This window comes from Streptomyces sp. NPDC001858 (assembly GCF_053594615.1).
The window spans coordinates 1-41,101 of the sequence record NZ_JBSFEV010000055.1 but is presented as its reverse complement, the minus strand read 5'-3'; the positions used below and the strand labels follow the sequence as shown (position 1 = coordinate 41,101).

The following is a 41,101-nucleotide window of genomic DNA, read 5'->3' as shown; positions in this document are numbered from 1 at the left end:
CAGCGGCTCACCCGTGACCAGTGCGAGGGGCTGCCGCTCGCCGGGAGCCCGAGTGGCGGGCTGCGGCTCCCCGCTGCCCAGGGCAGCGAGCTGGGCCCGGCCGTCTTCGCACAACGCTCTGCCGAGTCCTGTCGCGCCGGCTCAGCGGGCCGGCATCAGCCACGGCTCCTGGGGCAGGGTCCGGCCCGTCTCCAGGAGGGACTTGAGGTTGGACAGGACCGCGGGCCAGCCGAGCGACACATCGGCGAGTGCGCCCTCGTCGAGGAGATCCTCGTGGGTCACGGTGAGGCGGACGATGTCGCCGTGCGGCCGGATGTCGAAGGTGACCCGGGAGTGCCGGTCCGGCCGGCCCTCCTCGTCGGGCGCGGCCCAGGTGGTGACCAGCCGGGTCGGAGGCTCGCTCTCGACGACCGCGCCGACGACGTCCGCGATGCCGCTGCCGTCCGTGCGGACGTGTTCCCAGCGGGAGCCGGGCCGCCAGTCGGAGACGTTGCTGTGGCCCCAGTAGGCGGCGGTCAGGTCGGCGTCGGTGAGCGCTTCCCAGACCTGCTCCGGCGTGCTGGCGATGTAGGTGACATAGACGAAGGTGGGCTTGTCGGTCATGGCTTCCTCGGCTCGTCGTCTGACGTCGGAGAGCACGCGCAGCCGCGGGCGCTCGAACTTGTCGATCCACCGCTCCTGGATCTCGTGGAGCGGGACCGGATTGAGGTAGTGCAGCTTCTCCCGCCCCCGCCGCACCGTCACGACCAGCTGCGCGGCCTCCAGGACGGCCAGGTGCTGGGTCACGGACTGGCGCGCCATGTCGATGTGCGCGCAGAGCTCGCCCAGGGTCTGGCCGTTGCGCTCGTGCAGCCGGTCGAGAAGCCGTCTGCGCGTGTCGTCCGCCAGCGCCCTGAAGGCCTTGTCCATGCCCGGGTCCGCCTCCGGGTCGTCTTCCGATCGCACACTCAACGTTATGCAGGTGATTACCTGCATGTCAACCGATGACCTCGACGGCCTCGACGGCCTCGACGCCCGCGGTGACCCGGGGGGGGTGACAGCCGTGCGCCCGCCGGCACCGCTGGGGGGAGCGGTGACGGCGGGCGCACAGTGATCGACTTCGAGCGGCGCGGGGGTCAGCTCACGTTGAGCGCCGTGTCGTCGATGACGAACGACGTCTGGAGGACGGACCCTTCGACGCCGGTGAACGTGATCGTGGACGTGGTGCCCGCCAGGGAGGCGAGGCTGAAGCTCTTCAGGGCGTATCCGCTGGCCGCGTTGAGGTTGGAGTAGGTGGCCAGGGTGGTGGATCCGGCGGTGACCGTGAGTTTGTCGTACGCGGTGCTGGTGGTGGTCTCGGCCGTGTCGATGTGCAGGTAGAAGCTGAGCGTGGCGGTGGTGCAGCCGCTCGGGATGGTCACCGTCTGGGACAGCGTGTCGGTGTGGGCGGAGCCGTAGCCGTCGAGCCAGGCCTTGTACGAGCCGGTGCGGGCCGCCTGGCTGCTGGAGTTGGTGATGACGCCGCTGGTGGCGGTCCAGGTGGTGTTGCCGGACTCGAAGCCCTGGTTGCCCAGCAGTTGGGCGGCGGTGCAGGTGCCGTCGCCGGGGTCGTCCCCGCCGCCGTCGTCGTCACTGCCGCCGGCCAGCCACTCGGTGGCGTTGAGGGCGAGGGCCGCGTTGGTGGCGCCGGAGTCGTTCCAGCCGTCGTAGAGGGTGTTGCCGGACTGGCCGGTGTCGTCGTCGATGGGCGAACTGTCGCCCCAGAAGGCGACGCGGCCGCTGCCGAAGGTGCTGGTGGCGAAGAAGGCGCCGGTGTTGCCCGAGTAACCGGTGCGGTAGAGCAGGCCCTTGACGCTGGAGTTGTCGGCGGGCTTGAGGGTGGCCGTCGTGCCGCTGGCGATGAGGCTCTTGGTGACGGTGCCGAAGGAGCCGTGCAGCACGGGATCGCTGCTGTCGCTGATGGCGCTCGGGTAGTCGGAGCCGATGCTCAGCGAGTCGATGGAGAAGCCGAACGGGTCGGTGGAGTCGACGCTGTTGTTGGTCATCAGGTCGTTGAGGATCTCGACCGCGTCCTCGCCGTCGTTGTTGCGGTCGGCGCCGGTGTGGTCGGAGACCATGAACAGACCGCCGCCGCCCTTCACGAAGTTCATGATCGCCGTCTTCTCGGCGGTGGTGAACAGCGTGTTGGGCTCCGGCAGGACCAGCGTGTCGAAGTTCGCCAGGTCGGTCGTCGACGAGCCGCCGTAGGTGAGGGCGCTGGTGGCGGTCTTGAGGCTGTAGTCGCCGGTCTGCTGGAGGGCGACGCCCCAGGAGGAGATGGCGCCGGTCCAGTCGCTCTCGGAGGACGGCGAGGAGTCCTCCCCGAGCGGGTCGGGCTGGCTGGTGGAGATGATCCAGTCCGCGTTGCCGGCCGTCTCGGCGTGGCCGTTGTCGAACAGGATGCGGTGGGGGGTGGCCGCTTCTGCGGGCGTTGCGCTGGTGGAGACCTGGAGGGCCGCTCCGGTGACGAGCAGCCCGAGGCCGGCCAGGAGGGTGGGGACCTTGCGGCGGGATCTCTGTGATCCGAGCATCCGGCGAACCTCCGTGGGGAAGGGGGGACACGAGGCGGGTGCGGGCGCCAAATCTGCGCGCGTAGACCTTGCGTCGAAGGGTTCTACACGCGTGGAACGATTGAAAGGTACCTGACATTACCGGTCGGTGAACATACCGGCGGCGGTCAGCCGCGAAGCGGAACGGACTGCCCCACCGTCCAGCGGGCACAAGCACTGCAACGGCGTCTCGCCAGGAAACGGAGGGCGGAGATGGAGATCGACGGCCTGATCAGTGCCATCTTCATCGGCATCATCATCGGCGTACTGGGGCGGCTCGTCGTCCCGGGCCGCCAGCGCATCGGCGTGCTGTGGACCATCGCCGTCGGCATCGTGGCGGCGCTGATCGGTTCGGCGCTCGCGGCAGGCATCGGCGTGGGCGACACCAAGGGCCCCGACTGGATCGAGTGGCTCATCCAGATCGGCCTCGCCGCCGTCGGCGTCGCGGCCCTGGACCGATCGAAGGGCCGCCACTGACGGACGAAACACCGGCTGCGCTGAGCGGGTCGGGCGAAGTCGGCTGCGGTGCGGCAACGCCCTGAAGGGGCGCGGGGAACTGCGCGACCAGCCACGACGGCGCCGCAGCGGCACGACGGCACGGCGCGGCACCCCCAGCGGAGCGCTCAGCGGAGCGCTCAGCGTGCGTACACGTACGGCGTCGTCGTGCTGACCGCGGCGAAGCCGAGGCGTTCCAGGATGGGGCGGCTCTGGGACGAGGCGTCGACCTGGAGATAGCGGTAGCCGCGCTCGGAGGCGATTCGGGCGCGGTGGGCGACCAGGGCGCGGTAGACGCCGCGGCCGCGCCAGCCCTCGACGGTGCCGCCGCCCCACAGACCGGCGAACCGCACTCCGGGGATCAGCTCCATCCGCGCGGAGCTCACCGGCACGTCCCCGGCCATCGCGAGGAGGGCGACGAGCGCGTCGGGGTCGTCGGCGAGCCGGGCGAGCAGGAGTCTGCGCAGCCAGGATCCGTCGTGACCGAAGGCCTTCTCGTTCGCCTCCACCATGAGCTCGACGCCCGCCCGGTCGGTGACCGGGACGATGCGGACGCCGTCGGGCGGTGCGACGTCGACGAGCTGCTCGCTCGTCTCGCCGATCATCAGGGTCTCCTCGGCGTCGGCCGTGAAACCGGCCGCCGTGAGGCGTTCGCCGAGGTCGGCGGGGCTGTCGTGGCCGTACAGCTTCCACTCGAACTCGTGGCCGAGCCCGGTGAAGCAGGCGATCTGGGCCGCGATCGCCGCGTCGGCCCCGGCAGAGTCCAGGTCGGACCACAGGACGCCGCTCCAGCCGCCGTCGCCGCCGATGTGCCGGACCACGCCCCCGGTCCGCTCGACGCGGGCGTCGAAGCTCTCGGGACGCGCACCTTCGCGCATGTCCCGGTCGTACAGGGCGAGTACCGCAGCATGATCCATACCGCCCAGTCCAGCACCTCGGCGCGGCCGCCACAACGCAATTACCGCGCTGTCACCGCGGCCAGATAGGCGCTCAGCCGGTCGCGGTTGCGGGCCAGGCAGTCGATCCGGGCCTGGATGCGGTCGATGTGCCCCGCCAGGAGGGCGGCGGTCTCGGGTGTCAGGTGCTGCGCGGGCAGGACGATCTCCTCGGGCCCGGACAGGAACGGCAGGATCGCCCGGATCATCTCGGTGGTGAGGCCGGAGTCGAGCAGTCCGCGGATCTGCTGGACGTCCCGGACGGCCGCCTCGCCGTAGTCGCGGTAGCCGTTCTCGCCACGGTCGGGGTGGAGCAGGTCCTGCTCCTCGTATTGACGCCCTCTCCTGCCCGAGGGCAGAAGATTCCGGTCCGCACCTCTTCGAGGCACCACCACGGGTTCCTGTTTCACGGGCCACTGCCGACCGGTGAGGGTCGGTCTTACACGGCCTCCGCAGGCCTGACTTCCCGCCCGTCCGGCGGTAGGTCCCACAACTCCGTTGTGGGACAAGGCGATCTTAGCCATGCTACGGCGGCCCTCCGGGCCACTACCGGCAGGATGCCTGTACCTCCACCCTGAAGGGTGGAGGTACAGGGCGAGTGTTCGATACCGCAGCAGCCGGGGGCGGACGCCGGTGCAGCGCGAGAGGTCGCCGATCTTCATGCCGCACTCCGAACGCTGCTGCCCCGCATGGCGCCGGCGCTCGGCGTGTCCGAGGCGCGGGTGGGCTTTCTGGTCACGGGGTACGCGGCGGCCTCGTTCGCGGCGGCGATCCCGATGACCGCCCTGCTGCGCGGCCTGCCGCGCCGGCCGGTCCTCCTCGGCGCCCTGCTGGGCTTCGCGCTGAGCAACGCGGTGGTCGCGCTGTCGTCCTCGTACGGCGTCACCTTCGCGGCGCGGCTGGCGGCCGGTGTCATGGGCGGCACGCTGTGGGCGATGCTCGCCGGGTACGCGGCCCGGATGGCGCCGGCCGAGCGGCGCGGCCGGGCGATCGCCGTCGTGCTGGCCGGCATCACGCTCGCGCTCGCGCTGGGCGTGCCGGCCGGGACCGCGCTGGCCGGAGCGGTGGGCTGGCGTGCGGCGTTCGGCCTGCTGGCCGGGCTGGCGGTGCTGCTGACGGGCTGGGTGCGGTGGCGGGTCCCGGCCTTCCCCGGCGAGACGCGGGGCGAGCGGGTGTCGCTCGCCGGGGTGGCCGCGCTGCCGGGGCTCCCCGTGATCCTGTCCGTCACGCTGTTCCTGCTGCTGGGCCATCAGGTGATGTACACCTACATCACCCCGTTCACGGAGCAGGCGGGATTCGGGCGCACGGATGTGGTGCTGCTGGTGTTCGGGGCGTCCACGGTGGCCGGGATCTGGGGGACGGGCCTGGTCGTCGACCGATGGCCGCGTGCCACGCTGCTCGGCGCGCTCGGGCTCTGCGCGGCGGTCATGCTCGCGCTCGGCCGCTTCCCGGACGTGCCCGCCGTGCTGCCGGTGTCGGTCGCCCTGTGGGGCGTGGCCTTCGGCGGGGCGCCGACCCTCATCCAGACCGCGCTGGTGCACGCCTCGGGACCCGCCGCCTCGGACGTGGCGACGTCGCTGCAGACCACGGTGTACAACGCGGGCATCGCGGGCGGCTCACTGGCCGGAGGCGTCGTGCTGGAAAGGTGGGGCGCGGCGGCGCTTCCCTGGGCGGCGTTTCCGCTGGTCGCGCTGGCTCTGACGGCGGTCGCGGCGGGCCGTCGGCACGCGTTTCCGGCGGTCCCGAGCGGCCGACGGTCCCACGACGGCTGAGCCCGCGACCGCAGGCCCCCGGTGCGAAGGGGGCCTGCGGGGGGGCTGGTCCTCCCGACGGGACGGGAGCGGCTCAGCGCTCCGTGCGTGGGCGGAACCTCCGGTAGAGGGCCGCGCCGCCGAGCATCATGGCCGTGCTGCCGAGGAGCGCGGGCAGCGTGGCGTCGGCTCCCGTGTGGGCGAGCGAGCCCACGGCGTCGGGCGCCGCGGCCTGGGCCGCCAGGGCCGGGGCCTGCGGGTTGGCCTTCGGACCCGGGCCCTGCGGCTCCGCGGGCGGGTGGTGCCGGACCGGCGGCTCGGGCTCGGAGGGCTCCCCCGGCCCGGCGGGGTCGACGGGCTCCTCGTCGGGCTTCTCGGGCTTCCCGGGCTTCCCGGGCTTCCCGGGCTTCCCGGGCTTCTCGGGTTTCTCGCCCGAGACGTTGACGGCCTCGTTGCCGAGCGCCGGGTTCGCGATGCCGACGACGTTCACGCTGTTGCCGCTGACGTTCACCGGGAGCTGGACCGGCAGCTGGAGCCCGTTGCCGGAGACGACGCCCGGGGAGCCCTGGGCGCCGCCCTGCGCGGTGGCGCCGCCGTCGGAGGTCGCGCCGTGCGCCCCGGGAGCCGCGGCCCGGCCCACGTTGGCGCAGGTGTTGCCCGCGGTGGGGTTCAGCACGCCCACCACGTTCACCGTGTTCCCGCACAGGTTCACCGGGAGGTGCACCGGCAGCTGGACACCGTTGCCGGAGATCAGCCCGGGCGAGCCTGCCGCGGTGCCGTTCGCCGCCGAGTCGGCGTGTGCGGGCAGTGTCACAGCCATCGCGCCGGAGACTGCGGCGACGGCCAGTACACCGGTTCGGGTAACCCGTCTCATGGGGCCCTGCCTTCCAGACATGAATCGCGGGCACTCGCCCGCATCCGTTAGAACGCCGACGAACCATCCGGGTTATGCCAGAACGCCCTTTCGCACCGTTCTGTCGCCCGGAGGCGGGTGACGGGCAGGCCGCTTATCGTGATCGAGGGCGCCGCCGCGGACCGCTGCAGGCGTCCCTGGAGGCGCTGATGCTGGCCAAGCTGTGGGCGCGGCCGGGGCTGCGACGCTACGCGCTCGCCCTGACCGCCGCACTGACCCTGCTGGGCGCGGGCCTGCCGACGGCCGCCGCGAGCGGCGACGGCGACGCGGACGACCGGCCGGATCTGTCCCGGTTCTACGGTCAGAAGATCGTGTGGTCGGCCTGCAAGGGCGAGGGCATGCCCGAGGACCTCCAGTGCGCCAAGCTGACGGTCCCGGTCGACTACGCCCACCCCAGGAGGGGCACGCTGGACCTCGCGCTGGCGCGCTATCGGGCCACCGGCGACAAGCGGGGCTCGGTGGTGCTCAACTTCGGCGGTCCCGGCGGCCCGGGCGTCCCCGAACTCGCCTACGGCGGCAAGCAGTTCATGGACCTCACCGACGGCTACGACGTGGTGACCTTCGATCCCCGGGGTGTCGGCCGTTCCTCCCCCGTCAGCTGCGGGGACGGCGAGGAGAGCGGGTTGGCCTCGCTGGACGACGACTCGGCGCTCTCCGATCCCCGGGCGCTCCTGGCCCAGTTGAAAGAGGCGGCCGCCGACTGCACCGAGCACTCCGGTCCGGTCCTGCCGCACATAGGCACCGTCGACGCGGCCCGGGACCTGGACGTGCTGCGGCAGGCGCTGCGCGACAAGAAGCTCAACTATCTCGGCTTCTCGTACGGCAGCCGGCTCGGCGCGGTCTACGCCGCCCAGTTCCCCGGCAAGGTGGGCCGGGTGGTCCTGGACGGCGTCGACACGCTGACGGAGCCGCTCACCGAGCAGGGGCTCGTGGGCGCCCGGGGGCAGCAGGTGGCCCTGGACGACTTCGTCGGCTGGTGCGTGAAGGACATCGCCTGTCCGTTCGGGCAGGATCCGCGCGTGGCCCGCCAGGAGGTCGTACGGCTCGTCCGCTCGCTCGACGAGGATCCGCTGCCGACCGACTTCGGCGGCGACTTCACCGGCCAGGACCTCGTCGGCGCCCTCGGGCAGGGGCTGTACAGCAGGGAGTTGTGGCCTCTGCTGGAACGGGCGCTGGCCCAGTTGGTGGAGAGCGGCGACGCCGGCGGGGTGCTCGGTTTCGTGGGCGGCGGCCTCGCCCACCCCCTACCCTTCTCCCTGCGGACATCCTCACTGCCGACATCCTCACTGCCGACATCCTCACCGCGGACCTCGCTGCGCGACGAGCCCTCCCCAGGCGCGCTGGTCGACGCGGAGGACGTCCCGCTCGACAACCTGCCCGCCGCGCTGATGGCGATCAACTGCGCGGACGACCCGGACCGCCCCACCGCCGGGCAGATCACCGCGGACCTGCGGCGACTGCGCGCCGCCTACGACAAGGCGTCACCGGTCTTCGGGCAGTACCGCCTCACCGAGGTCCTGATGTGCTACGGCCGTCCCAGGGGCACCGACTACATCCGCGACGAGGTGAAGGACCTCGACTCCCCGAAGATGCTCCTGGTCGGCACCCGCGGCGACCCGGCGACTCCGTACCGCTGGACCGAGGAGACGGCGAAGCGGCTCGGCTCCTCGGCCGTGGTGCTCGACAACAAGGCCGAGGGCCACACCGGGTACGGGTCGTCCAAGTGCGTGCACCGCAAGGTCGACGACTTCCTGCTGTACGGCTCCCTCCCGCCGAGCGGCAGTTCGTGCGGGCCCGAAGAGGACGACGGCTGAGTGCGCCGCTTCCTGCCGCTGCTGCTCGTCGCCCTCGCCGCGGCCGCGGCGACGGCCGCCGCGTGCGCCCTGTCGGCCCGGTGGTGGCTCGCGGCCGGGCCGCTGCTGGCGCTGGCCTGTCTGGGCGGCCGGGACCTGCTCCAGCGCAGTCGCTCCATCCCGCGCAACTACCCGCTTCTCACGCATCTGCGCCCTCGGACGGTACGGACCCGGGACACCGAAACAGTGGGGGAAGAGGCGGACGAGTTCCTGGTGCCGTCGCTGCGCCCGGTCGAGCCGGCCGAGGAGCCGCCGGTGGTGCGGGTGGGCGGGCCCGACTGCCGCCTGCCGTACGACATGGCGCTGCTGAACGTGTCCGCGATGAGCTTCGGAGCGCTGTCGCCGCAGGCGGTCCTCGCCCTCAACCGGGGTGCGGCGCTGGGCCGTTTCGCGCAGGACACCGGGGAGGGCGGACTGTCCGAGTACCACCTGCGGGGCGGCGGCGACCTCGTCTGGGAGATCGGGTCGGGATACTTCGGCTGCCGCCGCCCCGACGGCGGTTTCGACGCACGGGAGTTCGCCGACAAGGCGGCCCTGCCCGAGGTGAAGTGCGTGTCGGTGAAGCTGTCCCAGGGGGCGGCCCCCGGCAGCGGCGGAGTGCTGCCGGGGGCGAAGGTGAGCGCCGAGGTCGCGCGGGAGCGAAGGGTTCCGCAGGGCGTTCCGGTGGTGTCGCCGCCCTGCCACCGGGAGTTCTCCACGCCGCGGGAGCTGGTGCTCTTCCTGGCCCGGCTGCGCGAGGCCGCGGGCGGCAAGCCGACCGGGTTGAAGCTGTGCGTGGGGTCGCGGCGGGAGTTCCTCGCCCTGTGCCGGGCGATGGCGGCGGAGGGGGTGACACCCGACTTCGTGATCGTGGACGGCTCGGAGGGCGGCACGGGTTCCGGCCCGGCACGGTCCGCCGGACGGCTCGGCATGCCGCTCACCCAGGGGCTGATCACCGTGCACAACGCGCTGGTCGGCGTCGGGCTGCGGGACCGGGTGCGGATCGGGGCGAGCGGCCGGGTGGCCACGGGCGCGGACATCGTCAGACGGCTCGCGCAGGGCGCCGACTACACGAACGCGGCCCGCGCGATGATGCTCGCCCTCGGCTGCGTCCGGGCCCGGCGCTGCCACACCGGCGCCTGCCCGGCCGGCGTCGCGACGCAGGACCCGCTGCGGGCACGCGCGCTGAACGTCGCCGACAAGGCGCGACGGGTGCGGCACTACCAGCGCGAGACGGTCCGCGACGCCGTCCGGATCATGGCCGCGATGGGCGTGCGCGAGCCCGGCGAGCTCACCCCCGCCCAGCTGCTCCGCAGAACCGGGCCGGGCCCGCTGCGCTCGTACGAGGAGCTGTACGACTGGCTGGCGCCGGGCGAACTCCTCGCCGGGCCGCCGCAGTCCTGGGCGGCGGACTGGAAGGCGGCGACCCCGGACGACTTCGGCTGAGCACCGGGCGCGAGGCGGCTGTCACGCCTTGACGGTCACGAACGCGTCGATCGCCGCGGTCAGTTCGGCCGGCTTCTCGACGGGGAGTTCATGGCCGGCGTCGAGGATGCGGACGACCGCGTCCGGATAGGCCTTGGCCATGCGGAGCATCTGCCGCACCGGGAGCTGGATGTCGTGGTAGCCGTGGATCATCAGGGTCGGGGCCTGGATCTCCCCGACCCGGTCCAGGACGTCGAAGGCCCGCATGGCGCCGTACAGCGTCATGACCACCTCGCGCGGGGTGTCCGCGGAGGCCTCGACGTACGCGCGGATCTCGTCGCGGGGGTGGCCGGGCGCGAAGGCCCGCTGGATGTTGGCGGCGACGAACAGCTTGAACGGGACGAGGGTGGAGGCCCCCATCAGCAGGCCCCGGCCCCGGCTGTAGGTCATCCGGGCGATGGAGTTCACCAGCACCATGCGCTCGACCCGCTCGGGGTGGGAGAGGGCGACGGTCTGCGCGATCATCCCGCCCATGGAGTGGCCGACGAGCACGAACCGCTCGATCTCCAGGTGGTCGAGGAGCGCGAGGAGGTCACCCGCCAGTTCCGCGACCGTCTTCACCCCCGCCCCGCTGCTCTCGCCGTGCCCGCGCAGGTCGAGGCGGATCACCCGGCGCCGCTCGGCGAAGTGCGCCGTCTGGTGGTCCCAGCGCCGTCGGTTCGCGGTCCAGCCGTGCACGAACACCAGGGGCACGCCGTCGCCGTCGCGCGGGCCCTCGTCGTCGTAGGTCAGTGCTGCGCCGTCGACTTCGAGCTGCGGCATGCGTGCCTCCTGCGATGCTGTCCCGGTTACTGACGCGTACGGTAACCGGCGGCGGGGGTCGGCGTCACCGTCGTCCGACGAGAGAAATCCCCGGCGATGCCCTGGGGACGAATCGGACCTATCGTGCTCATATGGAGTACGCACTCAGCCCCGCGACCCTCGCCGAACTGCGCCGCCCGCGCCCCTATCCCGCAGTGTCCGTGCTGACGCCGACCCATCGCCGCGAACCCGAGAACACCCAGGACCGGGTCCGGCTGCGCAATGTCGTGGCCGAGGCCAAGAAGCAGCTGGACGCCGACCCGGCGGTGACCCGCGAGCGGCGCGCCGACGTCGCCGCTCAGCTCGACCGCGCGCTCGCCGAGATCGACCTGACGCACACCGAGGACGGTCTGGTCATCTACGCGGCCCCGGGCGAGCACCAGGTGTGGTCCCTGGCCCGCGCCGTCCCCGAACGCGTCGTCTTCTCCGACACCTTCCTGACCCGCAACCTGGTCTCCGCCCAGGCGTCGGAACGGCCGTTCTGGGTGCTGTCGGTCTCCGCCGACCGCGTCACGCTGTGGAACGGCGGCGCCGACCGGGTCGTCGAGGCGGACAACGGCGGCTTCCCGCTGGCCAGGAGCCGGGAGAACTTCGACGCCGAGCGCCGGGAGCGGATCGGCGATCTGCCCAGCACCTTCCGCGACGAGGACACCCGCCACTTCCTGCGCGAGGCCGACTTCGCGATGAGCCGGCTGCTGCGCCTGGCCCCACGGCCGCTGTACGTCACCGGCGAGCGCGCGGCGCTGTCGGCCCTCGACGAGCTGGGCACCGTCACCAGGGCGGCCGTGCACATCCCGCACGGCGGGCTGTCGCACGGCACGCCGGACGCGGTGTGGCAGGCGGTGCGCCCGATGGTCGCCGCCGAGGCGGTCAGGAGCGTGGACACGGTCAGCCGGGCGCTGGAATCGGCGCTCGGCCGCAAGGAGTTCGCGGCCGGCGTCGACGAGGTCTGGCAGAGCGCCCGGGAGGGCCGGATCCGGCTGCTGGCCGTCGAGGAGAACTACCGCGTCACGGTCCGCGACGACGGCGACCACCTCGTCCCGGCCCGGAGCGGCGACCTCGACGCCCGCGAGGACATCGTGGACGAGATCGTCGAGCAGTGCCTGGAGACGCGGGCCGACGTGCGCTTCGTGCCCGACGGCGCCTTGGCCGACGCCGACGGGATCGCGGGGGTCCTGCGGTACTGACCAACCCCTCGACCCGGCGGCGCGGCGCTCAGACGTTGCCGAGCAGCGCCTGCAGCCCCTGGTCGACCGCAGCGCCGACGTCCTCCGTGCCCGCGGCGACCACCGCGTAGCTGCGCAGCAGGAAACGGCGCAGGGCGCCGCTGTCGAACTGGAGCAGGGCCATCCCGAGCGGGGAGTGGAACTCCATCACCGTACGGTCCGGCCCGCAGGGCCAGATGTGCACGTCTCCGCTCCCGGCCGGGTCGCTCACGCCCTGCTCCAGCAGGGCACGGGCGAAGGTCCAGGTGACCGCCTCGCCGGCGAGGGAGACCTCCGAGGGGAAGTCGACGTGCACGGCGAAGGGGTCGGTGGCGTCGTAGCGGAGCGTGGCGGGCACGGGCAGCTCCTGGTCGTCCGCGGTGATCAAGCTGGCGCGGACGGGTTGTTCAAGAGTGATGTCCATGCATGTACGACCTCATAGAGGCGCTTCGCATTACGCGAAACCGGGATCGAATTCGTGTGACCTGCATCACATGGGTAGACCTATAGAACATAAAGCCGTAGAACGCGAGCCCGACAGTCACCTCGCCCCCCTCAGGAGTCCCTCAAGTCACGTACGTCACCTACGACTTGACCCCTTCCCGGCACTCTCCGCCCACCCCTCACCGGCCCTCCGTGAGGACGCTGGCATATGCCGGAAGCATCACCGAATCGTGTGTTGCCAAATCCCTTACAGGGTGTCGCGGGCTGTGCAACAGTCGTAACCGGCCCTTGCGTCAGCCTTCGTCGTACCGTTCCCGCATCGGAGTGCGTCATGCCGCCCCATGTCTCTGCGGACCGCTCAGCCGCCCAGCCGCCCGGGCGCGGCTCGGTCGACGCGCTGATCACCCAGACACGACGGCTCAAGGGCGAGATGGACGCGGTGCGCCGGCACGCGCAGGACGACGGAACGGACCCGCAGGGCCGCTGGCAGCGCGCGCTCTACGACCTCGCGCTGCACCAACTCGACGACCTCGACGCGCACTTGGCCCAGCTGCGGGACGGCCCGCCGCCGGTGCCCGCCGCCGCGCCCGCGACCGCCCGGCGCGAGTCGCTGCTCAGCCGGGTCGGCAGCGCCGAATGGAACCTGCTGACGGACGAGGCCGTGTGGTCCGAGGAGCTCTACCGGATCCTCGGCCGCGACCCCGCCGCTCCCCCGCTCACCCTCGACGAACTGCCCTCCCTCGTCCTCGACGAGGACCGGCCGAAGCTCACCGCGATGGTCACGGACTGCCTGATCGACGCCCGGCCCATCGACGGGGAGTTCCGCGTCGTGCGCCCGGACGGCGAACCGCGCACCGTGCACATGATGGGCGAGCCCGTGCTCGACGCCGAGGGCGGCACCGCCTCGATGTGGGCGGTCCTGCGGGATGTGAGCGAGGTCCGCCGCGGCCAGCGCACCGTGCGCGAGAGCGGTGACTCGCTCCAGCGCCAGCGCCACCGCGCGCAGACCGAGCACCGGCTCGCGGTCGAACTGCAGGAGGCCGTCCTGCCGCCGTGGCGCGGCTCCGTGCGCCTGCCGCACCAGGGCCCCCGCTCGCTCGACCTCGCCGCCCGCTACCTGCCCGCCGCGACGACCTCGCTGATCGGCGGCGACTGGTACGACGCCCTCGAACTCTCCGACGGCCAGACGCTGCTCAGCGTCGGCGACCTCACCGGACACGGCCCGGCCGTCACCTCGACCACGGCGATGATGCTGGGGGCCCTGCGCGGCATGGCCATGGCGGGCACCCGGCCCGCCCAGCTGATGTCCTGGCTCAACCAGTTACTGGACGCCGCCGTCCAGCCGGCCCTCGGCAGCGCCGTCTGCTGCCGCTACCGGCCGGACACCCGCACCCTGACCTGGGCGCAGGCCGGACACCCCGCCCCGCTGCTGTTCCGCGACGGGACGGGGCGCCGGCTCACCGCACCGGAGGGCGTGCTCCTCGGAGCCACCGCACACGCCGCGTACGGACAGGCCGAGGAGACCCTCGAAGAAGGCGATCTGCTCCTGCTGCACACTGACGGACTGGCGCCCGCCGAACGGCTCCTCGCCCTGGCCCCCCGGCTGGACGGTCCGCGCAGCGCACAGGACTGCATACGGATCGTCCTGGAGGAATGCGACCAGGCCGAACGTGCCGACGACGCCTGCGTGCTCGTCGCCCGGGTCACCCGGTGAGTCTCACGGCGTGAGCCTCACGTCTGGGCGCTCTGGCCCGACCTGCCCCCCTTCTGCTTCGGCAGGGCCAGCATGATCTCCTCGCGCAGCTCGCTGATCCTCGGATAGTCGGCGTACTCCGCGGTGAGCCGGTACATCTGGCTCAGCCGGTCCCAGGTGCGCCGGGAGGAGTTCGACCCCATCGACATCAGGGCCAACCGGGCGAACCGGTCCGCCTGTTCGGGGTCGTCCGCGATGAAGCAGGCGGACGCCATGGACAGATGGTCGAAGATCTTCGACCGCTCGCGCCCGTCGACGCGCAGCGCCAGGGCCCTCTCCGCATAGTGCTGGGCGTGCACGGCGGCCTGCGGGTCGAACTCGGCCAGCGTGCGGTAGGCCAGGGCCTGCATGCCGTACAGGTCCTCGTCCCGGAAGGTCTGCATCCAGGACGGCGGCGTCACATCGCCCTTGTCGGAGACGAACAGCTCCTCCGCCCGACCGAGGGTGCGGCGCATGGCCTGTCCCTTGCCCATCGAGGCCTGCGCCCAGGCCTCGATGGTGTGGAACATCGCCCGGGTGCGCGGCAGCACGTTGTCACCGGCTCCCGACTGGGCGAGCTTCATCAGATCGAGGGCCTCGTCCGGCCGGCCGAGGTGGACCATCTGACGGGCCGCCCGGGAGAGCGCCTCGCCGGCCCGCGGCCGGTCACCGCCCTCGCGCGCGGCATGGGCGGCGATGACGAAGTACTTCTGGGCCGTGGGCTCCAGACCGATGTCGTGCGACATCCAGCCGGCGAGAACGGCGAGGTTGGCCGCGACGCCCCACAGGCGCCGCTGGAGATGGGTGGGGTGGTGGTAGGAGAGGATGCCGCCCACTTCGTTGAGCTGTCCCACGACGGCCTTGCGTTGCAGCCCGCCCCCGCGGGCCGCGTCCCAGGCTCGGAACACCTCGACCGAGCGCTCGAGTTCGTCGACCTCCTCCGTTCCGATGGGAGCCGCCTCGTAGCGGTCGAGCCCAGCGGGGTCGGCATGATGGAGGTGGGGATGGTCGATGACGGTAGCGTCGGCGGAGAGGGTGGGGTCGGTGTGGAGCCACTCGTACATGGCACTGCTGAGAGCTGATCCCGCGGCGAGCGCGGCACCCGCGCCCACCAAGCCGCGTCGGTTGAGCATGAGGTCCATTCCCGTGAATTCGGTGAGGACCGCAGCAGTCCGTTCGGGCGCCCACGGCACACCGTCGGGATGTTCGACATTCCCGCCGCCGGGCCGTTTCCCTGTACGCCCGTGCCGGACCAGACCGAGGTCCTCGATGGTCACGACACGGCCGAGACGCTCGGTGAACAGAGCCGCCAGCACCCGCGGCACCGGATCGCGCGGGATCTCTCCCGTGTCGATCCACCGCCGCACCCGGGAGGTGTCGGTCGACAGTTGGGGGTGGCCCATGGCCGCCGCCTGCCGGTTGACCAGCCTCGCGAGTTCACCCTTGGACCAGCCGGCCAGGCCGAACAGATCCGAGAGACGGGTGTTGGGTTGTCCGCTCACGTCAAGCCCCCAGGTTCTCGGCTGAGTTGACAGTAGCCCCGGGACAGTTGCCGGGCGACTATTCGCCAGGGTTCGCCAGGGTTCGCCAGATGGTGTGCCACTGGACGATGGGTGTCAGGTAGGAAAGCGCCACCCCGACCCGGTCACCGAGGGACACTCCCCAGGGTGCACCCGGGTGGACCGGTCGGGGCAGCGTTCTGACGTCCGGCACACGAAGGGATCTGTTTCTCCCATGTACGCAGCATCGTCCTCCGTGTCCGCCCCGCCCCGGTCGCTGCACTCCCGCCCGGGCGGCGGCGGCCCCTACCTCGACCCCGCGCGGTCGGCGGGCCCCGCGCTCGGCGCGGGTCTGACCCGACGCCCGGCGGGGATCGGCACGCAACCGCTCAGCGGAAGACTCGACCTGTCCGGCCCTCAGGGCGCCCAGCTGCGCACGGCGATCGCCTCGGTGCACCGGATCTGCCCGGAGTTCGCCCCGGTCCAGGTCCTGCGCCGCAACGGCCGCTCGGTACTCCTGGTCGGCACGACAGGACGCAGTACGGCCGTCGCCAAGTGTTTACTGGACCACTCCCCCGGATGGGCGGAGCGGGTCCGGCACGAAATAGCCGCGTACCGCACGTTCGTCCGGCACCGCCCCCCGGTGCGGGCGCCGAGACTGATCGCGGCGGACCCGGACAACTGCACACTGGTGATCGAGCGGATGCCGGGGCGCGTGGCGGCACTCCAGCGGCACCCCACCGAGGCCCCGCCGCGGGCGGACGTGCGGGCGGCGCTCGGCGCGATCTGCCGGCTCAACGCCTGGCGGCCCCCGGCGGGAACGTTCGACGCGCCGCTCGACTACGCCGCCCGGATCTCCCGCTACCACGAGCTGGGTCTGCTCACCGACCGGGACCTCGGCGACCTCCAGAAGCTGCTGCACGGCATCGCGGCCACCGCGGGTCGGCAGGGCATGGGCCAGTTCTGCCACGGCGACGCCCTCCTGTCGAACATCCTTCTCTCACCGGCCGGTCCAGTGCTGGTGGATTGGGAGCACGCAGGCTGGTATCTCCCGGGGTACGACCTGGCGACGCTGTGGTCGGCGCTGGGCGACGCACCGGTGGCGCGCCGTCAGATCAGCCAGATCGCCCAGTCGGCGGGCCCGGCCTCACGGGACGCCTTCCTGGTGAACCTGATGCTGGTCCTCACCCGGGAGATCCGCACCTACGAGACGGCCGTGCAGCGTTCGATGCACGACACGACCCCGACGGCCCCGGGGGCGGCCCACCCGGGCGCCGCGCCGTCCGGCGAGGAACAGCGCCTGCTGCTGCGGCGGCTGCACGACGACTGCCAGCTCGCCCGACGGGCGGTGCGCGCGGCGGTCGGCACTCGCTGAGGGGTGGAGGTCCGCGGTGCGCCCGAACGAACAGGGCGCACCGCGGACCTTCGTATGTGCGAAGGCTTCGTATGTTCGAGGCTTCGTGGGTTCACAGGCGGTGTCTTGACGAGGGAAATCGCAGGCATATGAGCATGATTGACGGGTTATCGTCCCGCCGGCTCGTCCCCAGGAGACCGCCTTGCGAAAACCCGTCATTCCCTCCGGATTCCCCGGACCTGTCCGCAGAGCCGCAGGCGCCCTGGCGTCGGCGGCTCTGCTGCTCCCGCTGCTCGGGGCGGCGTCGCCGGCCGAAGCGACCGGCTCCGCTGCCCGGGCGGGCGGCCTTCAGCGGGCCTTCGCCGCCGCGGCCGCCGAGTACCACGTGCCGCAGAGCGTCCTCCTGGGCGTCTCCTACCTCCAGTCCCGCTGGGACGCGCACGGCGGAGCGCCGAGCGTGACCGGCGGCTACGGCCCGATGCACCTCACCGACGCCCGGACCGCGCTGGCCGCCGCCTCGCACCGCAGCCAGGGCACGGAGGACGCCCGGGGCGACTCCGCCCGCCCGGCCCCGCATCCGCCCGCGGGCCTGAGACCTCCGTCGAACGACCGGCTCCCGGCCCGCCTGAAGACCCTGCCGAGGGCGGCCGAACTGACCGGGCTGAGCGCCGCGGACCTGCGCACGGACCCCGCCGCCAACATCGCGGGCGGCGCCGCGCTCCTCGCCGCCGCCCAGCAGCGGCTGGGCGAGCCCCTGAGCGCCGACCCGGCGGACTGGTACGGCGCGGTCGCCGGCTTCCCGGGCACGGAGGACAGCGGGACGGCCGCCGCCTACGCCGACGACGTCTTCGCTGTGCTGCGCACCGGGGAGCGGCGCACCACGGACGCCGGTGAGACGGTCGCCCTGGCCGCGCAGCCGGACCTGGCGCCGCGCCGGGCCCAACTGCGCAAGGCCGGTCTGCGCACGCTCTCCGCGGCGGGCACCGAATGCCCGACGACGGTGTCCTGCGAGTGGATCGCGGCGCCGTACCAGGAGTTCGGCGACAACGACTACGGCAACCACGACGTCGCCGACCGGCCGGCCTCGCCGGGCATCGAGTACATCGTCGTCCACGACACCGAGGGCGGCTGGGCCGGAGTGCTCACCATGGTCCAGGACCCCACCTACGTGTCCTGGAACTACTCGCTGCGCGCGACCGACGGCCATGTCGCCCAGCATGTGAAGGCGAAGGACGTGGCCTGGCACTCGGGCAACTGGTACGTCAACGCCAAGTCGATCGGTCTGGAGCACGAGGGGTTCCTCACCTCCCCGGACGCCTGGTACACGGAGGCGATGTACCGGTCGTCGGCGCGCCTGGTGGCGTATCTGGCCGAGAAGTACGCCGTCCCGCTGGACCGGCAGCACATCCTGGGGCATGACAACGTGCCCGGCCCGACGGCCGCGGCCGTCTCCGGGATGCACACCGACCCGGGCCCGTACTGGGACTGGCGGCACTACTTCGAGCTGATGGAGCGGCCCTTCGCGGCGACGGCCGGCAGCAGCGGCGTCGGCGGCGTGGTCACGATCCTGCCGGACTACATCGCCAACAAGCCGGTGTACACCGACTGCGGCGGGAAGGGCCTGCCGTGCGCGGCTCACGGTTCCGGCGCGGTGCGGCTGTACTCCGATCATGACGAGAAGTCCGCGCTGGTCAAGGACGTCGGCCAGGGTTCGGGCCCGACCGCCGGGGTGAACGACATCTCCGCGCGGGCGTCGACCGGCCAGCAGTACGCGGTCGCCGGCCAGTGGGGTGACTGGACGGCGATCTGGTACCTCGGTCAGAAGGCCTGGTTCAAGAACCCGGCGGCGCAGCCGGCGGCCGTCCCGGCGACCGGGCGGACGGTGACCCCGAAGGACGGCCGCGACAGCGTTCCGCTGTACGGCCGCGCCTACCCCGAGGCGGCGGCCTACCCGGCGGGGGTGCCGGTCCAGGCGGTGTCGGCGCTGCAGTACACCCTGCCGAAGGGCCAGAAGTACGTGGTCGGGGACCAGGTGCCGGGCGAGTACTACTACGCGACGACCTTCGCCACCGGATCGCACCGGACCGTCGTCGGCAAGGACATGTACTACGAGATCCAGTACGGCCACCGGGTGGCGTTCGTGCGGGCGGCGGACGTCGAGCTGACCTCGTCCTAGCCGGACTTCAGCCCTGCTGGAACAGTTCCGCCGGGAGCGGCTTCAGCAGGGCGTAGAGGTCGTCGGTGATGGGGCGGTCCCAGGCGGCGATGGTCACCAGGACGTTGTCGCTGCGGTCGAACTGCACGCAGGAGATCCGCCCCTCGGAGAGCTTCAGCCGGCGCACGATCAGCAGGTTGTCGCCCTGCATCACGGGCATGTCCTCGGTGCCGACGACGGTCACCTCCTCGTCGTTCTCCAGCGCGAGCAGCAGCTGGGCGACCTCGAAGGGGACCTCGCCCTCGTCCACCTCGCGGGCCGGGGAGCCCTCGGGCAGATTGCCGATGATCATCGCGGGGCCGCGGCCGCCGAAGAGGTCGTAGCGCAGGAAAACGCCCTGGCAGCTGCCGTCGGGGGCGGGCAGCAGGCCGGCGCCCAGATTGCCGGGCCAGTCGCCCGGATCCATGGCCAGGACGTCGAAGTCGGGCCCGGCGGGGGTGGCGCTGCGGCGGCGGAGGAACGACATGCGGCAATGGTACGTGGTGCCGTTCGGCGATGTTCTCGGGTGCGGGGCGGATGTCGGCTGTCGGGTGCGGGTCCGTCTCGGCTGGTCGCGCAGTTCCCCGCGCCCCTGGGGTGGGGTCGGTGGGCGGCGTTGGTCGTGGGCGTCGGTGTCGGCCTCATGCGCGGTTCCTCGCGCCCCTTGGGTGGGGCGGGTGAGCGTTCGTGACTTGTGGGCGTCGGTGTCGGGCTCGTGCGCGGTTCCTCGCGCCCCTGTGGTGAGGGCGGTGGGTGTCAGACGACTGTTACCGGGCTTGTTGCGTGGAGGAGTACTGCGTGGGTCACCGAGCCGAGCATGCGGGCCGGGGTCAGGAGGCGGCGGCGGTGGCGGCCCACGACGAGCAGGTCGGCGTCCTCGGAGGCGGCGACGAGGAGGGCCGCCGCGTCGCCGGGGGCGGGGAGCGGGTCCGCGTGGACGCCGGGGTGGCGCTCGCGGTGCCGGGCGAGGAAGCCGTCCACGAGGGTGGCCGTCTCGTGCTCGACGGCGTCCTGGTCGTAGGGCGGGGTCGGCAGGTCGCCGGGGGCGGTCCAGGTCTGGATCGGCCAGGGGTAGGCGGCGATCACCTGGAGGCGCGCGCCGAGCAGGGCGGCCTCGGTGAAGGCCAGGTCGAGGGCCGTGTCGTCGGGGCTGTCCACCTTGAGGCCCACGACCACCCGGGGGCCGGGCTCGGCCGGCAGGACGATGTCGACCGTGCGGCCCGGTCGGGGCACGACCACGACCGGGCACTCGGCGTCCCGGGCCGCCGTCAGGCTGTTGGAGCCGAGCAGCAGGCTGGCGAAGCCGCCGCGGCCCCGGGAGCCGAGCACCAACAGCTGGGCCTCGGCGCCCAGTTCGGGCAGCAGCACGCCGGGCGCGCCGTCGAGGCCCACGTACTCGGGGCGGGGCCCGCCCTCGACCGCGGTCGGCCGGGCGCGGGCCTCGGCGAGCACCGGGTCGTCCTCCGGAGCGGCCGGTACGACCGCCGGGGTGCCCGGCGGCGTCCAGACGGCGTGGTGGCGTACGTGCGCCACGCGCAGCGGCGCTCCGCGGCGGTGGGCGGCTTCGCGGGCCCAGTCGAGGGCGCGCCAGCCGTCGTCGGAACCGTCGACCGCCGCGACGACCGGCAGCGTGCTCATGGTCCTCATCTCCTGGGACTCGGCCTTCGTCCTGCTGGAGCCAGCCTTGCCCAGGCGGGGCCCCAGGAGGGGGTACGAGGTCGCGTGTCCGGAAAACGAGGAGGAACACCCCCGGTTCGGCCGGTCTCAGGTCAGGTCGAACTCCCCTTCCCGCGCCCCTGACACGAACGCTCCCCATTCGGCGGGCGTGAAGATCAGGGAAGGGCTCTGGGGGCGACCGCTGTTGCGCATCGCGATGAATCCTTCGACGAAGGCGATCTGGACATCCCCCCGACCCTGGCTGCTGGACTGCCACTCGGCGTTGCTGAGGTCCAGCTCCGGCTTGTCCCAGCCCGTGAGCGGCTGCTGCTGGATGGTGCTCTCGGCCACGTCCGTGCTCCTCCCGGTTCGTCGTCCGCGGGTCAGCCTAGCGATCGGTTCCGGACGCGGACAGAGCACGTGAGAAGGACCTTTCGGGACCCCGTTCAGGACTCCGGGACCGCGGCTCCGACGAGCCACATGGAGAAGAACTGCGAGCCGCCGCCGTAGGCGTGCCCGAGGACCTTGCGGGCCCGCTCCACCTGGTGTTCCCCGGCCTGTCCGCGGACCTGGAGCGCGGCCTCGGCGAAGCGGATCATGCCGGATGCGCCGATGGGGTTGGTGGACAGGACGCCGCCGGACATGTTGACGGGGAGGTCGCCGTCGAGTTCCGTGACCCCGGCCTCGGTGAGCTTCCAGCCCTCGCCCTCGTCGGCGAAGCCGAGGTTCTCCAGCCACATGGGCTCGTACCAGGAGAACGGCACGTACATCTCGACGGCGTCGATGTCCCGGCGTGGGTCGGTGACGCCGGCCTGCCGGTAGACGTCGGCGGCGCAGTCCCGGCCGGCCCGCGGCGACACGGCGTCCTTGCCGGCGAAGAGGGTCGGTTCGCTGCGCATGGCGCCGCCGAGCATCCAGGCGGGCGGGCGGGGCGCGCGGGCGGCGCCGGCCCGGTCGGTGAGGATCATGGCGCAGGCCCCGTCGGAGGAGGGGCAGGTCTCCGAGTAGCGGATCGGGTCCCACAGCATGGGCGAGGCCTGGACCTTCTCCAGGGTGATGTCGTGCTCGTGGAGGTGGGCGTAGGGGTTCTTCAGCGCGTTGCGCCGGTCCTTGTAGGCGACCAGCGAGCCGACGGTGTCGGGCGCGCCGCTGCGCCGCATGTACGCGCGCACGTGCGGTGCGAAGAACCCGCCCGCCCCGGCGAGCAGCGGCTGCTGGAAGGGGATGGGCAGGGAGAGTCCCCACATGGCGTTGGACTCGGACTGCTTCTCGAAGGCGAGGGTCAGCACGGTGCCGTGGACGCGGGCCGCGACGAGGTTCGCGGCGACGAGCGCGGTGGAGCCGCCGACGGAGCCCGCCGTGTGCACGCGCAGCATCGGCTTGCCGACCGCGCCGAGCGCGTCGGCGAGGTACAGCTCGGGCATCATGACGCCCTCGAAGAAGTCGGGGGCCTTGCCGATGACGACGGCGTCGACGTCGGCCCAGGTCAGCTCGGCGTCGTCGAGGGCGCGCCGGGCGGCCTCCCGGACCAGTCCGGCGATCGAGACGTCCCGTCGGGCCGCGACGTGCTTGGTCTGGCCGATCCCGACGACGGCCACGGGCTCCTTGCTCATCGCGGTTCCCCTTCGAGTACGGCGACCAGGTTCTGCTGGAGACACGGGCCGGAGGTGGCGTGGGCGAGGGCGCGGTCGGACTCGCCGCGGTGGATGCGGGCGGCGGCCTCGCCGATGCGGATGAGGCCGGCGGCCATCATCGGGTTGGCGGCGAGGGCGCCGCCGGACAGGTTCACCCGCACGCTGTCGTCCAGCCGCAGCGCCTTGCGCAGGACGACCTCCTGCGCGGTGAACGGCGCGTGCAGCTCGGCGGTGTCGACGGGCCGGTCGAACGCGCCGGCCCGCTCGGCGGCGAGGCGGGTGGAGGGCGAGTCGGTGAGGTCGCGCACGCCGAGCGAGTGGGCCTCGATGCGGTGGTCGATGCCGCGGATCCAGGCGGGCCGGGAGCACAGTTCGCGGGCGCGTTCCCCGGCGGCGAGGATCACGGCGGCGGCGCCGTCGCCGACGGGCGGGCAGTCGCCGGTGCGCAGCGGTCGTACGGCGTAGTCGCCGTGGGGGACCGCACCGCGCAGCTGGGCGTGGGAGTTGAGGGTGGCGACCCGTCGGCTGCGCGTTCCGATCGCGGCGAGGGCGTTCTCGTCGGTGTCGCCGGCGTCGATGAGGGCCTGTGCCTGGAGCGCGGCGAGGGCGACGGAGTCCGGCCACAGGGGGGCGACGTAGTACGGGTCGAGCTGGCGGGTGAGGACGTCGCGTACGGAGCCGGGCGAGGACTTGCCGTAGGAGTAGACGAGCGCGGTGTCGGCGTCCCCGGCGAGCAGTTTGGTCCAGGCCTCGTAGAGCGCCCAGGCGCCGTCCATCTCGACATGGGACTCGGAGATGGGCGGCCAGGCGCCGACGCCGTCGAGGGCGAGGGTGAAGGAGAAGGCGCGGCCGGCGAGGTAGTCGCTGGAGCCGGAGCAGGTGAAGTCGATGTCGGCGGTCTTCAGGCCGGTCCGGTCCAGGACGCTGTGCAGGACCGGCATGAGCATCTCGACCTCGGAGAGCTCGTCGGTGGTGCGCAGGACGTCGGTCTGTGCGAAGGCCACCACCGCGATGTCGCGGAAGCCTGTGGGTTCCTCGCGGGTCACAGCAGCTCCTTGTAGACGTCGTAGTCGGCGTCGGGTTCGCCGGTGGGCCGGTAGTGGTCGGGGTAGCGGGCGCCCTCGGTCCACACGGGTTCGACGCGCAGGCCCATGCGGACCTGGTCGTAGGGGATGCCGCCGATGCGTCCGTGCAGCGCGAGGTCGGCGCCGTCGAGGGCGATGTGGGCGTAGACGTAGGGCACTTCGATGTCGAGGTTCTTCGCCTTGATGTTGACGATGCAGAAGGTGGTGACGGTCCCGCCCGGCCCGACCTCGACCTGCTCGGCGGTGGGGACGCCGCAGGTGGGGCAGGCGCCGCGCGGCGGCACGTACACCTTGCGGCAGGACGGGCAGCGTTCGCCGACGGTGCGCTGGGTGCCGAGCGCGGCGATGTAGGCGGACTGGGCGCGGCCGGGCGAGTAGGTGTAGTCGAGGCGGGCGTGGGCGACGATCCCGGTGACGCGCTCGCCCTCGAACTCGCCGCCGTGGCCCGACGGTCGGTCCGGTTCGCCGGTGTACGGCTCGAAGCAGGCGATGTCGGTGATGGCGCCGATGCGTTCCTCGGCCCAGCGGATCCGGACGCGCATTCCGGTGCGGACGGCGTCGGGGCCGGGGGCGTCGAGGGCGTGCAGCAGGGCGGTGTCGGCCCCGTCGAGGCGGACCAGGACCCAGGCGAAGGGGGTGTCGAGCGGCTGGCCGCGCCGGGGGGCGTGGTTCCAGGCCCAGGTGGTGACCGTGCCGGTGGCGGCGACCTCGACGAGCTCGCGGATCTCCTCGGCGGTGACGGGGTCGTACTCGACGGGCGGGACGAGGGTGCGGCCGTCTTCGGCCCGCACCCCGAGGACGACCCGCTCCCGCAGACCGGTGAGAAACGCGCTCTGCACGGGCCCGAGAGACCGGGTGAACGGAAACTCGACGACGAGCGGCGCTTTGAGAACGTCAGGCATCGTGGGGCTTGCCTCCTTGGGAGAACGGCGCGCCTCAAGGGGCGCGAGGAACTGCGCGACCAGCCACAACGGGCCGGCAGTCGGCGAACAGCGAGAACCCACCCCTACGTTCGCCGATAAACAGGCGTCCGTTTCTCTGCGAAGGCCCGAGCCCCTTCCTTCGCGTCGGCCGTGTCGAACACCGGCCACCCCCGCACGAGTTCGGCGGCGAGCGCGTCCTTCTCGGTCAGCTCGGCGGCCTCGTACACCGAGGCCTTGACCGCCTCCACGGCCAGTGGCCCGCAGGCGTTGACCCGTTCGGCGATCTCCAGCGCCTTCTCCAACGCCGTGCCGTCGGGGACGACATGGCCGATCAGGCCGATGTCCGCGGCCTCCCGTGCGCTGTACGGCCGCCCGGTGAGCAGCATCTCCAGGGCGTGGGTGCGCGGGATCTGGCGCGGCAGCCGGACCGTGGAGCCGCCGATCGGGAACAGCCCGCGTTTGACCTCGAAGAGGCCGAAGGTGGCGGATTCGCCGGCGACGCGGATGTCGGTGCCCTGGAGCATCTCGGTGCCGCCCGCCACGCAGTACCCCTCGACGGCGGCGATCACCGGTTTGCGGGGGCGGTGGTGGCGCAGCATCGCCTTCCAGTGCAGGTCGGGATCGGCCTTGAGCCGGTCGCGGTACTGCTGTCCCTCCATGCCCTGGCCGGCGAGGGCCTTGAGGTCCATGCCGGCGCAGAAGGAGCCGCCCGCGCCGGTGAAGACGATCGAGCGGACGGATTCGTCCTCGTCGGCTTCGAGCCAGCCGTCGTACAGGCCGACGAGCATGGCGATCGAGAGCGCGTTCTTGGCCTCCGGCCTGTTGAGCGTGAGCACGAGTGTGGCGCCTTCGCGCTGCACGGTGAGGTGTTCGGTTCCGCCCATGGCACATCTCCCCTCGGAAAGAACGAGAACAGGTTGCAGGAGGTGTGATGGCAGTTCAAGGGTTTTCTGACAGTCAGTCAGATTTCTTCGCGGGAACCCTTCCCAGTTGCCGCGCCCTTTGCTCTGATGACCGACGAACCGTCCCAGGAACGCGCGCGCCCGAGGTCAGGAGGAGCGGTGGAGTACAACATTGCCGACCTGTTCGAGTCGGTCGTCGACGTGGCGGCGGACCGAGAGGCGCTCGTGTACGTCGACCATCCCGGGACGGGCGCGGAACGCCGTCTGACGTACGCGGAGTTGGACGCCGCCGCCAATCGGATCGGCCACCATCTGATCGACAGCGGGATCCGCCCCGGCGAGCATCTCGGCCTGCATCTGTACAACGGGGTCGAGTACCTCCAGACCGCGCTGGGCTGCCTGAAGGCGCGGATCGTGCCGGTCAACGTGAACTACCGGTATGTGGAAGAGGAGTTGGTCTACCTCTACCGGGACGCCGATCTCGTCGCGCTCGCCTTCGACGCGGAGTTCACCGACCGGGTGGCCGCCGCGCTGCCGCAGACGCCCGCCCTGCGCCATCTGATCCGGGTCGGCCCGGCCGGCGAGGGCATCGTCTCGTTCGCCGAGGCCGAGGCCGCCGGCTCTCCCGAGCGCGGCTTCCCGGCCCGTTCGGGCGACGACCAGTTCATCATCTACACGGGCGGCACGACCGGTATGCCCAAGGGTGTGATGTGGCGTCAGGAGGACTTGTTCTTTTCGGGGTTGGGCGGCGGCGCGCCCACGGGTGAGCCGGTGAAGAAGCCGGAGGAGATCGCCGAGCGGGTCGCGGCGGGCGGTACCGGGATCACCTTCTTCCCCACTCCCCCGCTGATGCACGGCACCTCCACCCTCACCGCCTTCATCGGCTTCAACTTCGGTCAACGCGTCGTCGTCCACCGCAAGTTCGTGCCGGAGGAAGTGCTGCGGACGATCGAGAAGGAGAAGGTCACCAGCATCTCCCTGGTGGGCGACGCGATGCTGCGGCCCCTGATCGACGCGCTCGAAGGCCCGATGAAGGACACGGACTGCTCGTCGGTGTTCAGCGTGTCCACGTCCGGGGCGATCATGTCGGACACGGTCCGCCGTCAGTTCCGGGCGCTGCTGCCGAACGCGATGCTGCTGAACAACTTCGGGTCCTCGGAGTCCGGCTTCAACGGCACGGCCACGGAGGACTCGGGGCCCGAGCGCGGCTTCCGCGTCCGGGTCAACTCCCGTACCCAGGTCATCGATCCGGCGACGCACGAGCCGATCGCGCCGGGTGAAGTCGGGCGCGTCGCCCAGCACGGCCATGTGCCCCTCGGCTACTACAACGACCCGGTGAAAACGGCCGAGACCTTCTTCGAGAAGGACGGCGAGCGCTGGGTGCTGCTCGGCGACATGGCGACGGTGGACGAGGACGGCGTGGTCGTCGTCCTCGGGCGGGGCTCGCAGTGCATCAACACCGGGGGCGAGAAGGTGTACCCGGAGGAGGTCGAGCAGGCGCTGAAGTCGCATCCGGACGTGTACGACGCCCTGGTGGCGGGGGTGCCCGACCCGAACTGGGGCAGCCATGTGGCGGCGGTGGTACAGGTACGCCGGGGCGCTCCGCTGCCGTCCCTGGCGGAGATCCAGACGCACTGCCGCACCCGGCTCGCCGGGTACAAGATCCCGCGTCAGCTGGTGCTGACGGAGTCCATCCGCCGCTCGCCGAGCGGGAAGGCGGACTACCGGTGGGCGCGGGAAGTGGCGGAGGCGGAGAACGGCTGATCCGCCCCCAGGAAGGCGACGAGCCGGCGGACGAACCATTCCGGGTCGTCCAGCCACGGATAGTGCCCGGCGCCGGGCTGCACGGCGAGTTCGGCATGCGGGAAGGCGTCGGCGACGAGCCGGGCGGCCTCGGGGCGGGGCCCGCCGTCCGCCCCGCCAGCGAGCACCAGGACCGGGGCGGCGACCTCGGCGAGGGCGCTGCGCAGGGCGGGTGGGTCGAAGGCGTCCGGGTGCAGGAAGACGCCCTCCGCCTCGGCGTTGGTCTGCTCGTCCGCGGCGGCGTCGTGGGCGCGCGCGGTGGCGTCCCAGCGGCCGTGGAAGAAGGGGGCGACGGCGGTCCAGTCGGGTTCGCCCCCGCCCGCCAGCCAGGCCTCGAACGCCGGGAACGCGGCCGCGAACCACGGCTCGTCCGCGCGCAGCCGGGCCGCCTCCAGGCGTTCCTCGGGCGTGGCGGTCCGGCCCAGCGCCCATGGGTTCGCGGTGATCAGCGCGAGCCGGGACACCCGGTGCGGGTACCGGGCCGCGTACAGCAGGGCGGAGCGCTCCGCCGGATGCGCCGCGATGTGCCGTCGTTCAGCTGCGGCGCCGTCGTGGCCGGTCGCGCAGTTCCCCGCGCCCCTTCAGGGCGCTGCCGAACCGCAGCCGACTTCGCCCCACCCGCTCAGGCTGCCGGTCGCAGCGGTAGCCGGCCGGGTCGGCGGGGCCCGCCGGGCCGCAACCGAAATCCTGACCGCCCTCTTGCTCGACTCCCCTTGGCCTGGATTACGATCACGAACACCTCGACCGAATGATCGGTCGCCCGCTTTGGTGAGGTTCTGGCAAGGGAGTGAGGGGTTCATGACGGACGCGCGGGACCTGCTGGACGAGGGCGAGCGCCTCGACGAGGACGCGCTGCGCGCCCTGCAACTGGAGCGGCTGCGGGCCTCGCTGCGGCACGCGTACACACGCGTGCCCTTCTACCGGGACTCCTTCGACAAGGCGGGGGTCCACCCCGACGACTGCCGCAGTCTGTCCGATCTGTCCCGGTTCCCCTTCACCGCCAAGGCGGACCTGCGCGCGCACTACCCGTACGGGATGTTCGCCGTCCCCCGGGACCGTATCCGCCGGATCCACGCCTCCAGCGGCACCACCGGCCGGCCCACGGTCGTCGGCTACACGGAGGCCGATCTGTCCATGTGGGCGGACATGGTGGCCCGTTCGATCCGCGCCGCGGGCGGCCGGCCCGGCGACACGGTCCATGTGGCCTACGGCTACGGCCTGTTCACCGGCGGCCTCGGCGCCCACTACGGCGCCGAACGCCTCGGCTGCACGGTGATCCCCGCGTCCGGCGGCATGACGTCCCGTCAGGTCCAGCTGATCCAGGACCTCCGGCCGCGGATCATCATGGTGACCCCGTCCTACATGCTCACGCTGCTCGACGAGTTCGAGCGGCAGGGCGTCGACCCGCGCTCCACCTCGCTGCGGGTGGGGATCTTCGGCGCGGAGCCGTGGACGGAGCGGATGCGCCAGGAGATCGAGGAGCGGTTCGCCATCGACGCCGTCGACATATACGGGCTGTCGGAGGTGATCGGCCCGGGGGTCGCGCAGGAGTGCGTGGAGACGAAGGACGGGCTGCACATCTGGGAGGACCACTTCTATCCGGAGGTGGTCGACCCGGTCACCGGCGAGGTCCTGCCGGAGGGCGCGGAGGGCGAGTTGGTGTTCACCTCGCTCACCAAGGAGGCCATGCCGGTGGTCCGCTACCGCACCCGCGACCTGACCCGGCTGCTGCCGGGCACTGCACGGGTCTTCCGGCGGATGCGGAAGGTGACCGGGCGCAGCGACGACCTGGTCATCCTGCGCGGGGTGAACCTCTTCCCCACCCAGATCGAGGAGATCGTGCTGCGCACCCCGGCCGTGGCGCCCCACTTCCAGCTCCGGCTGACCCGCGAGGGCCGCCTGGACGCCCTCACGGTCCGCGCGGAGGCCCGGGCCGACGCCACCCCCGCGGACCGGGAGGCGGCGGCGCTCGCCGTCGCGGCGGCCGTGAAGGACGGCATCGGCGTGTCCGTCGACGTCGAGATCGTCGACCCGGAGTCGCTGGAGCGGTCCGTGGGGAAGATCAGGCGGATCGTGGATCTGCGCCCGCGGGACTGACCGGGCGGGTCATGAGGTGCGTCATGACCCGAAGCGGTCCCGCAGCTCCCGCTTCAGGATCTTGCCGCTGGCGTTGCGCGGGAGTTCGTCCACGAAGAGCACCCGCTTCGGGGCCTTGAAGGGGGTGAGCCGGTCGCGGGTGTGGGCGATGAGCTCGTCCTCGGTGACCTCGCCGCGCGGGACGACGACCGCCGTGACCGCCTCGATCCACTTCTCGTCGGGCAGGCCGATCACCGCGGCCTCGGCGACGCCCTCGTGGGTGTAGAGGGCGTCCTCGACCTGTCGTGAAGCGATCACCACCCCACCGGAGTTGATGACGTCCTTCACGCGGTCGACGATCGTGAAGTAGCCGTGGGCGTCGCGGACGGCGAGGTCGCCGGAGTGGAACCAGCCGTCGCGGAAGGCCTCGGCGGTCTCCTCGGGCTTGTCCCAGTAGCCCTCGCACAGCTGCGGGGAGCGGTAGACGATCTCGCCGGGCGTCCCGTCGGGGACGTCCTGGCCGTTCTCGTCGACGACGCGGGCGTCCACGAACAGGACCGTGCGGCCACAGGAGTCCAGCCGGCCCTTGTGCTCTTCGGGGGCGAGGACGGTGGCGAGCGGGCCGATCTCGCTCTGGCCGAAGCAGTTGTAGAAACCGAGCTTGGGGAGCCGTTCGCGCAGGCGCTCCAGGACCGGCACCGGCATGATCGAGGCCCCGTAGTACGCCTTGCGCAGCCCGCTCAGGTCACGGGTAGCGAAGTCGGGGCGGCCCGCGAGGGCGATCCAGACGGTGGGCGGGGCGAAGAGGCTGTCGACGCGGTCCGCCTCGACGAGGTCGAAGAGCTGATCCCCGTCGGGGGCGTCGAGGATGAGGTTCGTCGCGCCGACCGCGAGGTACGGCAGCAGGAACACGTGCAGCTGCGCCGAGTGGTAGAGCGGGAGCGAGTGCGCGGGACGGTCCCCGGCGCTCAGGTCGAGGGCTGCGATCGCGCTCAGGTACTCGTGCACCAGCGCGCGGTGGGTCATCATCGCGCCCTTGGGCAGGGCCGTCGTGCCGGAGGTGTAGAGCAGCTGCGCCAGATCCTCGGTGCGCGGCCCGGGGCCGTCGTAGGGCTCGGTGTCGGCGAGCCGGGCGAGGAGCGAGTCGTCGGCGTCGCGCAGGGGCAACGTGCGTACGTCGTCCGGGAGTCGCGCGGCGAGATCCGGGTCGGCGAGGACGAGCGCGCTGCCCGACTGGCCGACGATGTAGGCCAGGTCGTCGCCGGTGAGGTTCTGGTTGACCGGGACGTGGACCAGGCCCGCGCGGGCGCAGGCGAGGAACGCGATGAGGTAGGCGTCGGAGTTGTGGCCGTAGGCGCCCACCCGGTCGCCGGGGGCGAGCCCCTGGCCGAGCAGGACGCTCGCCGCGCGCGAGACGGCCTCGTCGAGTTCCTCGTAGGTCCAGGTGCGGTCGCGGTACTCGACCGCGACGCGGGCCGGGGTGCGGCGGGCGCTGCGCCGCAGCACCCCGTCGACGGTGGTACTGCCGGGTCCGGGCGTCATGACTCATGATCCTCGGGCGAGGGCGGGGGCGGGTCAAGTCGCCCGGGCGGACGCCGGGATCACGGCACCCCACCTGCCACGGGGGTGCGCGCTCGAGCCGGGCGTTTCGGGGTGGCCCGGGTGACCGCGACGAAGGTGGCCGCCGCCATGGTCAGGAGCCCGGCTCCCAGCAGCAACCCCATCACGGGGGTGGGGTGCAGCGGCGCGCGCCCGGCGTAGGCCGTGGCGGTGATCGCGCCGAACGCGGCCGTGTACCCGAGCGCCGCCACGCCCACGACCGTGCCCGCCGCACGGGCGCTCAGCCGGCCCGCCTCGCACAGGACGGCCAGCAGGGCGAGGGCCTGGAGGCCGTGCAGACCGACGGCGTGGGCGAGTTTGGCACTGCCCGCAGCCCCGAAGAGCACCTCGTACGGCACCTGTCCGGTGTCGTCGAACGCCTGCTCGCCGATGGCGGCCATCTTCTGTCCGATGGCTCCGGCCGCCAGTACGGCGGTCAGTCCCACAAGCACCGCGATCCGGGACGCGGCGGCGCCGTCGAAGCGGACGAGCGCGGCCACGAGCAGCAGGACCACGCCGAGGATCAGCGGCAGGGTGAGCGTGCCGATGACCGACCAGACCGCCGAGTCGGTGTCGGTGGCCTGGTTGAAGTGGGAGGCGGTCCCGCGCCAGCGCTGCGCCGTGATGAGCACGGCCTCGGCGACCGAGCTGAAGACGACCAGGCCCGCCGGGATCCGCGCCCACCAGCGGGCGGGCAGTTGCCGCATGATCCAGACCACGGCCCACACCATCAGGCCGAAGGAGACGCCGAACACGACGGGCTTGCGCCAGGAGACCGGCCCCCACCAGGGCGCGAAGTCGATCACGGCGACCACGCCGTGCACGAAGCCGGAGGCCACCAGCGCGGTGCCGCACCACCACAGCAGCCGCTGGTAGCGGTCGACGGGGCGCACCGCACGCCACACCTCGCCCGCGAACCCGCCCAGAACGCTCATGCGCGCACCCCCGTCGTCGTCTCGCACTCCGCGTGCCGACGGTAGGGCGGGGCAGGGTGCGGGGCGTCCCTCCGGTGGGGTGGGCTGTCGTACCCCCACGGGGGTACGACACGCCGTCAGGCGAGTCCGCCGCGGAAGGCGATCACGACGGCGCCCGCCCGGTCCCGGGCGCCGATCTTGTGCAGGATCCGCTTGACATGGGTCTTCACCGTGGACTCGGCGATGCCCAGCCGCCCGGCGAGTTCGGCGTTCGACAGGCCTTCGGCGACCAGGCCCAGGATCTGCCGTTCCCGGGAGGTCAGATGCCGCAGCCGGTCCCGCTCCGGTGCGCCGGCCGGATGGCGCGGCGCGCGCTCGTCGGTGACCAGGCGGTCCACGAGCGGCCGGGTGACCGCCGGGTCCAGCAGGCTCTCCCCGCCGGCCACCGTGCGGACGGCGTCCACGAGCCGTTCGGGTGAGGCACGCTTGAGCAGGAAGCCGTGCGCGCCCGCGCGCAGGGCCCGCCACACGTACGCGTCGTCGGGGAACGTGGTCAGGACGAGCACCCGGGTCGGCAGACCGGCGTCCACGATCCGGGCGGTGGCCTCGATGCCGTCGTAGCCGGGCATCCGGACGTCCATCAGGACGATGTCCGGGGCGAGCGCCCGGCACAGTTCCACGGCCCGCACCCCGTCGCCCGCCTCGCCGACGACCTCCATCCCGGCCGCGCCGAGCACCACCGCGACCCCCACCCTGAGCAGGGGGTCGTCGTCGGCGAGCACGACGCGGACGGTCATCGCAGCCGCAGCGCGACGCTCAGGGCGAAGCCGCCGCCGGCCGCGGTGCCGTGCTCGACGTGCCCGCCGAGGGCGGCGGCCCGTTCGCCGATCCCGCGCAGCCCGCGGCCCGGCCGATAGTGCGGGGCCGGTCCGGCGCCCTCGTCGACGACGCGCACGAGCAGGCTGCGCCCGTCGGCGTCCTCCTGTCGGCGGACGGTGACCTCGGCGCTGCGGGCCCGGCCGTGCCGCAGTGCGTTGGTCAGCGCCTCCTGCACGATCCGGTGGACGGACGAGCGCACGTCCGGCGGCAGGTCACGCAGGTCGGGTGCGACGCGGAGCCGGACCGCGAGGCCCGCGTCGGCCATCGGCCGCACCAGCCGGTCGAGACCGGCCGGGTCCTCGGCGTCGCCCTCGCCGCCGTCCTCGGCCGGGTCCGCCGGGTCCTCGGCGCGCAGGACGCCGAGCAGGCGGTCGAGTTCGGCGAGGGCGTCGCGGCCGGTGCGCTCGACGCTGAGCAGCAGCTCACGGGTGCGCTCCGGCTCGGTGGCGAGCACCATCCGGCCGGCGCCCGCCTGGACCAGCATGGCGTTGACGGAGTGGCCGACGATGTCGTGCAGTTCGCGCGCGATCCGCACCCGTTCGCCGAGGACGGCCTCCCGGCGGGCCAGGGACCGCCGCTGCTCCGTCTCGCGATGCCTGCGGGCCGTGCCGTATCCCACCGCCCACACCAGCAGCCATACGAAGACGACGGCGACGGGGACGGCCGCGCTCGCGTCCTCGGACGCGAAGTGGGCGAGGACGCCGGGCGGCACGAGCAGGGTGCCGAGCACGGCCCTGCCGGGGGTCGCGTAGAGGCCGAGGGAGTACACGCCGAAGAGGTTCGCGAACGCGGTCAGCGAGCCGGAGCCCAGCCACAGCGCCTCGACGGCGAGTCCCGCCGTCCCGACCGCGTAGGCCGTGAACGGCCATCGGCGGCGCGCGGCCAGGCTTGCGGCGATCACGACGGCCAGGGCCAGGGCGACCGGCAGCGGGCCGCCGGGCTCCGGCGCGGACCCGAGACGGACCGCCGCCATGGCCGCCAGCGCGGCGACGGCCGGCAGGACGTCGACCGCGGCCGGCGGCAGCCGGGCCGCCCATGCCCAGGCCCGCTCCGCCGTCCCCTGTGCGCCGGTCGCCCTCACCTGGCCCGCCCCCGAATGCCTGACGTGACGTCAAATCAGCACGGTCTCCACCAGGTTAGCGGAGACCGTGGCGGGGCGGCCTCGGTCACACCGGCCGGGTCCGGCCCTCCCAGTACGGCTCGCGCAACCGCCGCTTGTACAGCTTGCCGTTGGGGTCGCGGGGCATCTCGGCGATGAAGTCGATGCTCTTGGGGCGCTTGTACCCGGCGAGCCGGTCGGCGCAGTGGGCGAGCAGCGCGGCGGCGAGCTCCGGGCCCGGCTCGTGGCCGGGGGCGGGTTCGACGACGGCCTTGACCTGCTCGCCCCAGTCGTCGTGCGGAATGCCGAAGGCGGCGGCGTCGGCGACCGCGGGGTGGGCGAGCAACTCGGACTCGATCTCCGCGGGGTAGATGTTGACGCCGCCCGAGATGATCAGGTCGATCTTGCGGTCGCGCAGGAACAGATAGCCTTCCTCGTCGAGCACGCCGAGGTCGCCGACGGTGAAGAAGTCGCCGATGCGGTTCTTCTTCGTCTTGTCCTCGTCCTTGTGGTAGGCGAAGCCGCCGGTCGTCATCTTCATGTAGACGGTGCCGAGTTCGCCGGGCGGCAGCCGCTCGCCGTCGTCGTCGAAGACGGCCAGCTCGCTGATGGGCCAGGCCTTTCCGACCGTGCCGGGCTTCTTGAGCCAGTCCTCCGCGGTGGCGAACGCGCCGCCGCCCTCGCTGGCCGCGTAGTACTCCTCCACGCAGGCGCCCCACCAGTCGATCATCGCCCGCTTCACATGGTCCGGGCAGGGCGCGGCCCCGTGGATCGCGTGCCGCATGGACGACACGTCGTAGGCCCGGCGGGTGGTCTCGGGGAGGGCGAGCAGCCGGTGGAACTGGGTCGGGACCATATGGGTGTGGGTGCACTTCTCCCGGTCGATCAGCCGGAGCATCTCCTCGGGCGTCCACTTGTCCATGAGGACCAGCCGGTGCCCGATGTGCAGGGACGCGCCCGCGAACTGGAGGACGGCCGTGTGGTAGAGCGGCGAGCAGACCAGGTGGACGTTGTCGTCGAACGCGCGGACGCCGAAGATGCCGAGGAAGCCGCCGAGATACGCCTCCTCCGGCAGCTTGCCGGTGAGCGGGCGCCGGATGCCGCGCGGGCGGCCCGTCGTACCGGAGGTGTAGTTCATGACCCAGCCGAGGGTGCGGTCGGCGGGCGCCGACTCCGGCTGTCCGTCGAGGAGTTCGGCGTACGGCCGGAAGCCCTCGATCTCGCCGACGGCGTACCGGCCGGCGGCGGGCAGGCCGGCCTCGTCGGCGGCCCGGCGGGCCTGCTCGGCGAACCGCTCGTGGGCGAGCAGGACCTTGGACCCGGAGTCGGAGACGATCCAGGCGATCTCGGGGCCGACCAGGTGGTGGTTGACGGGGACGAGGTAGAACCCGGCCTGGGTGGCGGCGAGATGGGCGGTGAAGAACTCCACCGAGTTGGGCAGGACGACGGCGAAGGCGTCGCCGCGTTCCAGACCGGCGGCGCGCAGCCCGTGCACGAGTCGGTTGGCGGCGGCGTGCAGCCGCCCCGCCGTCCACTCCTCGCCGTCGGGGGCGACCAGGACCGTACGGTCGGGGTCGGCGGCAGCCTGGGCCCAGAAGCCTGCGGGGGGTGTGTTCGGGGTGGTCACTGGCCGCTCCTTCCTGCGATGCGGTTGATGCGGTCCACGGCTTGTTCGAAGCCGCGGGTGAGGTCGTCGAAGACCGCCTGGACGGTGCGGACCTCGTTCATCCGGCCGACGATCTGCCCGACGGGCGTTCCGAGCAGGGGGTCGACCTCGTACTTCTGGATGCGCGAGACGGCCTCGGCGACCAGCAGGCCCTGCAGGGGCATGGGGAGGGTGCCGGGTCCGTCGGCGGCGTCCCAGGCGTCGGTCCATTCGGTGCGCAGCTGGCGGGCGGGCTTCCCGGTGAGGGCGCGGGAGCGGACGGTGTCGCCGGAGCCGGCCTCGAGCAGCTTGCGGGTGAGGGCGGGCGAGTGCAGGTCGGCCTCGGCGGTGGTCAGCCACAGGGAGCCGAGCCATACGCCCTGGGCGCCGAGCGCGAGGGCGGCGGCGATCTGCCGTCCGCTGCCGATGCCGCCGGCCGCGAGGACGGGCAGCGGGGCGACGGCGTCGACGGCCTCGGGGGTGAGGACCATGGAGGCGATCTCACCGGTGTGGCCGCCGGCCTCGTAGCCCTGCGCCACCACGATGTCGATGCCCGCCTCCGCGTGCTTGCGGGCGTGCCGGGCGCTCCCGGCGAGCGCGGCGACGAGGACGTCCCTGTCGTGGGCGCGGGCGACGATGTCGGCGGGCGGCGAGCCGAGCGCGTTGGCCAGCAGCCGGATCGGATAGTCGAAGGCCACGTCGAGCTGGCTGCGGGCCACCTGTTCCATCCAGCCGGTGATCCGCCACCCGGAGGCCTCGCCCTCGGCCAGCTCGGGCACCCCGTACTTGGCGAGGGTGTCCCGCACGAACTGCCGGTGCCCCTCGGGAATCATCGCCTCGACGTCGGCCTCGCTGACGCCCTCGACCTTCTTGGCGGGCATGACGACGTCGAGTCCGTACGGCTTGCCGTCGACGTGGGCCTCGATCCAGTCGAGGTCGCGTTTGAGGTCGTCGGGGGCCGTGTAACGGACCGCGCCGAGCACGCCGAAGCCGCCTGCGCGGCTGATGGCCGCGGCGACGGCGGGGAACGGCGTGAAGCCGAAGACGGCGTGCTCGACTCCCAGTTGTGTGCTCAGCTCCGTCTGCATGGGCGCAGGATGCCGCAGTCCTGCGGAGGACGGAAGGGCTTTTCTGATGCTCCGTCAGATCTGGTCGGGGGTTAGAGTTTTATCATGATCGACAAGCTGTCCACCGGACTGACCCGCCGTCAACTCACCCGAGGAGCCCTGGCACTCGGGGGCGCACTCGTCATCGCGCCGTTCCCCGCGGGCCCCGCGGCTGCGGCTGCCGCCCAAGAGGCAGCAGCCGGTCAGGGAACCCCCACCCTCCGCCATGGCTCACCCGAGCGGGCCGGCCTCCTCCCCGCCCACCTCCGCCAACTGGTCACCGACGCCGAGGCGTTCCTCGGCCCCTCCCCCAAGCACCCCTGGTACGCGGGCGCCGTCCTCCTCGCCGGACGCGGCGCAACGGTGGCCCTGCACCAGCCCATCGGCTCGGCGGTGCGCTACTCGGCGTACGACGAGAAGACCGACACCGGCGTCGAGTTCCCGGCCGCCGACCAGATCGCCATGGCCGACGACACCGTCTTCGACCTGGCCTCGATGTCCAAGCTGTTCACGGCGATCCTCGCCGTGCAGCAGATCGAGCGGGGCGCGCTGGAGCTGGAGGGCAAGGTCGCCTCGTACCTGCCGGAGTTCGCCGGCGCGGGCAAGCAGGACGTCACGGTCCGCCAACTGCTCACGCACACCTCGGGGTTCCGTGCGTGGATACCGCTCTACAACGCGCCGTCGTACGACGAGAAGCTGCGACTCATCTGGAACGAGGCGCCCCTCAACCCGCCGGGCGCCAAATACCTCTACTCCGACCTGAACCTGATCTCGCTCCAGCTGGTCCTGGAGAAGATCACCGGCCGCACGCTGGACACCCTCCTCCACGACGAGATCACCGCGCCGCTCGGCATGCGCAGCACCCGCTACAACCCGCCCGCCTCCTGGAAGCCTCGGATCGCCGCCACGGAGGACGCCCGCATGCCCTGGTCCGGCTTGGATCGCGGACTCGTCTGGGGTGAGGTGCACGACGAGAACGCCTTCAGTCTGGGCGGGGTCGCGGGCCACGCCGGGGTGTTCTCCGACGCCTGGGATCTGGCGGTACTGTGCCGGACCCTGCTCAACGGCGGCGCGTACGGCCGAGCCCGCATCCTGCGGCCCGAGTCGGTGGACCTGATGTTCACCGACTTCAACACCGCCTTCCCCGGCGACGAGCACGGCCTCGGCTTCGAGCTCTACCAGCACTGGTACATGGGCGCGATGGCCACCCCGCGCACCGCCGGACACACCGGCTTCACCGGCACCTCGATGGTCATCGACCCCACGACCGACTCCTTCCTGATCGTGCTGGGCAACTCGGTGCACCCGGTGCGGAGTTGGCGATCCGGCTCAGCGCCCCGGGTGGCCGCCGCGAACCATCTGGCCCGGGCCGTCCCCGTGCGGCCACAACACGGCCGTACCGCCTGGTTCTCCGGCATGGCGACCCTCACGACCGCCACCCTGACGCTCCCGGCGCTCGACACGACCTCCGGCCACGCACGGCTGCGCTGTTCCCTGTGGTGGGACACCGAGCCCCAGGCGGACGTCCTCGCGCTGGAGGCCACGACGGACGGCGGCGCCACCTGGCAGCCGCTCCCCTTCACGACGACCCGCCCCGACGCGGACCATCCCGCGGGAACGGTCACCGGCTGGTCGGGCCGCGTCTGGCACCGGCTGACGGCGAGCCTTCCGCCCCACCGCCAACTGGCCCTGCGCTGGCGCTGTACGACGGACCGGCTGTACGTGGGCCGCGGGGCGTACGTCGACGGCCTGCGCGTGGAGAGCGCCGACGACGTCCTGTTCGACGAGGCCCGCCCGGCAGACGCCGCGCGGCTGGCGGCGGTCGGCTGGACAGCGTCGGCCGATTGATCGCCGGAGCTCACGAGCCCTCCCCCAGCACCGCCATGGCCGCGTTGTGCCCCGGCACCCCGCTGACCCCGCCCCCACGCACCGCGCCCGCCCCGCACAGCAGCACGTTCGGGTGCCGGGTCGCCACGCCCCAACGGTCCGTACCCTCCTGGACGTACGGCCAGGACAGGTCCCGGTGAAAGATGTTGCCGCCGGGCAGCCGGAGGTCTCTCTCCAGATCCAGCGGGGTCTTCGCCTCGATGCACGGGCGCCCGTCCGCGTCCGTCGCCAGACAGTCGGCGATCGGTTCGGCGAGGTGGGCGTCGAGCTGGGCGAGGGTGGCCGCGAGGAGTTCCTCGCGCACGGCGTCGTTGTCCCGTTCGAAGAGCCGGGCGGGCGTGTGCAGGCCGAACAGGGTCAGCGTCTGATAGCCCTGTGCGACGAGGTCGGGGCCGAGGATGGTCGGGTCGGTCAGGGAGTGGCAGTAGATCTCGGAGGGCGGGGCGGCGGGCAGTTCGCCGGCGGCCGCCTGGGCGTGGGCAGTGGCGAGCTGCTCGTAGCCCTCGGCGATGTGGAAGGTGCCGGCGAAGGCCTCGCGCGGGTCGACGGCGGTGTCCCGCAGCCTGGGCAGCCGCGTGAGCAGCATGTTGACCTTGAGCTGGGCGCCCTCGGCGGGGGTGGGCGGCGCGTCGCCGGTGAGCGCGGCGAGGGCCTGCGGGGAGGCGTTCACCAGCACGTGCCGGGCGACGGCGACGCCCTCGCCGTCGGCGGTGCGGTAGGCGACCTCCGCGGTACGGCCGTCCGTGTCGATCCGCACGGCCTCGTGCCCGGTGGCGAGGACGGCGCCCGCGCCGCGGGCCGCGGCGGCGAGGGCGTCGGTGAGCGCGCCCATGCCGCCGACGGGGACGTCCCAGGCGCCGGTGCCGCCGCCGATCACGTGGTAGAGGAAGCAGCGGTTCTGCCGGAGCGAGGCGTCGTGGGCGTCGGCGAAGGTGCCGATGAGCGCGTCGGTCAGGACCACGCCGCGCACCAGGTCGTCCGCGAAGCGCTCCTCGACGGCGACGCCGATCGGCTCCTCGAAGAGGGTCCGCCAGGCCTCTTCGTCGTCGACGCGGCGGCGCAGTTCCTCCCGGGTGGGCAGCGGTTCGGTGAGCGTGGGGAAGACCCGCCGGGCGACGCGCCCGGTCATGCCGTAGAACCGCTCCCAGGCCGCGTACTCGCGAGCGCCGCCGGTCAGCCGTGCGAACGCCTCGCGGGTGCGTTCCTCGCCGCCGCCGACAAGCAGTCCGGTGGGCCGTCCGCCGCGCTCCACGGGGGTGTAGGAGGAGATGGTGCGGCCCTGGACGCGGAAGCTCAGCCCCAGGTCCCGCACGATCTTCTGCGGGAGCAGGCTGACCAGGTACGAGTAGCGGGACAGCCGGGCGTCCACCCCGGCGAACGGGCTGGTGGAGACGGCGGCGCCCCCGGTGTGGTCCAGCCGTTCCAGCACCAGCACGGACCGGCCGGCCCGGGCCAGATAGGCGGCGGCGACCAGCCCGTTGTGCCCGCCGCCGACGATGACGACGTCGTACGCGCGGCCCTTCTCCTGTCCGTCGCGTGCGTCGCGTGCGTCGTTTCCCTCGTGTGCAGCCATGCCTCTTGGTAACACGAGCCGATCAAGGTCGGCCAGAGGAGGTCGGGGCCGGCGGAACGGCACGACCGGGACGGGCCGCTCAAGTACGGTGAAACACACACGTGTCGGACCCGAAGGGACCTCATGGCCGTCGCTCCGGAACTTCAGCCCGAACCCCGTGACACAGCCGCGCTGCTGGTCAACCGGCGTGGTCAGTACCTCCTCCATCTGCGCGACGCGCACAAGCCGATCTGCGATCCGGGCACCTGGTCGCTGCCCGGCGGCGCCCGCGAGGGGGACGAGACGCCCGAGGAGGCCATCGCGCGCGAGCTGCTGGAGGAGACCGGGCTCGTCCTGGACGGGCTGACCCGGTACACGGTCGTCGACGGCATCCAGGTGTTCATCGGCGGCTGGGACGGCGACCCCTCGCGGCTCCCCGTCACCGAAGGCATCATGTTCGCCTTCTTCGACGCGGCGACCACCGCGCACCTGACGATGGCGCCGGGCGCCGCCGAGGTCCTCGCCCGGCACCAGGCCGCGCCGGTCGTTCCCGCGCCGCAGCCGTCCGCCCGGCAGAGCGTCCTCAACGTCGTCGGCGTCCACCTCTACCTGGAGCGGGACGGCAAGATCCTCCTCGGGCTGCGCCACCCCGACTCGCCCTTCGCTCCCGGGCGCCACCACTTCCTGGCCGGTCACTGCGAGCAGGAGTCCGCCGTCGCCTGTCTCGTCCGCGAGGCCCGGGAGGAGGCCGGCCTGGAGATCGAGGCGGCGGACGTCGAGCTGGCGCACGTCGTGCATGTCGTGGACGCGCCCGACGCCCAGCCGAGGCTGCAGCTCGTCTTCCGCGCCCGGCGCGTGCGGGGCGAGCCGCAACTGCTGGAGCCGGACAGATGCCTGGGCTGGGACTGGTGGCCGCTGGACGCCCTCCCGGAGCCGATGGTGCCGTACGCGCGGGCGGCGATCGCCGGGATCCGGGAGGGACGGCTGTACACGGAACTGGGCTGGGACGTCGTCGCGTAAGCGGGTCGGGCAAGGTCGGCAGCGCCCCGAAGGGGCGCGGGGCGCTGACATCTGCGGCTCCGCCGCGATGGGGGTCCCCCCGCTCGAGCGCAGCCGAGAGTGGGGGAGCGACCA

The 41,101-nt window shown here is 72.6% G+C and carries 35 protein-coding genes; 12 read left to right on the top strand and 23 right to left on the bottom strand.

From position 1 onward, the window contains the following. Window positions 1-141: 141 nt before the first annotated feature. Both ACWCPF_RS41535 and ACWCPF_RS41530 read right to left on the bottom strand, forming a co-directional pair. Complete coding sequence (locus ACWCPF_RS41535; protein ID WP_451050335.1) at window positions 142-909, bottom strand: ArsR/SmtB family transcription factor; 768 nt, start codon at window positions 907-909, stop codon at window positions 142-144. Between the two features lie 206 nt (window positions 910-1,115). Further along, complete coding sequence (locus ACWCPF_RS41530; RefSeq protein ID WP_451050333.1) at window positions 1,116-2,549, bottom strand: hydrolase; 1,434 nt, start codon at window positions 2,547-2,549, stop codon at window positions 1,116-1,118. 231 nt (window positions 2,550-2,780) lie between these two features. Here ACWCPF_RS41530 and ACWCPF_RS41525 point away from each other — a divergent pair, with 231 nt between their 5' ends. Further along, the gene (locus tag ACWCPF_RS41525; RefSeq protein WP_451050332.1) at window positions 2,781-3,044 is read left to right on the top strand and encodes a GlsB/YeaQ/YmgE family stress response membrane protein; all 264 of its coding nucleotides are present in this window, start codon (window positions 2,781-2,783) and stop codon (window positions 3,042-3,044) included. 158 nt (window positions 3,045-3,202) lie between these two features. On the opposite strand, the gene ACWCPF_RS41520 is transcribed toward ACWCPF_RS41525, so the two are convergent. Both ACWCPF_RS41520 and ACWCPF_RS41515 read right to left on the bottom strand, forming a co-directional pair. Then, a complete protein-coding gene (locus ACWCPF_RS41520) occupies window positions 3,203-3,979 on the bottom strand; it encodes a GNAT family N-acetyltransferase (RefSeq protein WP_451050331.1) in 777 nt (258 codons plus the stop codon). Window positions 3,980-4,020: 41 nt separating this feature from the next. After that, window positions 4,021-4,386, bottom strand: a complete 366-nt coding sequence (locus ACWCPF_RS41515) for a MerR family transcriptional regulator (RefSeq protein ID WP_451050334.1) — start codon at window positions 4,384-4,386, stop codon at window positions 4,021-4,023. 192 nt (window positions 4,387-4,578) lie between these two features. Here ACWCPF_RS41515 and ACWCPF_RS41510 point away from each other — a divergent pair, with 192 nt between their 5' ends. Continuing rightward, window positions 4,579-5,769: an MFS transporter gene (locus ACWCPF_RS41510; RefSeq protein WP_451050330.1), complete on the top strand. Its 1,191-nt coding sequence runs from the start codon at window positions 4,579-4,581 to the stop codon at window positions 5,767-5,769. Between the two features lie 73 nt (window positions 5,770-5,842). On the opposite strand, the gene ACWCPF_RS41505 is transcribed toward ACWCPF_RS41510, so the two are convergent. After that, entirely contained in the window at window positions 5,843-6,568 is a 726-nt protein-coding gene (locus ACWCPF_RS41505; protein ID WP_451050329.1) for a chaplin, read from the bottom strand. A gap of 242 nt (window positions 6,569-6,810) precedes the next feature. Between ACWCPF_RS41505 and ACWCPF_RS41500 the strand changes: the two genes are divergently transcribed. Both ACWCPF_RS41500 and ACWCPF_RS41495 read left to right on the top strand, forming a co-directional pair. Beyond that, entirely contained in the window at window positions 6,811-8,475 is a 1,665-nt protein-coding gene (locus ACWCPF_RS41500) for an alpha/beta hydrolase (RefSeq protein WP_451050328.1), read from the top strand. Continuing rightward, window positions 8,476-9,939, top strand: a complete 1,464-nt coding sequence (locus ACWCPF_RS41495) for a glutamate synthase-related protein (protein ID WP_451050327.1) — start codon at window positions 8,476-8,478, stop codon at window positions 9,937-9,939. Between the two features lie 21 nt (window positions 9,940-9,960). Here ACWCPF_RS41495 and ACWCPF_RS41490 read toward each other — a convergent pair whose 3' ends face one another. After that, entirely contained in the window at window positions 9,961-10,740 is a 780-nt protein-coding gene (locus ACWCPF_RS41490; RefSeq protein WP_451050326.1) for an alpha/beta fold hydrolase, read from the bottom strand. A gap of 131 nt (window positions 10,741-10,871) precedes the next feature. Between ACWCPF_RS41490 and ACWCPF_RS41485 the strand changes: the two genes are divergently transcribed. Next, the gene (locus tag ACWCPF_RS41485; RefSeq protein ID WP_451050325.1) at window positions 10,872-11,966 is read left to right on the top strand and encodes a baeRF3 domain-containing protein; all 1,095 of its coding nucleotides are present in this window, start codon (window positions 10,872-10,874) and stop codon (window positions 11,964-11,966) included. 28 nt (window positions 11,967-11,994) lie between these two features. Here the strand turns inward: ACWCPF_RS41485 and ACWCPF_RS41480 are convergent, their stop codons facing one another. Further along, window positions 11,995-12,408 (bottom strand): SsgA family sporulation/cell division regulator, encoded by a 414-nt coding sequence (locus ACWCPF_RS41480; RefSeq protein ID WP_451050324.1) that lies wholly within the window; start codon window positions 12,406-12,408, stop codon window positions 11,995-11,997. A 351-nt stretch (window positions 12,409-12,759) separates the two neighbouring features. Between ACWCPF_RS41480 and ACWCPF_RS41475 the strand changes: the two genes are divergently transcribed. Beyond that, a complete protein-coding gene (locus tag ACWCPF_RS41475) occupies window positions 12,760-14,142 on the top strand; it encodes a PP2C family protein-serine/threonine phosphatase (RefSeq protein ID WP_451050323.1) in 1,383 nt (460 codons plus the stop codon). 17 nt (window positions 14,143-14,159) lie between these two features. Here the strand turns inward: ACWCPF_RS41475 and ACWCPF_RS41470 are convergent, their stop codons facing one another. Then, window positions 14,160-15,662, bottom strand: coding sequence for a DNA-binding protein NsdB (locus ACWCPF_RS41470; RefSeq protein ID WP_451050322.1), 1,503 nt, complete (start codon window positions 15,660-15,662; stop codon window positions 14,160-14,162). 232 nt (window positions 15,663-15,894) lie between these two features. Between ACWCPF_RS41470 and ACWCPF_RS41465 the strand changes: the two genes are divergently transcribed. Both ACWCPF_RS41465 and ACWCPF_RS41460 read left to right on the top strand, forming a co-directional pair. Continuing rightward, the gene (locus tag ACWCPF_RS41465) at window positions 15,895-17,034 is read left to right on the top strand and encodes an aminoglycoside phosphotransferase family protein (RefSeq protein ID WP_451050321.1); all 1,140 of its coding nucleotides are present in this window, start codon (window positions 15,895-15,897) and stop codon (window positions 17,032-17,034) included. A 181-nt stretch (window positions 17,035-17,215) separates the two neighbouring features. Further along, complete coding sequence (locus ACWCPF_RS41460; RefSeq protein ID WP_451050320.1) at window positions 17,216-19,189, top strand: N-acetylmuramoyl-L-alanine amidase; 1,974 nt, start codon at window positions 17,216-17,218, stop codon at window positions 19,187-19,189. 7 nt (window positions 19,190-19,196) lie between these two features. Here the strand turns inward: ACWCPF_RS41460 and ACWCPF_RS41455 are convergent, their stop codons facing one another. The 7 genes from ACWCPF_RS41455 to ACWCPF_RS41425 form a co-directional block, all read right to left on the bottom strand. Then, window positions 19,197-19,694: a hypothetical protein gene (locus ACWCPF_RS41455; protein WP_351909869.1), complete on the bottom strand. Its 498-nt coding sequence runs from the start codon at window positions 19,692-19,694 to the stop codon at window positions 19,197-19,199. A gap of 269 nt (window positions 19,695-19,963) precedes the next feature. Further along, window positions 19,964-20,845: a universal stress protein gene (locus tag ACWCPF_RS41450; RefSeq protein WP_451050319.1), complete on the bottom strand. Its 882-nt coding sequence runs from the start codon at window positions 20,843-20,845 to the stop codon at window positions 19,964-19,966. 126 nt (window positions 20,846-20,971) lie between these two features. Beyond that, complete coding sequence (locus ACWCPF_RS41445) at window positions 20,972-21,214, bottom strand: DUF397 domain-containing protein (protein WP_079657699.1); 243 nt, start codon at window positions 21,212-21,214, stop codon at window positions 20,972-20,974. 95 nt (window positions 21,215-21,309) lie between these two features. Further along, entirely contained in the window at window positions 21,310-22,476 is a 1,167-nt protein-coding gene (locus ACWCPF_RS41440; protein WP_451050318.1) for a thiolase domain-containing protein, read from the bottom strand. Beyond that, entirely contained in the window at window positions 22,473-23,543 is a 1,071-nt protein-coding gene (locus ACWCPF_RS41435) for a thiolase domain-containing protein (RefSeq protein ID WP_451050317.1), read from the bottom strand. The genes ACWCPF_RS41440 and ACWCPF_RS41435 overlap by 4 nt, the downstream gene beginning before the upstream one ends. Next, the gene (locus tag ACWCPF_RS41430) at window positions 23,540-24,484 is read right to left on the bottom strand and encodes a Zn-ribbon domain-containing OB-fold protein (RefSeq protein ID WP_451050316.1); all 945 of its coding nucleotides are present in this window, start codon (window positions 24,482-24,484) and stop codon (window positions 23,540-23,542) included. The genes ACWCPF_RS41435 and ACWCPF_RS41430 overlap by 4 nt, the downstream gene beginning before the upstream one ends. Window positions 24,485-24,588: 104 nt before the next feature. Continuing rightward, window positions 24,589-25,389 carry a crotonase/enoyl-CoA hydratase family protein gene (locus ACWCPF_RS41425; protein ID WP_451050315.1) on the bottom strand — a complete coding sequence of 267 codons (801 nt, stop codon included), beginning with the start codon at window positions 25,387-25,389 and terminating at the stop codon, window positions 24,589-24,591. Between the two features lie 177 nt (window positions 25,390-25,566). Between ACWCPF_RS41425 and ACWCPF_RS41420 the strand changes: the two genes are divergently transcribed. After that, window positions 25,567-27,171 carry an acyl-CoA synthetase gene (locus ACWCPF_RS41420; RefSeq protein WP_451050314.1) on the top strand — a complete coding sequence of 535 codons (1,605 nt, stop codon included), beginning with the start codon at window positions 25,567-25,569 and terminating at the stop codon, window positions 27,169-27,171. Here ACWCPF_RS41420 and ACWCPF_RS41415 read toward each other — a convergent pair. Further along, complete coding sequence (locus ACWCPF_RS41415; RefSeq protein WP_451050313.1) at window positions 27,129-27,674, bottom strand: alpha/beta fold hydrolase; 546 nt, start codon at window positions 27,672-27,674, stop codon at window positions 27,129-27,131. The two genes, ACWCPF_RS41420 and ACWCPF_RS41415, sit on opposite strands and share 43 nt — an antisense overlap. Window positions 27,675-28,008: 334 nt before the next feature. Between ACWCPF_RS41415 and paaK the strand changes: the two genes are divergently transcribed. Then, window positions 28,009-29,307: a phenylacetate--CoA ligase PaaK gene (paaK, locus tag ACWCPF_RS41410; RefSeq protein ID WP_451050312.1), complete on the top strand. Its 1,299-nt coding sequence runs from the start codon at window positions 28,009-28,011 to the stop codon at window positions 29,305-29,307. A 21-nt stretch (window positions 29,308-29,328) separates the two neighbouring features. Here the strand turns inward: paaK and ACWCPF_RS41405 are convergent, their stop codons facing one another. The 6 genes from ACWCPF_RS41405 to ACWCPF_RS41380 form a co-directional block, all read right to left on the bottom strand. Beyond that, window positions 29,329-30,828 carry an acyl-CoA synthetase gene (locus ACWCPF_RS41405; protein ID WP_451050311.1) on the bottom strand — a complete coding sequence of 500 codons (1,500 nt, stop codon included), beginning with the start codon at window positions 30,826-30,828 and terminating at the stop codon, window positions 29,329-29,331. 59 nt (window positions 30,829-30,887) lie between these two features. Further along, complete coding sequence (locus ACWCPF_RS41400) at window positions 30,888-31,820, bottom strand: hypothetical protein (protein ID WP_451050310.1); 933 nt, start codon at window positions 31,818-31,820, stop codon at window positions 30,888-30,890. Window positions 31,821-31,936: 116 nt separating this feature from the next. Continuing rightward, complete coding sequence (locus ACWCPF_RS41395) at window positions 31,937-32,596, bottom strand: response regulator (protein ID WP_451050309.1); 660 nt, start codon at window positions 32,594-32,596, stop codon at window positions 31,937-31,939. After that, window positions 32,593-33,759, bottom strand: coding sequence for a sensor histidine kinase (locus ACWCPF_RS41390; RefSeq protein WP_451050308.1), 1,167 nt, complete (start codon window positions 33,757-33,759; stop codon window positions 32,593-32,595). Before ACWCPF_RS41390 ends, ACWCPF_RS41395 begins: the two co-directional genes overlap by 4 nt. 85 nt (window positions 33,760-33,844) lie before the next feature. Beyond that, window positions 33,845-35,404 carry an acyl-CoA synthetase gene (locus tag ACWCPF_RS41385; protein WP_451050307.1) on the bottom strand — a complete coding sequence of 520 codons (1,560 nt, stop codon included), beginning with the start codon at window positions 35,402-35,404 and terminating at the stop codon, window positions 33,845-33,847. Beyond that, entirely contained in the window at window positions 35,401-36,510 is a 1,110-nt protein-coding gene (locus ACWCPF_RS41380; RefSeq protein WP_451050306.1) for an NAD(P)H-dependent flavin oxidoreductase, read from the bottom strand. The genes ACWCPF_RS41385 and ACWCPF_RS41380 overlap by 4 nt, the downstream gene beginning before the upstream one ends. Before the next feature lie 84 nt (window positions 36,511-36,594). Between ACWCPF_RS41380 and ACWCPF_RS41375 the strand changes: the two genes are divergently transcribed. Then, window positions 36,595-38,376, top strand: a complete 1,782-nt coding sequence (locus ACWCPF_RS41375; RefSeq protein WP_451050305.1) for a serine hydrolase — start codon at window positions 36,595-36,597, stop codon at window positions 38,374-38,376. A gap of 10 nt (window positions 38,377-38,386) precedes the next feature. Here the strand turns inward: ACWCPF_RS41375 and ACWCPF_RS41370 are convergent, their stop codons facing one another. After that, window positions 38,387-39,988, bottom strand: a complete 1,602-nt coding sequence (locus ACWCPF_RS41370) for a phytoene desaturase family protein (RefSeq protein WP_451050304.1) — start codon at window positions 39,986-39,988, stop codon at window positions 38,387-38,389. 123 nt (window positions 39,989-40,111) lie between these two features. Here ACWCPF_RS41370 and ACWCPF_RS41365 point away from each other — a divergent pair, with 123 nt between their 5' ends. After that, window positions 40,112-40,987, top strand: a complete 876-nt coding sequence (locus ACWCPF_RS41365) for an NUDIX hydrolase (protein ID WP_451050303.1) — start codon at window positions 40,112-40,114, stop codon at window positions 40,985-40,987. Window positions 40,988-41,101: the final 114 nt, after the last annotated feature.

Coding starts and splice junctions, on each gene's coding strand:
- ACWCPF_RS41450 (WP_451050319.1), bottom strand. CDS start 20,845: ATGAGCACGCTGCCGGTCGTCGCGGCGGTCGACGGTTCCGACGACGGC.
- ACWCPF_RS41425 (WP_451050315.1), bottom strand. CDS start 25,389: ATGGGCGGAACCGAACACCTCACCGTGCAGCGCGAAGGCGCCACACTC.
- ACWCPF_RS41440 (WP_451050318.1), bottom strand. CDS start 22,476: ATGAGCAAGGAGCCCGTGGCCGTCGTCGGGATCGGCCAGACCAAGCAC.
- ACWCPF_RS41485 (WP_451050325.1), top strand. CDS start 10,872: ATGGAGTACGCACTCAGCCCCGCGACCCTCGCCGAACTGCGCCGCCCG.
- ACWCPF_RS41505 (WP_451050329.1), bottom strand. CDS start 6,568: ATGGCTGTGACACTGCCCGCACACGCCGACTCGGCGGCGAACGGCACC.
- ACWCPF_RS41455 (WP_351909869.1), bottom strand. CDS start 19,694: ATGTCGTTCCTCCGCCGCCGCAGCGCCACCCCCGCCGGGCCCGACTTC.
- ACWCPF_RS41400 (WP_451050310.1), bottom strand. CDS start 31,820: ATGAGCGTTCTGGGCGGGTTCGCGGGCGAGGTGTGGCGTGCGGTGCGC.
- ACWCPF_RS41490 (WP_451050326.1), bottom strand. CDS start 10,740: ATGCCGCAGCTCGAAGTCGACGGCGCAGCACTGACCTACGACGACGAG.
- ACWCPF_RS41375 (WP_451050305.1), top strand. CDS start 36,595: ATGATCGACAAGCTGTCCACCGGACTGACCCGCCGTCAACTCACCCGA.
- ACWCPF_RS41370 (WP_451050304.1), bottom strand. CDS start 39,988: ATGGCTGCACACGAGGGAAACGACGCACGCGACGCACGCGACGGACAG.
- ACWCPF_RS41405 (WP_451050311.1), bottom strand. CDS start 30,828: ATGACGCCCGGACCCGGCAGTACCACCGTCGACGGGGTGCTGCGGCGC.
- ACWCPF_RS41480 (WP_451050324.1), bottom strand. CDS start 12,408: ATGGACATCACTCTTGAACAACCCGTCCGCGCCAGCTTGATCACCGCG.
- ACWCPF_RS41535 (WP_451050335.1), bottom strand. CDS start 909: ATGGACAAGGCCTTCAGGGCGCTGGCGGACGACACGCGCAGACGGCTT.
- ACWCPF_RS41365 (WP_451050303.1), top strand. CDS start 40,112: ATGGCCGTCGCTCCGGAACTTCAGCCCGAACCCCGTGACACAGCCGCG.
- ACWCPF_RS41525 (WP_451050332.1), top strand. CDS start 2,781: ATGGAGATCGACGGCCTGATCAGTGCCATCTTCATCGGCATCATCATC.
- ACWCPF_RS41475 (WP_451050323.1), top strand. CDS start 12,760: ATGCCGCCCCATGTCTCTGCGGACCGCTCAGCCGCCCAGCCGCCCGGG.
- ACWCPF_RS41520 (WP_451050331.1), bottom strand. CDS start 3,979: ATGGATCATGCTGCGGTACTCGCCCTGTACGACCGGGACATGCGCGAA.
- ACWCPF_RS41465 (WP_451050321.1), top strand. CDS start 15,895: ATGTACGCAGCATCGTCCTCCGTGTCCGCCCCGCCCCGGTCGCTGCAC.
- ACWCPF_RS41530 (WP_451050333.1), bottom strand. CDS start 2,549: ATGCTCGGATCACAGAGATCCCGCCGCAAGGTCCCCACCCTCCTGGCC.
- ACWCPF_RS41395 (WP_451050309.1), bottom strand. CDS start 32,596: ATGACCGTCCGCGTCGTGCTCGCCGACGACGACCCCCTGCTCAGGGTG.
- ACWCPF_RS41380 (WP_451050306.1), bottom strand. CDS start 36,510: ATGCAGACGGAGCTGAGCACACAACTGGGAGTCGAGCACGCCGTCTTC.
- paaK (WP_451050312.1), top strand. CDS start 28,009: ATGACGGACGCGCGGGACCTGCTGGACGAGGGCGAGCGCCTCGACGAG.
- ACWCPF_RS41430 (WP_451050316.1), bottom strand. CDS start 24,484: ATGCCTGACGTTCTCAAAGCGCCGCTCGTCGTCGAGTTTCCGTTCACC.
- ACWCPF_RS41500 (WP_451050328.1), top strand. CDS start 6,811: ATGCTGGCCAAGCTGTGGGCGCGGCCGGGGCTGCGACGCTACGCGCTC.